General features: G+C 63.8%; 58 protein-coding genes, 2 tRNA genes and 2 pseudogenes. 42 read left to right on the top strand and 20 right to left on the bottom strand.

The window, feature by feature from the left end; genetic code table 11:
* Positions 1–2,864 (top strand): annotated as a pseudogene (locus tag Q0139_RS00590) (hypothetical protein); the annotation flags it as partial.
* Positions 2,865–2,882: 18 nt separating this feature from the next.
* On the opposite strand, the gene Q0139_RS00595 reads toward Q0139_RS00590, so the two are convergent.
* From Q0139_RS00595 to Q0139_RS00605, 3 genes are all read right to left on the bottom strand, one after another.
* A tRNA-Leu gene (locus Q0139_RS00595) sits at positions 2,883–2,967 on the bottom strand.
* Between the two features lie 69 nt (positions 2,968–3,036).
* The gene (locus Q0139_RS00600; protein ID WP_298016195.1) at positions 3,037–3,513 is read right to left on the bottom strand and encodes a DUF805 domain-containing protein; all 477 of its coding nucleotides are present in this window, start codon (positions 3,511–3,513) and stop codon (positions 3,037–3,039) included.
* 29 nt (positions 3,514–3,542) lie between these two features.
* Complete coding sequence (locus Q0139_RS00605) at positions 3,543–5,051, bottom strand: YifB family Mg chelatase-like AAA ATPase (protein WP_298015940.1); 1,509 nt, start codon at positions 5,049–5,051, stop codon at positions 3,543–3,545.
* 115 nt (positions 5,052–5,166) lie between these two features.
* On the opposite strand from Q0139_RS00605, the gene Q0139_RS00610 reads away from it, so the two are divergent.
* The 7 genes and pseudogenes from Q0139_RS00610 (at position 5,167) to Q0139_RS00640 (ending at position 9,321) form a co-directional block, all read left to right on the top strand.
* A complete protein-coding gene (locus Q0139_RS00610; RefSeq protein WP_298015942.1) occupies positions 5,167–5,481 on the top strand; it encodes a hypothetical protein in 315 nt (104 codons plus the stop codon).
* A gap of 91 nt (positions 5,482–5,572) precedes the next feature.
* Positions 5,573–5,707 (top strand): 50S ribosomal protein L34, encoded by a 135-nt coding sequence (gene rpmH / locus Q0139_RS00615; protein ID WP_298016197.1) that lies wholly within the window; start codon positions 5,573–5,575, stop codon positions 5,705–5,707.
* An 11-nt stretch (positions 5,708–5,718) separates the two neighbouring features.
* A pseudogene (gene rnpA, locus Q0139_RS00620) lies at positions 5,719–6,039 on the top strand (ribonuclease P protein component); the annotation flags it as partial.
* Positions 6,036–6,248 (top strand): membrane protein insertion efficiency factor YidD, encoded by a 213-nt coding sequence (gene yidD / locus Q0139_RS00625; RefSeq protein ID WP_298016199.1) that lies wholly within the window; start codon positions 6,036–6,038, stop codon positions 6,246–6,248. The pseudogene rnpA and the gene yidD, both read left to right, overlap by 4 nt.
* 26 nt (positions 6,249–6,274) lie before the next feature.
* Entirely contained in the window at positions 6,275–7,996 is a 1,722-nt protein-coding gene (yidC, locus tag Q0139_RS00630; protein WP_298015944.1) for a membrane protein insertase YidC, read from the top strand.
* Positions 7,993–8,628, top strand: coding sequence for a ribosome biogenesis GTP-binding protein YihA/YsxC (gene yihA, locus Q0139_RS00635; protein WP_298015946.1), 636 nt, complete (start codon positions 7,993–7,995; stop codon positions 8,626–8,628). Before yidC ends, yihA begins: the two co-directional genes overlap by 4 nt.
* Positions 8,629–8,661: 33 nt before the next feature.
* Positions 8,662–9,321, top strand: a complete 660-nt coding sequence (locus Q0139_RS00640) for a glutathione S-transferase family protein (protein ID WP_298015948.1) — start codon at positions 8,662–8,664, stop codon at positions 9,319–9,321.
* Here the strand turns inward: Q0139_RS00640 and Q0139_RS00645 are convergent.
* The gene (locus Q0139_RS00645; protein WP_298015950.1) at positions 9,318–9,779 is read right to left on the bottom strand and encodes a cupin domain-containing protein; all 462 of its coding nucleotides are present in this window, start codon (positions 9,777–9,779) and stop codon (positions 9,318–9,320) included. The two genes, Q0139_RS00640 and Q0139_RS00645, sit on opposite strands and share 4 nt — an antisense overlap.
* 47 nt (positions 9,780–9,826) lie before the next feature.
* On the opposite strand from Q0139_RS00645, the gene dapE reads away from it, so the two are divergent.
* Positions 9,827–10,957 (top strand): succinyl-diaminopimelate desuccinylase, encoded by a 1,131-nt coding sequence (gene dapE / locus Q0139_RS00650; RefSeq protein WP_298015952.1) that lies wholly within the window; start codon positions 9,827–9,829, stop codon positions 10,955–10,957.
* A 2-nt stretch (positions 10,958–10,959) separates the two neighbouring features.
* Positions 10,960–11,826, top strand: a complete 867-nt coding sequence (locus Q0139_RS00655) for a hypothetical protein (RefSeq protein ID WP_298015954.1) — start codon at positions 10,960–10,962, stop codon at positions 11,824–11,826.
* A 6-nt stretch (positions 11,827–11,832) separates the two neighbouring features.
* On the opposite strand, the gene Q0139_RS00660 is transcribed toward Q0139_RS00655, so the two are convergent.
* The 5 genes from Q0139_RS00660 to Q0139_RS00680 all read right to left on the bottom strand — a co-directional run bounded on the left by Q0139_RS00660 (position 11,833) and on the right by Q0139_RS00680 (position 16,685).
* Positions 11,833–12,633 carry a zinc transporter gene (locus tag Q0139_RS00660; RefSeq protein WP_298015956.1) on the bottom strand — a complete coding sequence of 267 codons (801 nt, stop codon included), beginning with the start codon at positions 12,631–12,633 and terminating at the stop codon, positions 11,833–11,835.
* Entirely contained in the window at positions 12,545–13,069 is a 525-nt protein-coding gene (locus Q0139_RS00665) for a Smr/MutS family protein (RefSeq protein WP_298015958.1), read from the bottom strand. The genes Q0139_RS00660 and Q0139_RS00665 overlap by 89 nt, the downstream gene beginning before the upstream one ends.
* Complete coding sequence (locus Q0139_RS00670; protein WP_298015960.1) at positions 13,056–14,297, bottom strand: MltA domain-containing protein; 1,242 nt, start codon at positions 14,295–14,297, stop codon at positions 13,056–13,058. The genes Q0139_RS00665 and Q0139_RS00670 overlap by 14 nt, the downstream gene beginning before the upstream one ends.
* A gap of 215 nt (positions 14,298–14,512) precedes the next feature.
* The gene (locus Q0139_RS00675; RefSeq protein WP_298015962.1) at positions 14,513–15,175 is read right to left on the bottom strand and encodes a Tim44/TimA family putative adaptor protein; all 663 of its coding nucleotides are present in this window, start codon (positions 15,173–15,175) and stop codon (positions 14,513–14,515) included.
* 88 nt (positions 15,176–15,263) lie between these two features.
* Complete coding sequence (locus Q0139_RS00680; RefSeq protein WP_298015964.1) at positions 15,264–16,685, bottom strand: serine hydrolase; 1,422 nt, start codon at positions 16,683–16,685, stop codon at positions 15,264–15,266.
* Positions 16,686–16,815: 130 nt separating this feature from the next.
* On the opposite strand from Q0139_RS00680, the gene secB reads away from it, so the two are divergent.
* From secB to Q0139_RS00700, 4 genes are all read left to right on the top strand, one after another.
* Positions 16,816–17,328, top strand: a complete 513-nt coding sequence (gene secB / locus Q0139_RS00685; RefSeq protein ID WP_298015966.1) for a protein-export chaperone SecB — start codon at positions 16,816–16,818, stop codon at positions 17,326–17,328.
* A gap of 33 nt (positions 17,329–17,361) precedes the next feature.
* Positions 17,362–18,933, top strand: a complete 1,572-nt coding sequence (murJ, locus tag Q0139_RS00690; protein WP_298015968.1) for a murein biosynthesis integral membrane protein MurJ — start codon at positions 17,362–17,364, stop codon at positions 18,931–18,933.
* Positions 18,933–19,931, top strand: coding sequence for a tryptophan--tRNA ligase (gene trpS, locus Q0139_RS00695; protein WP_298015970.1), 999 nt, complete (start codon positions 18,933–18,935; stop codon positions 19,929–19,931). Before murJ ends, trpS begins: the two co-directional genes overlap by 1 nt.
* A 118-nt stretch (positions 19,932–20,049) precedes the next feature.
* Positions 20,050–20,721: a DUF4136 domain-containing protein gene (locus Q0139_RS00700; protein WP_298015972.1), complete on the top strand. Its 672-nt coding sequence runs from the start codon at positions 20,050–20,052 to the stop codon at positions 20,719–20,721.
* Between the two features lie 76 nt (positions 20,722–20,797).
* Here the strand turns inward: Q0139_RS00700 and Q0139_RS00705 are convergent, their stop codons facing one another.
* The 4 genes from Q0139_RS00705 to mutM form a co-directional block, all read right to left on the bottom strand.
* Positions 20,798–21,538 carry a hypothetical protein gene (locus tag Q0139_RS00705; RefSeq protein WP_298015974.1) on the bottom strand — a complete coding sequence of 247 codons (741 nt, stop codon included), beginning with the start codon at positions 21,536–21,538 and terminating at the stop codon, positions 20,798–20,800.
* 104 nt (positions 21,539–21,642) lie between these two features.
* Positions 21,643–23,058: a chromosomal replication initiator protein DnaA gene (gene dnaA / locus Q0139_RS00710; protein WP_298015976.1), complete on the bottom strand. Its 1,416-nt coding sequence runs from the start codon at positions 23,056–23,058 to the stop codon at positions 21,643–21,645.
* A gap of 431 nt (positions 23,059–23,489) precedes the next feature.
* Positions 23,490–23,750, bottom strand: coding sequence for a 30S ribosomal protein S20 (rpsT, locus tag Q0139_RS00715; protein WP_298015978.1), 261 nt, complete (start codon positions 23,748–23,750; stop codon positions 23,490–23,492).
* A 92-nt stretch (positions 23,751–23,842) separates the two neighbouring features.
* Positions 23,843–24,655 carry a bifunctional DNA-formamidopyrimidine glycosylase/DNA-(apurinic or apyrimidinic site) lyase gene (gene mutM / locus Q0139_RS00720; protein ID WP_298015980.1) on the bottom strand — a complete coding sequence of 271 codons (813 nt, stop codon included), beginning with the start codon at positions 24,653–24,655 and terminating at the stop codon, positions 23,843–23,845.
* A 79-nt stretch (positions 24,656–24,734) separates the two neighbouring features.
* On the opposite strand from mutM, the gene Q0139_RS00725 reads away from it, so the two are divergent.
* The 9 genes from Q0139_RS00725 to Q0139_RS00765 are packed head-to-tail and all read left to right on the top strand — an operon-like array spanning position 24,735 to position 31,472.
* Positions 24,735–25,469: a class I SAM-dependent methyltransferase gene (locus Q0139_RS00725; protein ID WP_298015982.1), complete on the top strand. Its 735-nt coding sequence runs from the start codon at positions 24,735–24,737 to the stop codon at positions 25,467–25,469.
* 7 nt (positions 25,470–25,476) lie between these two features.
* Positions 25,477–27,012 carry a 2-polyprenylphenol 6-hydroxylase gene (gene ubiB / locus Q0139_RS00730; RefSeq protein WP_298015984.1) on the top strand — a complete coding sequence of 512 codons (1,536 nt, stop codon included), beginning with the start codon at positions 25,477–25,479 and terminating at the stop codon, positions 27,010–27,012.
* Positions 27,000–27,866 carry a class I SAM-dependent methyltransferase gene (locus tag Q0139_RS00735; protein ID WP_298015986.1) on the top strand — a complete coding sequence of 289 codons (867 nt, stop codon included), beginning with the start codon at positions 27,000–27,002 and terminating at the stop codon, positions 27,864–27,866. Before ubiB ends, Q0139_RS00735 begins: the two co-directional genes overlap by 13 nt.
* A 4-nt stretch (positions 27,867–27,870) precedes the next feature.
* Positions 27,871–29,088 carry a bifunctional phosphopantothenoylcysteine decarboxylase/phosphopantothenate--cysteine ligase CoaBC gene (gene coaBC, locus Q0139_RS00740; RefSeq protein ID WP_298015988.1) on the top strand — a complete coding sequence of 406 codons (1,218 nt, stop codon included), beginning with the start codon at positions 27,871–27,873 and terminating at the stop codon, positions 29,086–29,088.
* On the top strand, positions 29,088–29,516 hold the full coding sequence (locus Q0139_RS00745; RefSeq protein WP_298015990.1) for a DoxX family protein: 429 nt from the start codon (positions 29,088–29,090) through the stop codon (positions 29,514–29,516). Before coaBC ends, Q0139_RS00745 begins: the two co-directional genes overlap by 1 nt.
* Entirely contained in the window at positions 29,509–29,946 is a 438-nt protein-coding gene (gene dut / locus Q0139_RS00750; protein ID WP_298015992.1) for a dUTP diphosphatase, read from the top strand. The genes Q0139_RS00745 and dut overlap by 8 nt, the downstream gene beginning before the upstream one ends.
* On the top strand, positions 29,943–30,695 hold the full coding sequence (locus Q0139_RS00755; RefSeq protein ID WP_298015994.1) for a HesA/MoeB/ThiF family protein: 753 nt from the start codon (positions 29,943–29,945) through the stop codon (positions 30,693–30,695). Before dut ends, Q0139_RS00755 begins: the two co-directional genes overlap by 4 nt.
* Positions 30,683–31,045 (top strand): DsrE family protein, encoded by a 363-nt coding sequence (locus Q0139_RS00760; RefSeq protein ID WP_298016201.1) that lies wholly within the window; start codon positions 30,683–30,685, stop codon positions 31,043–31,045. The genes Q0139_RS00755 and Q0139_RS00760 overlap by 13 nt, the downstream gene beginning before the upstream one ends.
* A 16-nt stretch (positions 31,046–31,061) precedes the next feature.
* Positions 31,062–31,472 (top strand): MAPEG family protein, encoded by a 411-nt coding sequence (locus Q0139_RS00765; RefSeq protein WP_298015996.1) that lies wholly within the window; start codon positions 31,062–31,064, stop codon positions 31,470–31,472.
* Between the two features lie 7 nt (positions 31,473–31,479).
* On the opposite strand, the gene topA is transcribed toward Q0139_RS00765, so the two are convergent.
* From topA to plsY, 3 genes are all read right to left on the bottom strand, one after another.
* Entirely contained in the window at positions 31,480–34,029 is a 2,550-nt protein-coding gene (gene topA, locus Q0139_RS00770) for a type I DNA topoisomerase (protein ID WP_298015998.1), read from the bottom strand.
* A gap of 214 nt (positions 34,030–34,243) precedes the next feature.
* On the bottom strand, positions 34,244–35,332 hold the full coding sequence (dprA, locus tag Q0139_RS00775; protein WP_298016000.1) for a DNA-processing protein DprA: 1,089 nt from the start codon (positions 35,330–35,332) through the stop codon (positions 34,244–34,246).
* The gene (gene plsY / locus Q0139_RS00780; RefSeq protein ID WP_298016203.1) at positions 35,325–35,942 is read right to left on the bottom strand and encodes a glycerol-3-phosphate 1-O-acyltransferase PlsY; all 618 of its coding nucleotides are present in this window, start codon (positions 35,940–35,942) and stop codon (positions 35,325–35,327) included. Before plsY ends, dprA begins: the two co-directional genes overlap by 8 nt.
* A gap of 150 nt (positions 35,943–36,092) precedes the next feature.
* Here plsY and murI point away from each other — a divergent pair, with 150 nt between their 5' ends.
* From murI to Q0139_RS00795, 3 genes are all read left to right on the top strand, one after another.
* Positions 36,093–36,896 carry a glutamate racemase gene (gene murI / locus Q0139_RS00785; RefSeq protein ID WP_298016002.1) on the top strand — a complete coding sequence of 268 codons (804 nt, stop codon included), beginning with the start codon at positions 36,093–36,095 and terminating at the stop codon, positions 36,894–36,896.
* Between the two features lie 75 nt (positions 36,897–36,971).
* Positions 36,972–38,186 carry a 5-aminolevulinate synthase gene (gene hemA, locus Q0139_RS00790; protein WP_298016004.1) on the top strand — a complete coding sequence of 405 codons (1,215 nt, stop codon included), beginning with the start codon at positions 36,972–36,974 and terminating at the stop codon, positions 38,184–38,186.
* Positions 38,187–38,188: 2 nt separating this feature from the next.
* Positions 38,189–38,467: a YdeI/OmpD-associated family protein gene (locus tag Q0139_RS00795; RefSeq protein ID WP_298016006.1), complete on the top strand. Its 279-nt coding sequence runs from the start codon at positions 38,189–38,191 to the stop codon at positions 38,465–38,467.
* Between the two features lie 6 nt (positions 38,468–38,473).
* Here Q0139_RS00795 and Q0139_RS00800 read toward each other — a convergent pair whose 3' ends face one another.
* Entirely contained in the window at positions 38,474–39,307 is an 834-nt protein-coding gene (locus Q0139_RS00800) for a DUF5694 domain-containing protein (protein WP_298016007.1), read from the bottom strand.
* Positions 39,308–39,452: 145 nt separating this feature from the next.
* On the opposite strand from Q0139_RS00800, the gene rpiB reads away from it, so the two are divergent.
* The 10 genes from rpiB (at position 39,453) to Q0139_RS00850 (ending at position 45,303) form a co-directional block, all read left to right on the top strand.
* Positions 39,453–39,905, top strand: coding sequence for a ribose 5-phosphate isomerase B (rpiB, locus tag Q0139_RS00805; RefSeq protein WP_298016009.1), 453 nt, complete (start codon positions 39,453–39,455; stop codon positions 39,903–39,905).
* Positions 39,902–41,215 carry a serine hydroxymethyltransferase gene (locus Q0139_RS00810; protein ID WP_298016011.1) on the top strand — a complete coding sequence of 438 codons (1,314 nt, stop codon included), beginning with the start codon at positions 39,902–39,904 and terminating at the stop codon, positions 41,213–41,215. Before rpiB ends, Q0139_RS00810 begins: the two co-directional genes overlap by 4 nt.
* Before the next feature lie 44 nt (positions 41,216–41,259).
* Entirely contained in the window at positions 41,260–41,721 is a 462-nt protein-coding gene (gene nrdR, locus Q0139_RS00815) for a transcriptional regulator NrdR (RefSeq protein ID WP_298016013.1), read from the top strand.
* Complete coding sequence (locus Q0139_RS00820; RefSeq protein WP_298016015.1) at positions 41,718–42,431, top strand: RNA methyltransferase; 714 nt, start codon at positions 41,718–41,720, stop codon at positions 42,429–42,431. Before nrdR ends, Q0139_RS00820 begins: the two co-directional genes overlap by 4 nt.
* A gap of 119 nt (positions 42,432–42,550) precedes the next feature.
* Positions 42,551–42,826, top strand: coding sequence for a hypothetical protein (locus Q0139_RS00825; protein ID WP_298016017.1), 276 nt, complete (start codon positions 42,551–42,553; stop codon positions 42,824–42,826).
* A 131-nt stretch (positions 42,827–42,957) separates the two neighbouring features.
* On the top strand, positions 42,958–43,266 hold the full coding sequence (locus Q0139_RS00830) for a hypothetical protein (RefSeq protein ID WP_298016019.1): 309 nt from the start codon (positions 42,958–42,960) through the stop codon (positions 43,264–43,266).
* 36 nt (positions 43,267–43,302) lie between these two features.
* A complete protein-coding gene (locus Q0139_RS00835) occupies positions 43,303–43,614 on the top strand; it encodes a hypothetical protein (protein WP_298016021.1) in 312 nt (103 codons plus the stop codon).
* A gap of 50 nt (positions 43,615–43,664) precedes the next feature.
* Complete coding sequence (locus Q0139_RS00840) at positions 43,665–43,979, top strand: hypothetical protein (protein ID WP_298016023.1); 315 nt, start codon at positions 43,665–43,667, stop codon at positions 43,977–43,979.
* A 223-nt stretch (positions 43,980–44,202) separates the two neighbouring features.
* Positions 44,203–44,817: a 30S ribosomal protein S4 gene (gene rpsD / locus Q0139_RS00845; protein ID WP_298016025.1), complete on the top strand. Its 615-nt coding sequence runs from the start codon at positions 44,203–44,205 to the stop codon at positions 44,815–44,817.
* Positions 44,818–44,919: 102 nt separating this feature from the next.
* Positions 44,920–45,303 (top strand): YbaN family protein, encoded by a 384-nt coding sequence (locus Q0139_RS00850; protein WP_298016027.1) that lies wholly within the window; start codon positions 44,920–44,922, stop codon positions 45,301–45,303.
* Positions 45,304–45,327: 24 nt separating this feature from the next.
* Here Q0139_RS00850 and Q0139_RS00855 read toward each other — a convergent pair whose 3' ends face one another.
* Entirely contained in the window at positions 45,328–47,238 is a 1,911-nt protein-coding gene (locus Q0139_RS00855; protein ID WP_298016029.1) for a S9 family peptidase, read from the bottom strand.
* Between the two features lie 411 nt (positions 47,239–47,649).
* Here Q0139_RS00855 and Q0139_RS00860 point away from each other — a divergent pair, with 411 nt between their 5' ends.
* Together Q0139_RS00860 and Q0139_RS00865 are read left to right on the top strand one after the other, a co-directional pair.
* Positions 47,650–49,278: a M28 family metallopeptidase gene (locus tag Q0139_RS00860; RefSeq protein WP_298016205.1), complete on the top strand. Its 1,629-nt coding sequence runs from the start codon at positions 47,650–47,652 to the stop codon at positions 49,276–49,278.
* A gap of 26 nt (positions 49,279–49,304) precedes the next feature.
* The gene (locus Q0139_RS00865) at positions 49,305–50,252 is read left to right on the top strand and encodes a hypothetical protein (protein WP_298016030.1); all 948 of its coding nucleotides are present in this window, start codon (positions 49,305–49,307) and stop codon (positions 50,250–50,252) included.
* Here Q0139_RS00865 and Q0139_RS00870 read toward each other — a convergent pair.
* Positions 50,249–50,890, bottom strand: coding sequence for a uracil-DNA glycosylase (locus Q0139_RS00870; RefSeq protein WP_298016031.1), 642 nt, complete (start codon positions 50,888–50,890; stop codon positions 50,249–50,251). The genes Q0139_RS00865 and Q0139_RS00870 overlap by 4 nt on opposite strands.
* A 23-nt stretch (positions 50,891–50,913) precedes the next feature.
* Here Q0139_RS00870 and folK point away from each other — a divergent pair, with 23 nt between their 5' ends.
* Together folK and Q0139_RS00880 are read left to right on the top strand one after the other, a co-directional pair.
* A complete protein-coding gene (gene folK / locus Q0139_RS00875) occupies positions 50,914–51,420 on the top strand; it encodes a 2-amino-4-hydroxy-6-hydroxymethyldihydropteridine diphosphokinase (protein WP_298016032.1) in 507 nt (168 codons plus the stop codon).
* 16 nt (positions 51,421–51,436) lie between these two features.
* Positions 51,437–51,512, top strand: a tRNA-Lys gene (locus Q0139_RS00880).
* A gap of 274 nt (positions 51,513–51,786) precedes the next feature.
* Here Q0139_RS00880 and Q0139_RS00885 read toward each other — a convergent pair.
* Positions 51,787–52,647 carry a TonB-dependent receptor gene (locus Q0139_RS00885; protein ID WP_298016033.1) on the bottom strand — a complete coding sequence of 287 codons (861 nt, stop codon included), beginning with the start codon at positions 52,645–52,647 and terminating at the stop codon, positions 51,787–51,789.
* A 78-nt stretch (positions 52,648–52,725) separates the two neighbouring features.
* Here Q0139_RS00885 and Q0139_RS00890 point away from each other — a divergent pair, with 78 nt between their 5' ends.
* Complete coding sequence (locus tag Q0139_RS00890) at positions 52,726–52,980, top strand: DUF3299 domain-containing protein (RefSeq protein WP_298016207.1); 255 nt, start codon at positions 52,726–52,728, stop codon at positions 52,978–52,980.
* Positions 52,981–53,105: 125 nt separating this feature from the next.
* Positions 53,106–55,265 carry a TonB-dependent receptor gene (locus Q0139_RS00895; RefSeq protein ID WP_298016034.1) on the top strand — a complete coding sequence of 720 codons (2,160 nt, stop codon included), beginning with the start codon at positions 53,106–53,108 and terminating at the stop codon, positions 55,263–55,265.
* Positions 55,266–55,426: the final 161 nt, after the last annotated feature.

The following is a 55,426-nucleotide window of genomic DNA, read 5'->3' on the forward strand; positions in this document are numbered from 1 at the left end:
TCACGCGCCCGGTCGTCGCCGTGCGGTTGACCGACCGCGACGGCAATCCCGTTCACCACGGCCTGACCGGCGATTTTGCCGTCCCCTCTCCCTATTTCCCGGCCGTCGAGGCAGACGCGCAGCAGGCGCGGCAACTCGCCGGGCTGGAGCGGGCAGTGCCCGTCTGGCGGGTCGAGGGCGATGAAGGTATCGCCTATATCGAACTTGAACCGACGATGTTCAGCGGCTCGCTCTCGGTCGCCTTCCCGTTTCGCGACGGCGAGGTCCAGCGCAACCAGGTGATCGACCTCTGGCTCGATCCCGGCGACCGGCCGTGGACCGTCGTCGGTGTTGCGGCTGGCACGATCGGCTTCAACACGCTCAGTTCCTCGATCGAAGAATTCGGCGACGAGCAGGACGATTTCGATGTCGACGGCCGCATCGCACTGTACGCACGCGGACGCATCTCAGGCCAGTGGCTGATGACCATGGCCTATGACAGCGACAGCGATCGCGACGAGAGCCGTTTCCGGGGCGTGATCGATCCTACGCGCTACTACACCGTCTATGCCGACCGCTCCGAGCGCCGCTTCGACGCTGCGAGCGTTCGCCGTCTCTATCTGCGTCTCGAACGGCCGCAATTTTACGCGATGTTCGGCGACTATGAGACCAACATCAACGAGCCGCAGCTCGCGCGCTACAATCGCAGCCTGAACGGCCTGCGCGCGGAATATCGCAACGACCGCATCTCCGCCATCGCCTTCGCTGCCGATACGCCGCACCGCTTCGGCCGGGTCGAGATTCAGGGCAATGGCCTTACCGGGCCCTACACAATCGGATCGAGCCAAATCCTCGCCAACAGCGAGCGCGTCACGATCGAGGTGCGCGACCGCTTCCGTTCGAACGTGATCGTCTCGACGCAGACGCTGGTCCGGCACATCGACTATGACATCGATTATTTCGCCGGCACGCTGCGCTTCCGCGAGCCGATCCTGAGCCGCGACGCCGATCTCAATCCGCGCTTCATTGTCGTGGAATATGAGGTCGACGGCATCGCCGAGCGGGCGATCCAGGCGGGCGGACGCTTCACCTGGAACACGGCCGACGATCGCCTGCAGATCGGTGCGACCGTCATCCGCGACGACGACACGCAGCGCGAGACAATAGTCGGCGGCGTCGACATCCGCTGGCGTCCCGACGACGCCACCGAAGTCCGCGCCGAATTCGCGGCCAGCGACAGCAGCGTCGATACGCCCGCTGCCGGTAGCGGTAGCGCAGAGGGTTTCGCGACCGCCTGGCTTGTCGAAGCCGAGCATCATTCGAGCGATATCGATATTCTCGCCTATGCGCGCGAGCAGGAGGCCGGTTTCGGCGTCGGCCAGCTCAACGGTGCGGAAAGCGGTACGCGCAAATTCGGCTTTGACGGCCGGGTCCGCCTCGGCGGTCCGCTCTCGCTCGCCGCCAGCGGTTGGCATGAGAACTATCTCACCAGCGATGCGCGGCGGATCGCGGGCCGGGCGCTGCTCGAATATCGCGGCGAGCGCACCGATGGCCGCCTCGGCCTGATCTACGCCAACGACCGGCTCACCGACGGCACGCAGCGCGATTCGACGCTGCTCCAGCTCGGCGCGACGCAGCGGTTGTTCGGCAACCGGCTCGAACTGGACGGCCAGACCGAATTCGCACTCGACAGCGCCGAGAGCGTCGACTTCCCGGCGCGCCATGCGATCACGGCACGCTTCCGCGCGACCGAATGGGCGACATTGATCGGCACCTATGAGATTGCCGATGGCGAGGATTTCGACGTCAGCACCTTCCGCGCAGGTTTCGAACTCGCGCCCTGGGCCGGTGCGCGCATTTCGATGACCGGCAACCAGCAGGACATCGCCGAATATGGCCCGCGCACCTTCGCCGCCTATGGCTTCGCCCAGTCGCTAGTGCTCGACGAACACTGGTCGCTCGATATCTCGCTCGACGGCAATGAGACACTCTCGGGCGGCATCGACTCGCAGACGATCCTCGAACCGCAGCAGCCCGTGGCAAGCGGCGGCTTCATCGGCAGCGGATCGACACTTACCGAGGATTTCATCGCCGCTACCTTGGGCGCGACCTATCGCAACGGGCCGTGGAGCATCGTGGGCCGGGCGGAAGTGCGCGACGGCGAGCGCGAGGACCGGCGCGGCGTGACCCTTTCCGCGCTTCGCCAGATCGGCGAAGGCAGCGCGCTGGGTGGCGCCTTCTCCTGGCTGCGCGCGGATCAGGAGGGCGGCGCGGCGACCGAAGTCACCTCGCTCGAACTGTCCTGGGCGCACCGCCCGGCGAACAGCGACTGGAGCTGGCTCAACAAGCTCGAAGTGCGCGACGACCGCGTCACCAACGCCATCGCTGGACAGCCCGGCCCGATCGGCAGCGCGCCCTTGCTGCTGACCGGCGACGCGCACTCACAGCGCATCGTCAACAGCCTGTCGATCAACTGGTCGCCGACGACCATGCGGAGCAGCCTGCTGGGCGGCGACACCTTCCTCGACCGCAGCGAAGTCTCGCTCTTCCTCGGCACGCGCTACGTTTCCGAACGCTTCGGCGCCGACGATATCGAAGGCTGGAGCAACATCGTCGCCGGCGATATCCGCTTCGACCTGTCTGAGACCTTCGATGTCGGCGTCGCCGGTGCGATCCGCGAGAGCAGCGGCGGGCGCGCCTGGCACTGGTCGGCGGGACCGACCATCGGCATCAGCCCGGCGGAAAACACCTGGATTACCGTGGGTTACAATGTGGTCGGCTTCGAGGATCGCGATTTCGAGGAAGCGCGCTACACTCGCAGCGGCCCCTTCATCACCTTCCGCTTCCGCTTCGACCAGCAGACCTTCCGCGATCTGGGGCTGTAAAAGTCGGTTTGGAAGGGCTGGTACCTCTGGCCGGAGTCGAACCGGCACTCCCGAAGGAACTCGATTTTGAGTCGAGCGCGTCTACCAATTCCGCCACAGAGGCCCGGGATCGGGATCGGCTCATTAGCGTCGCAAGGTGCCATTCGCAATGGATCTACGAAACAGTGCGCATTTACGCATCGATATGCCGAGGATTTGCTCCAAATCGGTTGGGGCCGTCCGTCCCTTCAGAAACCATGAAAATGAGCAGGGCGAGGTATGATACCATCGAAACGACCCATAAGACTGCGATTGATGGCCTAATGCCGGTTGCGCCGGCGGCGATCAGGAATATCGGCAATGCCAGTAGCGACGCCCACCAACCGGAACGATCAACGTCGTGCAAGCGACGCACGGTGACGGCTATGTTCGGAACAATTAGCGAAACACTCACAATCCAATTGATTGCATGCGCGACTGCTAGGTGACCGGACAATTGCCATATGATGGTCGGATCGTAATTCGGGAATCCATATCCCTCACCGCCGATTGCGAGGATGACGCCGCCGATGGCAATGGCAACCAACAGCTGAAACAGACCGAACATGAAGAATTCGGTACGACGTGATCGCCCGGAAAACTCGGCGTATCGCTCAAGTGGAAGGATCATCCAGTTCACAGGTCAAACAGCTCCAGCAATTAATTGCGCGGCGGCTGGCGACGATAGCTGAGCGCTTCGGCGACATGCACCCTGCCCACCCCCTCGCTTCCGGCAAGATCGGCGATCGTTCGGGCGACACGCAGGACGCGGGAATAACCGCGAGCGGTAAGCCGCATCGCCTCGGCAGCCTGGGCGAGCAGGTTGCGGCCCGGCTCGTCGGGTGTCGCCACCGAATCAAGAAGATCGCCGTCGGCCTCGCAATTGGTCCGCACATCGTGATCGGCATAGCGCGCCAACTGGATCTCGCGCGCCGCCGCGACGCGCGCGGCGACCTCGGCCGAACCTTCGGCGGGCGGTGGGAGCGTCAGGTCGCTCGCCGATACCGCCTCGACATCGACATGGAGGTCGATCCGGTCGAGCAGCGGCCTGGAAATCTTCGCCTGATAATCGGCCGCGCATTTCGGCGCGCGCGAGCAGGCAAGAGCGGCATCGCCCAGATGGCCGCAGCGGCACGGGTTCATCGCCGCGACGAGCTGTACGCGCGCGGGGAAGGTGACGTGCGCATTGGCGCGGGCGACGGAGACGGTCCCGGTCTCGAGCGGCTGGCGTAGGCTGTCGAGAACCTGCCGCTGAAATTCGGGCAGTTCATCCAGAAACAACACGCCCAGATGCGCGAGGCTGACCTCCCCCGGCCTCACCTTGAGCCCGCCGCCGACGAGCGCCGCCATCGAAGCCGAATGGTGTGGCGCGCGATAGGGCCGGTTGCGGACCAGCCGGCCGGCATCGAGCGATCCGGCCACGCTCGCGACCATGGACACCTCCAGCGCCTCGCCGGAGGTCAGCTCAGGGAGAATTCCCGGAAGGCACGAGGCCATGAGCGACTTGCCCGAACCCGGCGGCCCGGACATCAGCATATTGTGCCCGCCCGCCGCCGCGATCTCCAGCGCGCGCTTGGCCGTTTCCTGCCCCTTCACCTGTTTGAGGTCCGGCCCGGCGACCGGCGGCTCGATCTCGCCGCGCTCGGGCGGCGCCAAGGTCGTGCTGCCCTTGAAGTGATTGAGCAACGCCAGAAGATCGGGCGCGGCGAGCACATCGACATTGCCGGCCCAGGCCGCTTCGGCGCCCTGCTCGTACGGGCAGATCAGCCCCAGATCGCGCGACGAGGCGTGCAACGCGGCGAGAAGCACGCCCGGCGATCCCGTCACCCGGCCGTCGAGCCCCAATTCGCCGACGACGAGATATTCCGACAGCGTCTCGGCATCGATCACCCCCATCGCGCCAAGCAGCCCCAGCGCAATCGGCAGGTCGTAATGCGACCCTTCCTTGGGAAGGTCGGCCGGCGACAGGTTCACCGTGATCCGCTTGGGCGGCAGCGCGAGGCCGATGGCCGACATCGCTGCCCGCACCCGCTCCCGGCTTTCGGCCACCGCCTTGTCGGGCAGGCCGACGACGACAAAGGCGGGCACGCCGGGCGCGACCTGCACCTGTACCTCGACCGCGCGTGCTTCCAGCCCCAGATAGGCCGCCGTCGCGACATGGGCGACCATATCGCCTCCCTTAGATATTCCCCGTTTGTTCTCTCATGCCCCAGACGACAAGCGGAGTCGAGAGCGGTGTCGTACATCACCGATCAACCTGTTCATTCGTATAGAACAATGCAGAATGAGCGATATGGCCAGAAACGGTATCTTCAAGGCGCGGGACAAGCGCGGCGGCGTGCGCCTCGTGCTGACGCTTACGGGTGCCTTTCTGATCGTCATCTCGCCGCTCGTTGGAGCGATCCCCGGTCCTGGCGGAATTTTCGTCTTCGCTGCAGGCCTGGCGCTGATGCTGAAGAATTCGATCTGGGCGAAAAAGCTCTATGCGCGGCTTAAGCGGCGCTACCCCAAGCGCGGCGAATGGGTCGACTGGAGTCTGAGGCGGCGAAGCGCATTGCGCCGCGCACGCAAGTCGAAAGCGGGGCGCCGCGACGATTGACTTTGCGGCACCTTTCGCCTAATTGCGCGCTCAACCGAAGGCCGCCCGCAAGGCGCGGCCCTTTTTGTTTCAGAATTTGAGGATATGAGCGATGAAGCGCACCTTCCAGCCGAGCAATCTCGTGCGCAAGCGGCGTCACGGTTTCCGCAGCCGGATGGCGACGGCGGCAGGCCGCAAGATCCTGCGCGCGCGCCGGGCCCGCGGCCGCAAGAAGCTGTCCGCCTAGAAACGCTCCGCAAGCGGCGCGATTTCCTCGCGGCCAATCGCGGCAAGCGCGCGGCGATGCCCGGCTTCGTCCTGCTGGTGCATGATCGCAACGATGGCGACGAGACGATTCGCCTCGGCATTACGGTCACCAAGAAAATCGGCAACGCGGTCGTCCGCAACCGGATGAAGCGCCGTTTCCGTGCTTTGGGCCGTGAATTGCTTCCCGTTTTCGGGAAAGCCGGCGCCGACCATATCCTGATCGGCCGTGCAGGCGGTATCGAACGCGATTTCGGCAGCCTGCGGGACGAGCTTGCCAAGGCGCTTCGCAAGATCGGCGGAGCGAAAAGCTGATGCGCTGGCTGCTGATCGGCATCGCCAAATTGTGGCAATGGGGGCCTTCGGCCATCCTGCCGCCAAGCTGCCGCTATACCCCGTCATGTTCGGCCTATGCGATACAGGCCTGGAAGCGCTATGGAGCATTCAAAGGCAGCTGGCTTGCGGTGAAGCGCATCGCGCGCTGCCATCCCTGGGGCGGATCGGGCCACGATCCGCTTCCCTGACCGAGAAGAGCATTTAAGGAGTTCCGGTGGAAAATTCGCGCAACATGATCCTGGCGATCGTGCTTTCGGTGGTCGTGCTGATCGGATGGGGCTTTATCGCGGAGCGGATCGCGCCGACCGCCAATGAACCCTCGACCGAATTCGTCGACGGCGAGCAGGTGCCGGTCGAGCAGCCCGAATCGAACGTCGTCCCCGATACGCCCGTTGAACGCCGCGAACTCGCCGAGGTTTTGAGCGACTCGCAGGGCGATCGGATCGTCATCGAGTCGCCGCGTATCGAAGGATCGATGAACCTGCGCGGCGCCCGGTTCGACGACCTTGTGCTCACCGACTATCGCGTGACGATCGATCCCGACTCCCCTGCCCAGCGCCTGCTTGCACCGGCGGGGGTCGAGGGATCGAACTTTGCCGAATTCGGCTGGGCCGGAGGCGATATCGAAACGCCGGGCCGCGACGCGCTCTGGCAGGCCGATGCCGAACGGATCACCCCGGGAGAGCCGGTCACTTTGCGTTGGCGCAACGGCACGGGCCAGCTCTTCGCCATCGTCATCGAACTCGACGAGAACTACCGCTTCCAGGTTTCGCAGCGGGTTTCCAATTTCGGCGACGCGCCGGTCAGCACGCAATCCTATGCGCTGATCCAGAGGACCGGCGAGTCCCCCGATCCCGACAACTGGCTGATCCACACCGGCCCCACCTATTATTCCGCTGGCGATCTCGACCATATCAATTTCGGCGATGTGCGCGAGGAAGGCACGAACGGGAACCGCTTCGCACTGACCAATGGCTGGCTCGGCTTCAACGACAAATACTGGCTGACCGCGCTGTTCCCGCAAAGCGGATCGGCCGACGCCGCGTTCCAGCCGCTATCGGGCGATCGCTACCAGGCCGTCTATTCGAACACCGCGCAGGTCGTGCAGCCCGGCCGGGCGATCACGACTCGTGCCGATTTCTTCGCCGGCGCGAAGGAAGTCACGTTGCTCGAAGCCTATGACGAGGATGACGGCTTGACGCAGATCGACCTGTCGGTCGACTGGGGCTGGTTCTATTTCTTCGAGCTGCCGCTCTTCTACGTCCTCCACTGGCTGTTCATGACGATCGGCAATTTCGGTGTCGCGATCATCTGCCTCACCATCATCGTGCGCGGCCTGATGTTCCCGATCGCGCAGAAGCAGTTCAAGTCCTTCGCCGCGATGCGCGCCATCCAGCCGAAGATGAAGGAGCTGCAGGAGCGTCACAAGGACGACAAGCAGAAGATGCAGCAGGAGGTGCTCGCCCTTTACCAGAAGGAAAAAGTGAACCCGCTTGCCGGCTGCCTGCCGATGTTCCTGCAGATACCGATCTTCTACGCGCTCTACAAAGTGCTGATGCTTTCGGTCGAGATGCGGCACGAGCCGTTCGCGCTGTGGCTCAAGGACCTGTCGGCGCCCGATCCGCTGACGCCGGTCAACCTGTTCGGCTTCCTCGATTTCACGCCGCCGACCTATCTCGCCATCGGTATCCTGCCGATCCTGCTCGGTGTTACCATGTGGCTGCAGTTCAAGCTGAACCCGGCGCAGATGGACCCGACGCAGCAGAAAATCTTCGGCATCATGCCCTGGGTGTTCATGGTCATCATGGCGCCCTTCGCGGCGGGGCTGCAGCTCTACTGGACGACGTCGAACATCCTGACGATCGCCCAGCAGAAATGGCTCTACAGCCGCGATCCGCGATTGAAGGAACAGGCCAAGGCGGTGGCGGCGGAGTGACCGATCAAACGGAGATCGAGGAACTGTCGCGCCGGACCTTTTCCGGCCCGATTGATTTCCTGAAATCGGCGCCGACGCTGGAATTCATTCCCGACGCCGACCTGCCCGAGGTCGCGTTCGCTGGCCGGTCCAATGTCGGCAAGTCGACGCTGATCAACGCGCTGACCAACCGCAAGAACCTGGCCCGCGCATCGAACACGCCGGGGCGGACGCAGGAGCTCAATTTCTTCACCGTCGGCGATCCGCCCGAGTTCCGGCTCGTCGACATGCCCGGCTATGGCTTCGCAAAGGCGCCGCCCAAGGTGGCGGAGAACTGGAAGCGCTTGATCTTCGATTTCCTCCGCGGCCGGCCGAACCTTAAACGCGTGCTGCTGCTCATCGATTCGCGGCGCGGACTGAAACCCGCCGATATCGAGCTGATGAAAATGCTCGATGAGGCGGCCGTCAGCTACAAGGTCGTGCTGACCAAGGCGGACAAGCTCAAGAAGACGGCGCTCGAGGCAACGGCCGGCCGGATCGGGGGCCAGATCAAGACGCACGCGGCTGCGCACCCCGATATCCTCGCGACGTCATCCGAAAAGGGAATGGGCGTCGAAGAGTTGCGTCGCGCCGTGATCGAGGCGATTGGTTAGCCGGGGCGCGAGATACGGGAAACGGAGAGCGGGTTGAAACTGATCATCGGAAACAAGGCCTATTCGTCCTGGTCGATGCGCGGCTGGCTCGCGTGCAAGCAATCCGGCCTGCCTTTCGAGGAGGTCACGGTGCCGATGTTCGGCGAGGAATGGGAGCAGCGTCGCGAAGGCAATGAATTCGCCGCCTCCTCGGGCAAAGTGCCGATGCTGTGGGACGGCGACACCGTAGTCTGGGACAGCCTCGCCATCGTCGACTGGCTCGCCGACAAGGTGGGCCGCGACCGCTTCTGGCCGAAGGACGAGGGCGCGCGCGGGATGGCGCGATCGATGGCGGCCGAGATGCATTCGAGCTTTCCTAACCTGCGCCGCGAAATGCCGGTCAACGTCCGGAAGATCTTTCCGCCGAAAGAACTGTCCGAAGAGACGATCTCGGAAATCGCGCGCATCCTGGAAATCTGGGCGCAGGCGCGAGCCCGCTATGGCGGCGAAAACCCGTTCCTTTTCGGCGATTTCACCGCCGCCGACATCATGTATGCGCCCGTCTGCACGCGCTTCGTGACATGGTCGGTCAAGCTGCCGCCGTTCGCGCAGGCCTATGTCCAGGCGATTCTCTCGCATAGCTGGATGCAGGACTGGATCGATGCAGCGCAGGACGAACCCTGGATTATCGAGAAATACGAGAAGGCGACCTAGTCTCGCTTGTAATCGAATTCGGTTCCGTCCTTGCGGACGAAGCCCCGGCCATTTTCGAGGTGCATGTCGATATCGGGATAGTGGCAATCGCTTGCCGCGGAACGGCCGACCGCGATGAAGAAGCAGCTTTCCTCGCTCTCGTTGATCAGGACATGGCCATTGCCATCGCCTTTCGGAAAGGCGGCGACATCGCCCGGTTTCATCGGGGTGCGGCCATTGTCGTCGACGAGCACGGCCTCCCCCGACAGCATCACCACGATCTCGTCTTCCTCTTCGTGCCAATGCCGCTGCGAAGACCAGGCGCCGGGTTTCAATTCGACATAGCTGGCGCCGAAATCGTCGAGGCCGGCAGCCGGAGCGAGGCGCCGATACCATCGACCGGCCACCTTGCCGGCATATTCGGGCGGGTAGCCGGTGGCGTTGGTTTGCGGAATAGCGTCGAGATCGAGCTTGGGCATCGCGGTCGTCCTAGGCAGAGTGCAATTGCGACGATAGACCGCGCGATATGACAACCGCAATCGATCCCGTTCACTTTGCCGCCCGGCTGATCGGCTGCCCGAGCGTGACGCCCGAAGAAGGCGGCGCGCAGGCGTTGCTCGGCGAAACGCTGGAGAGGCTTGGCTTCGAGGTTTCCCGAACGATGGACGGCGAGCCGCCGGACGGACCGGTCCCGAATCTGCTCGCGACACGCGGCAGCGGGGGCACACATTTTGCCTTTGCCGGACACACCGACGTCGTACCGCCGGGCAAGGGCTGGTCGTCCGATCCCTTCGTGGCCGAAATACGCGGCGACCTGCTCTACGGGCGCGGCGCGGTGGATATGAAGGGCGCCATCGCGGCGTTCGTCGCCGCCGTCGCGCGCATCCCGGAAGACGCCGGGAAGATCAGCTTGATCATCACCGGCGACGAGGAAGGGCCAGCCATTCACGGCACGCGCGCGTTGATGCAGCATATGGCGGCGCGCGATATCCGTCCCGACATGATCCTTGTCGGCGAACCGACGTCGCAGGACCGGCTCGGCGACACGGTCAAGATCGGCCGGCGCGGTTCGGTCAACATGTTCATCGACGTCATCGGGCGGCAGAGCCACGTCGCCTATCCGCATGAGGGCGACAATCCGCTGACCCGGCTGGTGCGGATCAGCGAGCGGTTGAACGCGCTCCATCTCGACGACGGCAATGACTGGTTCCAGCCCAGCAACCTCGAAATCACGACGATCGACACCGGCAACACCGCGCACAACGTCATTCCCGGCGAAGCGCATATGCGACTCTCGATCCGGTTCAACACCACGCATAGCGGCGCGGAACTCGGCGAACGTGTGGCCACGATCGTCGAGGAGGAGGCGCCCGATTCGCGGTTCGGGGCGAAGATTTCCGGTGAGGCTTTCCTGACAGAACCGGGCCCGCTTTCGGATCTCGTCGGTGCGGCGATCGAAGAGGTGACGGGGCTGACCCCTGCTCTCTCCACGGGCGGCGGGACGTCCGATGCGCGCTTCCTTCATGTCCTTTGCCCGATCCTCGAATTCGGACTGCGCAACGCGACGATGCACAAGCTCGACGAGGCGGCGGAAATCGCCGACATTCAGAAGCTGACCGACATTTACGAAGCGATCCTGCGACGGGCACTCGGCTGACAATGCGCGCCGCCTATCTCGGTTGCCGCGAGACGATCGGCACCGATCGCCGCCGCACAGATGCCTTCGAGCACGATCAGATGATGGAGGCGCTGTCGTCCGCCTTCGCCGCCAAGAGTGATACGATCGAGGCGGTGCGCTGGGACAACTCAGCAGTCGATTGGGCCGACTATGACGCCGTCCTGATCGGGTCGTGCTGGGACTATCAGGACAGGCTGGAGGAATTCCTCGGAACGCTGCACGCGATCGAGGCGCAAACGATGCTTTCCAATTCGGCGGCCCTGGTGACCTGGAATTGCCGCAAGACATATTTGCGCGCCCTGGAATCGCAGGGCGTCCCCATCGTGCCGACACTTTGGATCGACGCACCGGCCAGCGATTGGATCGGTGGGGTGTTCGAGGCGCTCGGAACCGACCGAATCGTCGTCAAACGCCAGATCGGGGCCAATGCCGAAGGGCAGTTTCTGCTCCATCGCGGCGATACACCGCCGAGCGTCGATGCCACTGTCATGGTGCAGCCCTTTATCGAATCGATCGCGATCGAGGGCGAAATCAGCTTCGTCCTGATCGATGGCGCGGTTTCGCATACACTCGTCAAGCGGCCGGCAAGCGGCGATTATCGCGTGCAATCTTCCTATGGCGGTATGGAGACTACACTGGATCCGAGCCCGGCCGATCTGGCCTCGGCGAAAGCGGTGGCGGCCAAAATTCCCGGCGAGTGGCTTTACGCGCGCGTGGACATGGTCCGCGGTCGTTACGGTCAGCTCATGCTGATGGAGTTGGAGTTGATCGAACCGTTTCTCTATCCGCTTCAAGGTGACAGGCTCGGCGATCTCATCCACGCCGCGCTGACGCGCCGGCTCGGCTGAATCTCGTTATCCGCCGATGGATGCCAATGCATAGGCAAGCACGAGGCCCAGGACCGTCGCCAGTCCCGAAAGATGATGATCCTCCTGAAAAGCCTTCGGGAACACCTCGGTCGCTAGCGAAGCAACCACGGCGCCTGCCGCAAAGCAGCGTGTGATCGCCAGCAATTCGTCCGACGCGCCTTCAAGCGCTACATTGCCGATAATCGCGGCAGCAGAGAGCAATGCCGCCGCACCGGCCCACAACGCCATCACCTTGCCCTTGGAACGATTGTTTTCGCCCATTTCCTTTGCACCGCCCGCCGCTTCGGGGAGGTTGGAAAGGAAGATCGACCCAGCCAACGCCGCAACCTCCGGCGCACCGGCCCCGATCAAGGCCACGCCCAGCGCAAGATTTTCCGGCACCCCGTCGAGCGTGATCGCTGCCAGCAACCCGCCGCCACCGTCGGAGCCCCATTTTTCGTCGACCAGATAATCGAGCCCGGTGAAAACGAGCGCGCCGGCGAAAACCGACGCCATCGCAAGGCTGAGCGAGGACGTCTGCACCGACGGTTCGATGAGTTCGACGATCAGCGAATAGATCAGTGCGCCGCCTGCCAGCGCGATCAGGAAGCCCTCCCAGACCTTGGGCAACCGGCCGTAAAGTCCCCAAGCCGCACCCAGCAGCAATGCGCCCGATACGACGCAAACGACGACCAGCGTCATCAGCATCGCAGCGCCCTCACCGCCTTCGCCGCAAGACGATATAGAGCGCACCGCGCCCACCATGGCGAGGATGGGCATCGCGCACGGCGGCGATATGATCGGCATGGCGCGAGCTTTCGAGCCAGGCGCCGACGGCGCCGCGAATCTTGCCGCGCGTGGCGGGCATGTCCTTTGGCGGCTTGCCGGTGATGAGCAATATGACGCGCGCATCGCCCGCAATCGCGCGGTCTAGTCCGCGATCGAGAACATCCCAGGCCGCATCGAGACTGTGACCGTGGAGATCGATCGTTCGGTCGGGTTCGACCGCCCCGCGCTTGATCCGTCGGTCCCAACCGCCGTCCAACGTGTCGCCGAGTCCGCGCACGGCCTTTCGATCCGGCTGTGGCGCGACATAATCGATGTCGCGCAGTCTTTGCCGGCTACGCGGATCGTCACCGCGTGCCTTGCCGCCACGATCGAGCGGCGCGATCGTCTCGGCCACCTTGTTCCACAGTGCGGCTTCCTCGCCGCTCAGGCCCTTTTTGCGATCAGTTTCCTTCACGAGCTAACCGCTCGGCTGCGGGTAGCGGGATCAGGATCAGCGCCCTGCCCCGGCTCGCCATGCCGCCCGCAATATCGTGCGCCGCTTCGCCCGCGCCCCAAAAGGTGTCGAAACGATTGGCGCCGGTGATCGCCCCCCCCCTGTCCTGCGCCACCCAGAGCCCGTCGGCGATATCGTGATCGAGATCGAGGAAGACCGGCGCACCGCGCGGAACGTAATTGAGATCCGCCGCGACGGTCGCGCGCGGCGTGACATAGGTGGCGAGCGCCCCGAAGGGCGCCGGGGCATCGGATGGGGTAAAGAAGATGTAGCGCGGATTCTCGTTCATGATCGCCCGCCCCTCGACCGGATTGGCGCGCAGCCAGTCCTGAATGCCCTGCGATGTCGTCTGTCCCTCGCCGAGCAGCCCGCGGTCGCGCATCAGCCGGCCGATGCTGACATAGTCGAAGCCGTTATTGTCGGCATAGGAGAGCCGCGCCAGCGACCCGTCTGGCAGGCGCAGCAGGCCGCTGCCCTGCACATGATAGAAGAAGAGCGACACCGGATCGCGCGCCCAGGCGAGTTCCAGCCCCCGCCCCGCCAACACGCCGCGATCGATCTCGGCGCGCGTATAATAGGGAAGCTCCTCGCCATCGACGACGCGATAGTGCGATAGCAAAGACGACGCGTTGCGCGGCAATTCGCGGGTCATCATGTCGCCGGGCACGCCGTAGATCGGCCAATCGTAACCGGGGCGACGGTCGAACGACGCTTCGATCTCGGGCTCGTAATAGCCGGTCGCGAAGGCGTTGCCGTCTCCAATCTCGATGGTGCGGAAATGGCTGCGGAAGAAGGCGATCGGATCGCCGTCACGATTGCCACCCGCCGCCGCGCAGGCAGGCACCCAGTCGGCGGGGATGGTCAAACCGGTCCGGTCCTCGCGATTGATCGCCTGGGTGCAGGAGATGAGGAAGGCGTGGAAGGCGCGGCGCGCGCTCATCATGTCGACCGGCAACGTGGCTACTGGCGGGCCGAAGCGAAAGCCGAGGCCACGCGCATTTTCGCCCGCCGCAACGCGGTTCGCCAGATGCGGCAGCGGGTTGCGCTCGAAGCGGTAGCTTGGCGATGACAGCGGCGGCAGAGATGCGTCGGGAACGCCCGCCGTGACGGGGGGACGCCGCAGCGGTGGGGCGGGTTGCGGCGACAGGACCGGATCGCGAGCGGACGGGGCGGCGGCGGGCTCACGCATCCATTCGGGCGCGGAAGAAGGTGGCTGGGATGTATTGGCGGGCGCCGGATCGGCACTTTGCGAAGGTGGTGGCGACGCAGGGAAAGGAACAGGCTGCGGGCGGGCGGTTTGCTGCGGCCGCTGGGCCGGGGCACGTTCGGCGGCGGGAGGAATGATCCCGCCACAGGCCGCCACATTGAGGGAAATCAGGAGTGCTGCGGCACCCCGCAGCAATGTCACGCCGCCTCTTCGGTTTCGACCAGCAGCCAGTTCGGATCGGCGTCGCGAATGTTGCGCGCAAAGGTCCAGGTGTCGTGCGTTTCGACGGCATCGGTCAGCGAGCCGGCGACGACATTGCCGTCGCTGTCGCGCGTCACGCCCGACACATCGGCATCGAAGCGCACGGTGACGCGCGCCATATGCCCGTCAAGCTCGGCCGCTTCGATCACGGTGTGCTCGATCCGCGCCAGCTCATATTGCATCTCATGGCCGTCGGCCTTGCGCTGTTCGATCGCGCCGATGAACGCCTCGCGCACATCGTCGCCCACCAGATAGCGCAGCTCTTCCTCCTCGCCCCTCCAAAACGCTTCGAGGATCATGCGATAGGCCGATTGTGCGCCCAGAATGAAGCCGTTGGGATCGAAATCGCGATCGGCGGCGGCAATCCGGCGGATCCCGCTATCGGCCATGGGCGATACGATGCTCTCGCCGGCCTCGTCATCGCTCGCCGGGCTATCGGGGACGGGATCGGGAACCGGCTTCAGCTCCGGCCGGCGATCGACCGGGCGCGGCGCCATTTCCTGCTCATGCCCCGTCCGCTCGCCGAGAACGGAAAACAGGCGCAGGCCGACGAAAAGCGCGACCATGGCGAGCAGAATGATTTCGACGTAACCGCCCACGGGGGCCTCCAGATGCAGAACTTTCAGACCGGATACATAAGCATGTTCAGGTCAAGGTTCAAATGGCTTTAATGCGGCGGTGCGGCGATCAGTTGCGAAACGCGGCCAGCACGTCGCGGGAAAAGGCGGCGATGTCGAAACCTTGGCCATCGCCGACAGCATCGAAACCCCGCCGGACGATGACGACATTCCGCTCCGGCACGATCACGACATATTGGCCGCGATTGCCCATCATCGCATAGGTGCCGTCCGGCAAACCCTGCTCCGATCCGAACAGCCAGAATTGTGCGCCATAGCCGACGCCGTCCGGTCGTTGGGGCTGCGAGGGCGCGGGCGTCGCGACATAATCGGTCCAGCCTTCCGGCAGCAGCCGCTCGCCGTTCCACATGCCGTCGTTGAGATAAAGCAGGCCCAGGCGGCCAAGATCGCGCGCCGTCGTCCAGACTTGCGAGGACATGATGAAATTGCCCTGCCAGTCCGTCTCCGCCGTCGTCCGCGTCATCCCGATCCGCCAGAACAATTCGCGATAGGGAAAGGCAAGCGCGGTCTCGTCGAAGCCGATCCGGCGCCGCAAATCATACATGGCGATCAGCGTATCGTTATTGGCATAGCGCCAGCGCGTTCCGGGCATCGCATCGAGCGGCAGCGAGGGGATGGAGTCGGTTACGGCCATGCCGCCGAAATAGATATCATCGGTACGGTTCCCCGCCGTCGGACCCCACAGGCCGCTGCTCATATGCATGAGGTCATGCCCGGTGATGGCGGCGCGCGGATCGCCGTCGGTCATGAACTGCGGCACCATAACCGTGTTGTCGAGCGAGGTGATCCCTTCCTCTACCGCGCGTCCGATGACGCTCGCCGCAATGCTCTTGGCGACCGACCAGGTGCGCTGCGGCGTGTGCATGTCGTATCCGTCGCGATATTGCTCGATCACGATCTCGATATTGCTGATGACGAGCACCGCCGTCGTTTCCGTGCCATCGCCATAGGTTTCACGATCGAAGGCGCGATCGACGACATCGATCATCGCGCTCTGGGCCGGACGAGGCAGTTTGCGCACGGCCGCTGCATCGCCGAACGGCCATTCGAGCGCGTCGGTTTCCGCCATATCCGGCGCGTCTTCCGGAAAGGGAAAGGCCGGAATGGCGGACACGTCTTCCGGATCGGCCCCGATCGGCAATTGCGTGCAGCCAAGGTGTGGCCGCCACTGCGCCATCCGCGGCGGCATCGTTTCCGACCAGGACACAGAAACGCGATGATTCTCGCGATCGATCGCCACAGGCAGATCGTCGATCAGGGGACGGTAGCCCGGATAGATGCGCGACAGGTCGTCGGCGGCAATCTGTTCGGGCGTCTGGCCGGCGTTGAAGATGCCGCTGCACAGAAAGGCGGCCTTGTATCCCGCCGCAAGCGCCAGTTCGTGCGGGCCGGCGCGATCGCCTTGCGCCGCCAGCGGCGACGCTGCGAACAGCACGGCAAAGTACAGGAAAAATCGCGAAATCCGCGTCATTCCTGCACGATGGCCTCAACAGGCCGGGGGTGCAAGTCCATTGCCCTGTGGCAACGCGCCTGCTAGCGCGCACGCCGAGTTCGTCCCATTCGGGACATTCCGGTATCACCGATTTCAAGAGGTTTCGATCATGGCCGATGAACAGGCCCCCAATCCCGCCGACATGCAGGCGGGCAATCAGCCCCAGGCGAGCATTTTGGCGCAATATGTGAAGGACCTGTCGTTCGAGAATCCGAACGCGCCGGCCGTCTACGAACAGCGCGAACAGCCGCAAATCGACGTCCAGTTCAACATAGCCAACAACCCTGCGGGAGACGATCTGCACGAAGTCGTGCTCAAGATCGATGTGGCGGCCAAGGTCCAGGATCGCGCTGCTTTTCAGGTCGAACTGGCCTATGCCGGATTGTTCCGTCTGCGCAACATTCCCGAGCAGCAGCTCCAGCCCTTCCTGCTCGTCGACGCGCCGACGATCCTGTTCCCCTTCGCTCGCCGCATCCTTGCCGATGCCGTGCGCGACGGAAACTTCCCCGCCCTGATGCTCGAACCGATCGACTTTGCCTCACTCTACATGCAGCAGCAGGCGCAGATGCAGCAGGGCAATGGCGACGGCAATGTCGACCTGCCGCCGACCGGCAACGCGTAAAGCCGTGCACGGTCGGATACTGAACCGGCTCTCATGAACCTCTACCGGGCGACCGGCACGATCGGCGGGCTGACGCTCGTCAGCCGGATCGCCGGTTTCGCGCGCGAGATGATTTTCGCGCGCGTGCTCGGGGCCAATGCCGTCACGGACGCCTTTTTCCAAGCGTTCATTCTGCCAAACGTCTTTCGCCGCCTGTTCGCCGAGGGCGCTTTTTCGGCCGCCTTCGTGCCGATGTTCTCGCGCCGCCTGAATGGCGAAGGCGGGCTCGAATCAGCGCGCAGCTTCAGCACCGACGTGCTCTCGGTCTTTCTGCCGATCCTGATCGTCGTCGCGGTGCTGTTCGAGCTGGCGATGCCCGGCGTCATCTGGCTACTGTCGGACAAGGACGTAGCGCCCGATCAGTTCGACCTCGCGACCGATCTCGCACGCATCACCTTCCCCTATATCGTACTCATCAGCTTGACGACGCTGTTCACGGGAATGCTCAATTCGGTGTCGCGCTTCGCACCCGGGGCGAGCTTCCCGATCATACTCAACATCATGCTGATCGGCGCGCTGCTCTTCGGCGAGCGCTGGATCGATGCGGGCGCGACCATCGAAGAGGTCGCCTATCTGCTCAGCTGGACGGTCGCCGCCGCGGGTCTCGTGCAACTGGGGTGGGTGATTTACTGGGTCCGCGTCGAAGGCTTCTCGCTGAAAATCCGCAAGCCAGTTCTGACACCCGAGGTGAAGCGGCTCGGCATCATCGCCCTGCCCGCAGCGATCGGCGGCGGCGCTTATCAGATCAACACGCTGCTCCAGCTGTATTTCCTGAACCAGCTCGAAGGCAGCATGATCTCCTACATGAATTATGCCGACCGGCTGAACCAGTTGCCGCTCGGCATCATCGGTATCGCGCTCGGCACGGCAATCCTCCCTGCCCTCTCCAAGCATATCGGCGGCGGCGAGAAGGAAAGTGCGGACCGGGTGCAATCGAACGCGATCGAGCTGGCGATGCTGCTGACCATCCCGGCGGCGGTCGCGCTCGCGATCTGCGGATCGGCTTTCGTCACGATGATCTTCCAGGGCGGCCGGTTCGAGGCGGAGGACGCCGCCATCGTGGGCAATGTCGTCGTGGCGCTGGTTTGCGGCCTTCCCGCTTATGTCCTCGTGAAAGTGCTCGTGCCAGGCTTCTACGCCCGATCGGACACGAAGACACCGCTCTACGCCGCGCTCGGCTCGCTCGCCTTCTTCATCATCTTCAACATCGCCTTCCTGCAGCGGTTCGGGGTCGTCGGCGTGGCGGCGGCGAGCGCCATCGGTGCCTGGCTCAACGTCGCCATCCTCTACGCCATCCTCGTAGCTCGCGACTATTATTCCATGCCGGCGGTGTTGGTCGGCAGGCTCGCGCGTCAGCTGCTGGCGGCAGCGGCGATGGGCGCCGCCCTCTGGTTCCTCGCCGACCTGCTGACGGAATATTACGATGCCGGCATTTTCGCGCGGCTTTTCGCCCTGTTGGGGCTTTCGGTCGCCGGTGCCATCGTCTATTTCGGGGTCGGCTATGCGGTCGGCGCCATCGATCGCGACAAGCTGGCCCTCCTCTTCAAGCGAAAGGCACAGAGCTGATGCGAGTCGTCTCCGGCATTCAGCCGACAGGGAATCTTCATCTCGGCAATTATCTCGGGGCCATCGTGAACTGGGTGAAGATGCAGGACGAAGGCGAATGCCTGTTCTTCCTCGCCGACCTGCACGCCATCTCCATGCCGATCGATCCGGCCGAGCTTTCGGCCGGCACGCGCGAGATGACGGCGGCACTGATCGCCAGCGGTATCGATCCGGACAAGGCACTCCTGTTCAACCAGGCGCGCGTCCCCGCCCATGCCGAGCTGCAATGGCTGCTGAACGGCACCGCACGGATGGGTTGGCTCAACCGGATGACGCAGTTCAAGGACAAATCCGGCAAGAACCGCGAAGGCGCCTCGATCGCACTCTTCGCCTACCCGGTGCTCCAGGCGGCCGATGTGCTGCTCTACAATGCAACGCATGTACCGGTCGGCGAAGACCAGAAACAGCATCTCGAACTCGCGCGCGACATCGCGGAAAAATTCAACACCGATACCGGCACCGAGACCTTCGTCCTCCCCGAACCCTATATCGGCGAGACGGCGGCGCGGATCATGAGCCTGCGCGACGGTAGCGCGAAGATGAGCAAATCCGACCCGTCCGACATGAGCCGGATCAACCTGTCCGACGATGCCGACGCGATCGCCAAGAAGATCCGCAAGGCCCGCACCGATCCCGAGCCGCTGCCAGAGACGATGGACGGACTGGCCGAGCGGCCCGAAGCGCGGAACCTCGTGGCGATCTACGCTGCGCTGGCGGAAACGTCGCAACAGGCGGTGCTCGACGAATTCGCCGGCAAGGGTTTCGGCGATTTCAAGCCGGCGCTGGCCGACCTGACCGTATCGGTCCTCGCACCGGTCAATGAACGGTTTGTCGCGCTCAAGAACGACACGAGCGCGCTCGATGCGATCCTGACGCGCGGCGCGGAAAAGGCGGCGGCAGTAGGCGCCCCGATCCTCGCCGATGCCTATCGTGCGCTGGGGCTGCTCAGCGGACGCTAGCCGCCGCGGCGAACGAGACAACTGTTCCCGCTTCGTTCAAATCCCGTTCAGCCCGCCATGGTAAAATGGCCAACATACTGCTATTATTACCAAAATTTCCGCACGGGAGTCGCGTAAAATGTCCTTTGTCCGCAAGATATTACCCATAGCCGCACCATTGGCGCTGCTGACGGCGGCGGCCTGTACAACCCCCTTCCGCGCCGACGTCGCACGCTTCCAGCAGATGCCCGCGCCGCAGGGCCAGAGCTTCTACATCCAGGCCGCGGACGAAACGAAGGCCGGCGGCCTCGAATTCGCGACCTATGCCGATCTCGTCGCACAGGAGCTCGCCGCCTATGGCTATACGCCCGCCGCGAGCGCGCAGGATGCGACGCTCGTCGTGTCGATGGATTACGATGTCGACGAGGGCCGCGACCGCGTCGTGACCCGGCCGGGATTCGGCTATAGCCGCTTCGGTTTCGGCCGCAGCTTCCATAGCCCGTTTTACGGCCCCTATTATCGCCGCGCCTGGCACTCGCCCTATTATTACGGCTGGTACGACCCGTTCTTCGACAGCGGTTTCGGCTATACCGATGTAAGCAGCTACACGCTCTATACGAGCGAGCTTGACCTCGACATCCGCCGCGCCGCGGATGGCGAACCGGTGTTCGACGGCCGCGCCCGTGCCCGCTCGCGCAGCGACAATTTGACCGAGCTGGTCCCGAACCTCGTCGAAGCGATGTTTACCGGCTTTCCCGGCAATTCGGGCGAAGAGGTCAGGATCACCGTGATGCCCGACGAAGAGAGCTGATTGTCAGGCCTGAATGAAAGAGGGCGCCGCTCGCACGTCGAGCCGGCGCCCTTTTTTAGATTCGATCAGCGGCTGCTCAGACAGCTTCCGGAACGGTCTCGTCGGCCCAGTCCTCAAGGCCCTCTTCCTTGAGGAAGGTGAGCGCCTCATCGGGGTTCGTGAACCGGTCGATCACCGAATCGCTGTTGCGCTTCTTGGTGATGCGTTCGAGCGGAGTCGTTTCGAGCCCCAGAAAATCAAGAATGCGGTCCATTCCGGCATCCGTGCGCGCCTCGGTATAGGTGATTCGCAAGCACCGCTCGCCCGCGGCGGCGATTTGCGGTTCCCAGGAATCGAGCATCCTTTGCCGCCGCTTGATATGCAATCGAAACTCCTCGGCGTCGAAGGGCATCTGTTTCGGCGGCTCTTCTCCCGCGGGTGTCTCGTTCTTGGCCCGGGCGATGATGTTCGAGGAAAAAGTCGCGAGCATATTGGGACGGGTCAGAACGATCTTCGCGATCGAATCGTCGGCAAGGACCGTTTCGACAATGCTGCGATCGTTGCTCAGGTGGTGCTTGAACCCGATGCACGGCGCAACGTCGAGATTGAAGAGACGGTCCATCAACTCACGGTGATGGTTGAGCCGAAAATCCAGATCGTTCCATTGCTCGCCCAGCCCCTCCGTCAACGGCGCATGGCCGCGGCCGGCGCCATCCCACCCCTTGCGGCTGAAAATGGCGCCGATGAAATAGGCCTGAGGATGCTTAAAGAGTGCGCGGGTGATCATCGTCGATCCGGTGCGCGGCGCCGACAGCAGGCACGCCTTTTTCTCAATCATATTCGGTGGTCGCTCCAAGCCCTATCGATGCACCGGCCTAGCTCGTCAAAGGCTCTGTATTCAAGCCAGCTTTACGAGATCGAGCGACAAAACGCGCCCAAATGTCAGCCTTCGAGCTTCCGCAGGAGCGACCGCACATCGGAATCGAGTTCGCTGTCGGCAGCGCGCAGCTCCTTGATCCGTTTGATCGCGTGAATGACCGTCGTATGGTCGCGTCCGCCGAAACGCCGGCCGATTTCGGGTAGCGAGCGAGGGGTCAGCCGCTTGGCGAGATACATGGCGACCTGGCGCGGCCGGGCGACTTCGCGCGCGCGACGCGCCGAAGTCATCTCCGCATGGCGGATGCCGTAATGCTCGCAGACCGAGCGCTGGATCTCGTCGATGGTGATACGCCGCTGCGAATGGCGGAGCAGATCGGCCAGCGTTTCCTGCGCGAACGCCGTGTCGATGGGTCGGCGCGACAGCAGCGAATAGGCGACGACGCGGGTCAGCGCGCCTTCGAGTTCGCGGATGCTCGACGAAAAACGATGCGCGAGAAAATCGGCGACATCGGCCGGCATTTCCGCCTGCGGCATCTGCGCCAGCTTGTGCGCGACGATGCGGCGGCGATGTTCGAGATCGGGCTGACGAAGGTCGGTGACGAGCCCGCCCGCGAGCCGCGAGGAAATCCGCTTGTCGACGGCGCCAAGCTCATGCGGCGGCCGGTCCGCGCTGATGACGAGGCGATGGCCCGAGGACACGATCTCGTTCATCGTGTGGAAGAATTCTTCCTGCGTCGCCTCCTTGCCGGCGATGAACTGAACGTCGTCGACGAGCAGCAGATCGGCGGAGCGCAGCCGCTGCTTGAAACCGATCGTGTCCTTTTCGCGCATTGCCGAGACGAATTCGTACATGAACTTTTCCGCCGACATGTAGACGACGTTCGAGCGCGGCTTCCGGCGCAGATATTCATGGCCTGTCGCGTGCAGCAGGTGCGTCTTGCCGAGGCCGGTGCCGGCATGGATGTAGAGCAGGCTCGCCATCGGCGTGTCGGCCGATGCCATCATCCGGGCGGCGTTGAAGGCAACCTCGTTCGACGCGCCGACGACGTAATTGTGGAAGACGTAATTGTTTTCGAGCGGCATGCCGATGCCCTCGCCCGACGTGCCCGTCAGCTGCTCGGTCGGTGGCAGCGCGTCTTCTTCGCCGACGATGAAGAGTGCCGGCCGGGCCGCACCGTCGGCAGCCGCGATCGCGATCTCGCGCACATTCGGTGCCATCGCGCGCCATGCGTAGCGCAACCGGTCCGAATAATGTTCGCGGACCCAGTCGGCCATGAAATGCGAGGGCAATTCGAGCGCGACCGTTGCAGCCGATTCGTCGAAGCCCGTCAGCTTCATGGGCTTGAGCCAATGGTCAAAGGTGCGTGCTCCGAGATCCCGGCGGAGGCCGTTTCTGATCGCCTCCCAGGTTGAACCGAAATCCTCCACCGCGCTCACTTGCCGCCCACCCGAATTTTGTACGCCAACCTCTTGCTGCACCGAATTAGCCTCCCCGACAAGTGCTGCACAAAATCATCCTCTCATGCGTCGCGGTCCCCGCCCCGGACACAAACTCCCCGCGCCAAGAATCCACATTCTTGCGTAGAGATCCCTCGTCAAAAGTGACCGGCTACGATAGAATCACCCCCGCGCCGGTAATTGTTAACTACTGACTTACACGGGACAGAGTCCAGCCGATTCGCTGTCATAAATTCTAAATAAATCCCTTGACACGCGAACCCTAGGAACCGCCGTTGCAGCGGCAGTTTATTCAATAATTTCAATTATTTGATGGCTCCACAACGCTGACTGCCGGTCCATGACCGGACGCGACTCGCGGGAAATCCAAGCGTCACACCGATGTCATAGAAAAAGCGCCCGCGCGAGTGTCCGGCGAGCGCTTTGAAAGGCTTTTCCGCAGCGGCGAAACGCTAAAGAGCAGCAATCCGCTTGGAAAGGCGGGAGATTTTCCGCGAGGCCATATTCTTGTGGAACAGACCCTTGTTCACGCCGCGCATGATCTCAGGCTGGGCAGCGCTGAGCGCTTCGTTCGCAGCTTTCTTGTCGCCGGCCTCGATCGCCGTCTCGACCTTCTTGATCGACGTGCGAACCTGGCTCATCCGGTTCCGGTTGAATGCCGCGCGGCGATTGTTGCGGCGAATGCGTTTCCTGGCCTGTGGCGTATTGGCCATATCGTCCTCGATTGTCTCAAATGAAAGCGGCGCAGGACTTCCCGCGCCGGAAAGCGGGTCAACTAGTGCGATCGCGCCGAAAGGTCAACTCCTCAGCGCTGGCACGACGCACAGAAAAAGGTCGAACGCCCGCTGTCGACGCGGCGCCGGATCGTGCCGCCGCACGCGCATGATTCTCCCTCTCGCCCATAGGCCCGCCATTGCTTGGCGAAATAGCCGAGCTGGCCATCGGGCCGGGCATAGTCGCGCAGGCTCGATCCTCCGGCCTCGATTGCCGAGCCGAGGACGTCCTTGACCGCACGCACGAGCCGTTCGAGCCGTTCCGTCCCGATCCGGCCCGCCTTCGTGCCGGGCGCGATGTGAGCCATGTGCAGCGCCTCGCAGACATAGATGTTACCAAGTCCCGCCACGATATGCTGGTCGAGCAGAGCCGCCTTGATCGACGACTCTCGCCCTTTCAGCGCCTCGCGCAAATGTGCGGCAGTGAACCTGTTGCCGAGCGGCTCCGGCCCCATGACCGCAAACGGCGCATAGCGATCCAGCGACTCGGTGCGAACGATATCGAGGGAGCCGAACCGCCTTGGATCGCAAAGGGCCGCTCGGCGGCCGGCCCCGGTGGTCAACACCAGATGGTCGTGCTTGCCGATCTCGGCCGGATCGATTCGCCAGCGCCCGGACATGCCGAGATGGAAGATCATCGTGTCGCCGCGATCGGTGTCGATCAACCCGTATTTCGCGCGGCGGCCCAGCCGGACGACACGCGCCCCCAGCAGTCGCTCGCCCAGATCGAGAGGGATCGGCCAGCGCAGGTCCGGCCGTCGAATTTCGACCGCGCTCAGCACCTGTCCGGCGAGCACGGGTTCGAGCCCGCGAACGGTGGTTTCGACTTCGGGAAGCTCCGGCATGGTGAAGCGGAGCTAAGACTCGTTTGCGGGCGCGGCAAGGCTTGGCTAGAGCGTCCGCAATTCCCACTTGGCGAGCAGCATGACCGACGAGACCGTTTCCTTTGGCTATGAAGACGTGGCCCCCGGCGAAAAGACGCGCCGTGTGGGCGGCGTGTTCTCGAACGTCGCAGCCAAATACGATCTGATGAACGACGCCATGTCGGGCGGGATGCACCGGCTGTGGAAAGACCGGTTCGTGCGCCGCGTGAAACCGCGTGCGGGCGAGGCGATCCTCGATATGGCGGGCGGCACCGGCGATATCGCCTTCCGGATGGAAAAATCGGGCGCGGCGATCACCGTTGCCGATATCAACGCCGAAATGCTCGCGGTCGGCATGGAGCGGGCGAAGAAGCGCAAGATCGAGGGGCTGGTCTGGGCGCAGGAAAACGCCGAGACGCTGAGTTTCGCCGACAAAAGCTTCGATGCCTATACGATCGCCTTCGGTATCCGGAACGTGACCGACATTCCCGCAGCGCTCAGCGAAGCGCACCGCGTGCTGAAGCGCGGCGGGCGATTCTTCTGTCTCGAATTCTCGACGACGCTCTGGCCCGGCTTCGCCGAAATCTATGACACTTATTCGCACAAAGTCGTCCCCAAGCTTGGCAAGGCGCTGGCACGTGACGAGGAGAGCTATCGCTATCTGATCGAATCGATCCGCCGCTTTCCCGATATGGCGCGCTTCAAGGGGAGGATCGAGGAGGCGGGATTCACGCAGGTAAAGGCAGAGCCGATGCTCGGCGGCCTCGTCGCCATCCATAGCGGCTGGACGATCTGACCGGACCGTGACCCGTCCCGCCACGCATATTTTCCGGCTGCTGAAATGGGGCCGCACGCTCGCGCGTCATGGTGCGCTGCGCGGCATCGAACGCGACCCCGTAACGCCGCCTCCCGTTCGGCGGCTCGTCAGGCTGGCGCGGTTCGGCACCTTCCAGCCGAAGGAACCGGCCTATGCCGACGCGCTCGAGGCGATCGGCCCGGCGGCGATCAAGCTCGGCCAGACATTGGCGACACGGCCCGATCTCGTCGGCGAAAATGCCGCGCGCGATTTGATGCGGCTGCAGGACACGCTGCCGCCCGTGCCGTTCGACAAGATCGAGCAGGAAATCCGCAAGGCGTTTCAAAGGCCGATCGAAGAGCTGTTTTCGTCGATCGATCCCGATCCCGTCGGCGCCGCCTCGATCGCCCAAGTGCACAAGGCGGTAACGGCCGATGGCCGAACGGTCGCGGTGAAGGTGCTGCGCCCCGGCGTCGAGCGCGAATTCGCGCGCGCCATCGAAACCTATGAATGGGCTGCCGCGCAGGTCGAATCGATGGGCGGCGAACTCGCCCGCCTGCGTCCGCGCCTGACGATCGAGACCTTCAAGCGCTGGACGGCGCGCGAACTCGACCTTCGCCGCGAGGCCGCATCCGCCTCCGAACTCGCCGAAGGAATGGAGGCCGAGCCCGAATTCGTCATTCCCGAGATCGACTGGCAGCGGACCGCTGGCCGTGTGCTGACGCTCGAATGGATCGACGGGATCAAGATCGCCGATCATGATGCCCTCGATGCCGCCGGTCACGACCGCAAGCATCTCGCCGCGACGCTGGTCCACGCCTTTTTGCGTCAGGCGATTTCGGAAGGCTTTTTCCACGCCGATCTGCACCAGGGAAACCTCTTCGTCCGGCCGGACGGGAAGATCGCCGCGATCGATTTCGGCATCATGGGACGGATCGACCGGCGCGCGCGGCTGTGGCTCGCGGAAATTCTCTACGGCCTGATCACCGGCAACTACAAACGCGTCGCCGAGATCCATTTCGAGGCCGGCTATGTTCCGTCGCATCACAACCTCGCCGAATTCACGACGGCGCTACGGGCGGTGGGTGAACCGATCCGGGGCCTTCCGGTCAAGGATATCTCGATCGGCCACATGCTAGACGGGTTGTTCGCGATCACCCGTGATTTCGAGATGCCGACCCAGCCGCATCTGTTGCTCCTGCAAAAGACGATGGTGATGATCGAGGGCGTCGCGACGAGCCTCGATCCCGATATCAACATGTGGGAGACGGCGAAGCCCTTCGTCGGCGAATGGCTGCGCAGCGAACTGGGCCCCGAAGCCGCTATCGCCGACAGGCTGCGGGAAGATTTTGCGACACTCGCGCGATTGCCTGAACTGATCCGGCGCGTGGAAGCGGAATTGCCGCAACGCGGCGCGGCGCCGCCAGCCCCGCCCTTGCGCGACATTCAGGTCATCCGTGTGGGTGTGAGATGGAAATATATGCTCACCGCAATCGTTGCAGCGGGAGTGGGTATAGCAGGAACATTGTTGTGGCCGTTTTAAAGAGATTCCGGCGCGGTACAAAGAACAGCAAGCCGCTTCGGCCCGATGCCGATGGCGTCACCTATCGTCCGCTCGAACCGCTCGACGATCGTGTCACCGGCTGGCGGACCGTGATCGAGGACGACCGCCAGCGCACGATGTACGACCGCGTCGCCGCGTCGGTGGACCGCGAGGCTTATGCGGCGTTGCAGGAACGATATCGCGACGAGGTGGAGGCGAACGACCAGTTTCACTTTACCAAATATCTCGATCTGGCCCCCTGGTTTATGATCCACTCGCGGCTGGCCCGGCTGCTCGATATCGATACCCGGCCCGCTTGTTCGATCCTCGATATCGGGGCGGGCGGCGGCCAGTTCCTCGCGATCGCCCAATGCTATGGCCATGATGTGACGGCCTTCGATCAGTCTCATCCGGCCGTATACGGCGACCTGATGAAGCTGTTCGGCATCGACCGTGTCGAAGGCGGCGTGCGCTATGGCGAACCGCTGCCGGACGGGATCGGCCGCTACGATCTCGTCGTCATCAACGGCCAGATCTTCGACACGCGGCTCGACCGCACGCGCTGGGATCTGACCGAATGGGCCTCTTTCCTCGAATATCTTTGCGCCGAGCACATCAACGCGCCGGGCAATCTCTTCATCGGCCTCAACAAATCCGTCGGGCCGACCGAGACCGAAGACTATCTTTGGCGGCTGATCGAATGGGGTGCAGCGCATGGCGCGAGCGTCGAACGCAACCGGGCGACGATGGACCTGAAATTCGATACGCCGCCGACCTTCGATGACGTGCCGCACGTGCCTTGGCTGAGCCTCGCCGACGACTCGACAAAGGCGGCGCAAAAGGCCAGCACCTAGGGTCATGCAAGACAAACGCGTCCTCCTCGTCATTGGCGGCGGCATCGCGGCCTATAAGAGCTGCGAACTGATCCGCCTGATCCGCAAAGCGGGCGGTGCGGTGACCTGCGTGCTGACCGAAGGCGGTTCACAGTTCGTGACGCCCATGACGCTCGCTGCTCTGTCGGAAGAAAAGGTCTACACCTCGCTTTGGGATCTCAAGGACGAGGCCGAGATGGGCCATATTCAGCTCTCGCGCGAGGCCGACCTTGTCGTCGTCTGCCCGGCGACGGCGGATCTGATGGCGAAGATGGCCGCGGGGATTGCCGACGACCTGGCCACTACGCTGCTGCTGGCCACCGATACGCAGGTGTTGGCGGTCCCGGCAATGAATGTTCGGATGTGGGATCATGCGGCGACGCAACGCAATGTCGAACGGCTTCGCGACGACGGCGTGATCGTCATGCATCCCGACAGCGGCGCCATGGCCTGCGGCGAATATGGCGAGGGCCGGCTGCCCGAACCCGACGCGGTTTTCTTGGAAATCGAATCGCTCCTGTCCTCGCCCTTTCTCAAGATTCCGGGCGCCGAGGCCGCGCTCCCGCTCGACGGCAAGCATATCCTCGTCACGGCAGGGCCGACGCAGGAGCCGATCGACCCCGTCCGCTACATCGCCAATCGGTCTTCGGGGAAGCAGGGCTATGCCATTGCGGGTGCCCTCGCGCGCCTGGGTGCACGCGTGACGCTGGTCTCCGGGCCCGTCTCGCTGGAAGCGCCACGCGGTGTCGATCGCGTCGACATCCAGACGGCACGGGAGATGGAAACGGCGGTCGAAAACGCCCTCCCCGCCGACGCCGCGATCCTCGTCGCGGCGGTGGCCGACTGGCGCGCAGAGGCGGCACCGCGCAAGATCAAGAAAGGCGCGAGCGGCACCCCCGAACTCACGCTGATCGAGAACCCTGACATCCTTGCCGGCCTCGCCAAGAGCGACCGGCGTCCCGACCTGCTCATCGGTTTCGCCGCCGAGACCGACAAGGTCGTCGGCCATGCCAAGGCGAAGCTCGATCGCAAGGGATGCGACTGGATCGTCGCCAACGACGTTTCGGGCGACGTGATGGGAGGCGACGACAATGCCGTCCACCTAGTCACTGCCGACGGCGTCGAAAGCTGGGAACAGGCCAGCAAGACCGATGTCGCCCGCAAACTTGCCCAGAGGATCGCGGATCAACTGGGCGGTTCGTGATGAAAGCGCTGCTGTTCCTGCCACAACTCGCCCGCTTCTCCGACATCGGCCTTGCCGCGTTGCGGATGCTGGCCGGCGGGTTTCTTGTCTATGGCGTCTGGGACAATGTGACGAGCGCGGCGCATATGCAGGAGTTCGTGGCGTTCATGGCAGCGTTCGGCTTCCCCTCACCGGAGATTCTTGCGCCGCTCTCTGTCTATGCGCAACTCGTTACCGGAGCCCTGTTGTTCGTCGGCCTTCTGACGCGATGGGCAGCGCTCGTTATCGCCTTCAATTTCGTCGTCGGGGTGATCAGCGTGCACTGGGACCAGACATTTCGGGAATGGTGGCCGGCTATCGTGCTTGTGGGAATCGGACTGCTCTTCGCAACGGTCGGGCCCGGCAAATGGTCGCTCGATGCGATGATTGGGGGAGAGCAACATGATTGAGATCCAGCTGAAGCGCCTGCCGCATGGCGACGGCCTGCCGATGCCCGCCTATGCCAGCCGTGGCGCGGCGGGCATGGATGTGGTGACGGCGGAAGATTTCACGCTCCGGCCGGGCGAGCGCATGGCCGTTCCCAGCGGTTTCGCCATCGCAATCCCCGAAGGCTATGAGGTGCAGGTCCGTCCGCGTTCGGGCCTTGCGCTCAAGCACGGCATCACCTGCCTCAACACGCCCGGCACGATCGACAGCGATTATCGCGGCGAAGTGAAGATCATTCTCGCCAATCTCGGCAGCGAGCCCTTTTCGGCGCTGCGCGGCGAACGGATCGCGCAACTGGTCCCGGCACCGGTGCAGCGCGCGGCTCTTACGGAGTTAGAGGAACTGGACGAAACCGAGCGGGGCAGCGGCGGCTTCGGTTCGACGGGAACGTGAGCCTCACCGACGGCCAACTCGATCGTTATGCCCGCCATATCGTCCTCAAGGAAATCGGCGGTGAGGGGCAACGCAAGCTGTTGGGAGCGACGGTTGCGATCGTCGGGGCGGGCGGCATCGGATCGCCGCTGATCCAGTATCTGGCTGCGGCCGGGGTCGGCACGCTCCGCATCGCCGATGACGATGTCGTCGACTTGTCGAATCTGCAGCGGCAGACACTCTATTCGACGGACGCGATCGGGATGCCCAAGACGGCCGAGGCCGCACAGGCCGTTGCCCATCTCAATCCCGATGTCGCCGTCGATCGCTTTGCCCGGCGCATCGACTCGGACAATGCGGAGCGGCTGATCGAAGGCGCCGATGTCGTCGTCGACGGCAGCGACAATTTCGAGACCCGCCTCCTCGTCGCTGACACGGCTCACCGATTGCGCGTCCCGCTCGTATCCGCCGCCATTGGCCAGTTCGAAGGACAACTCGGCGTCTTCCGCGGCTGGGAATCGGACAAGCCCTGCTATCGCTGTTTCGTAGGCGCCGACCCGGACCGGCCCGATGTGAGTTGCGCCGATCAAGGCGTGCTCGGTGCGCTGGCAGGGGTGATGGGCAGCCTCGCTGCGCTCGAAACGATCCGTGCGATCGTTCCCTTTGGCGAAGACAGCGCGGGCAAGCTGCTTCTGGTCGACGCGCTCTCGATGCGCTTCCGGTCGCTGTCGCTGCCCAACGATCCGGGGTGCCCGACATGCGCGGGCTGACGATCCTCCTGACGAGCGACGATGCCGAGCGCCTGTTTTCGGCCCTCTCCATTGCGGCGGCCAATGCGGCGGCGGGCGGCGCGGCCCGCATCTTCTGCGAAGGTCTAGCCGTGCGGACGCTGATCGAAGGAACCACCGCGACCCAGGACCAGCCGCGCAAGGCCGCGGGCCTGCCAACGCTTTCCCAGCTACGCGAGGAAGCCGCCGCCCTCGGCGTTGTGCTGATCGCTTGTCAGGGGGGCATGGCGCTGGCAGGATTGACCATCGGCCGGCTCGGACCCGATGTGGAGGCGGGCGGCCTGACGAGCGTGATGACGAGCCTCGGCGACGACCGGCTGATTGCGCTCTAAAACAAAGGGGAATGCCATGACGCTGCCCGTGACCGCCGCCCTCGCCATCGCGATGGCGACGCTGCTGCTCTTCCTTGCGATCGACACGGTGCGCCAGCGCTTCCGCACGCAGATCGGCTTCGGCACCGGCGACGACGAACGGCTGATGCGGGCCAGCCGCGCGCACGGTAACCTCGCCGAACATGCGCCGATCGTGATCATTCTCGTGGCGCTGCTGGAGCTGAGCCAGGCCCATCATCTCGCGCTGATGGCGGTGTCGGGCGTCTTCATCGTCGGACGGCTGCTCCACGCGCTGGGGCTCTACATGCAGCCGCCCGCCAATGGCGGTCCACCCTGGCCGCGCAGCGTCGGCGTGATCCTGAGCTGGCTCGTGATCCTGGCGCTGGTCGGCTGGACGCTGTGGCTGCTCGCGACGGTGAACCTGTAGCGCGACGCTATTCGGCCTTCTTGGCCGGTGCCTTCTTCTTCGCAGCGGGCTTCTTCGCCACCTTCTTTTTCGCTGGTGCCTTGCGCTTCTTCTTCGCAGGGCCCTTGGCGGCGCGTTCGTCGATCAGCTGCGCCGCTTCTTCCAGCGTCAGTTCGTCCTTGTCGACGGTCTTGGGGATCGTCGCATTGGTCGTGCCGTCGGTGACGTAAGGGCCGTAGCGCCCGTCCATCAGCTTGATCTCTTCCTCGGTGCGCGGGTGCTTGCCGAGAATTTTGAGCGGTTCGCGCTTGCCCCTGCCCCGGCCGCCCTTCTGCGCGGCCTCGGCGAGTTTGGCGACGGCTGCGTTCATGCCGGTTTCGAAGACGTCTGCGGTATTCTCGAGCCGCGCATATTTGCCGTCATGCCTGAGATATGGCCCGTAACGCCCTATCGCCGCTTCGATATTCTTGCCGGTCTCCGGATGCTGACCGACGATCCGTGGAAGCGACAAGAGCTTGACCGCCATTTCGAGATCGACATCGGCGCGCGCGACATCCTTGGGGATCGAGGCGCGCTTGGGCTTTTCGTCCTCGCCCTGCCCCATTTCGACATAGGGGCCGAAGCGCCCGGTCTTGAATTCGATTTCCGCGCCGGTATCGGGATGGACGCCCAGCACCTCGTCGGCGCCCTCGTCCTCCTGGTTCGCGCCGCGCTGGCCGAACTGGCGGGTGTATTTGCATTCCGGATAGTTGGAGCAGGCGATGAACGCACCATAGCGGCCGCCGCGCAGCGCCAGCCGCCCGTCGCCGCAACGCGGGCAGAGGCGCGGGTCGGTGCCGTCTTCCTTTTCCGGGAAGAGCAGCGGTTCGAGGAAGGTGTCGAGTTCCGCCGTCACCTCGGACGGCTGCCGCTCCATTACCTCTTCGGTCTTGGGTTTGAAGTCCTGCCAGAAGGCGGCGAGGATCGCCTGCCAATCGGCGCGGCCGCCGGAAATATCGTCGAGCTCTTCCTCCAGCCCGGCCGTGAAATCATAGCCGACATAGCGTTCGAAAAAGCGTTCGAGGAACGCCGTTACCAGACGTCCGCTCTCTTCGGGGAAGAAGCGGTTCTTGTCGATCCGCACATATTCGCGATCCTTCAGCGTCTGCAAGATCGAGGCGTAGGTCGAGGGCCGGCCGATGCCGAGTTCTTCCATCTTCTTGACGAGGCTGGCTTCGGAATAGCGGGGCGGTGGCTGGGTGAAATGCTGCTCGGCCTCGACGCTCTTCTTGGCCGGGGCATCGCCCTCCGACATCGCCGGGAGGAGCTTGGAATCGTCGTCATCCTTGTCGTCCCGCCCTTCAGTGTAGAGCGCCATGAAGCCGGGGAACTTAACCACCTGCCCGGTCGCCCGCAGCGCCGTCTGGCCGGTGCCCTCTTCCATCTCGACGGTGGTGCGCTCCAGCCGCGCCGAGGCCATCTGACTCGCCAGCGCGCGCTTGAAGATGAGGTCGTACAACCGCGCATGATCGCCGCCGCCGACCTTGTCGCGCGTGAAATTGGTCGGCCGGATCGCCTCATGCGCTTCCTGCGCATTCTTCGCCTTGGTCGAATAATGGCGCGGTTTGTCCGGCACATAGCTGGCGTCGTAGCGATCGGCGACCGCCTTGCGCGCTTCGGAGATCGCCGATCCGTCCATCTGCACGCCGTCGGTCCGCATATAGGTGATCGCGCCGTCTTCGTAGAGCTGCTGCGCGATCCGCATCGTGTGGCTGGCGGCAAAGCCGAGCTTGCGCGCGGCCTCCTGCTGCATCGTCGAGGTCGTGAAGGGCGGCGGCGGATTGCGGGTGAGCGGTTTCGTTTCGACCGAGACGATCCGGAACGCGCCATTTTCGACATCGGCCTTGGCGGCGCTGGCATCGCCTTCATTGCCGATCGTCAGCCGATCGATCTTGTCGCCGCGCCAGCGCACGAGACGCGCGACGAAGCCTGTCCCGTCCTGCTCCATATTGGCGAAGATCGACCAATATTCCTGCGGCCGGAACGCTTCGATCTCGCGCTCGCGCTCGACGACGAGGCGCAGCGCGACCGACTGCACACGCCCCGCCGACCGCGCGCCCGGCAGCTTGCGCCACAGCACCGGCGACAGCGTGAAACCCACGAGATAGTCGAGCGCCCGGCGTGCGCGATAGGCGTCGACCAGATTGTCGTCGATGCCGCGCGGATGGGCGATCGCCTCGAGCACCGCGGCCTTGGTGATGGCGTTGAACGCGACCCGCTCCACCTTGGCCGGGAGCGCCTTGCGATTTTTGAGGACTTCCTGGACATGCCAGCTGATCGCCTCGCCTTCGCGATCGGGGTCGGTGGCGAGGATCAGTTCGTCTGACTGTTTGGCGGCATCGGCGATGGCCTTGAGCTGCTTGGTCTTGTCGCCATAGGCCTGCCACGTCATCGCGAAGCCATCATCGGGATCGACCGATCCGTCCTTGGGCGGCAGGTCCCGCACATGGCCGTAGGAGGCGAGGACTTTGTAGTCCTTGCCCAGATACTTCTCGATGGTTTTCGCCTTGGCGGGCGATTCGACGACGACCAGTTTCATGCGGTTATGGTTACCCCTGTGAGGATGGGCCTCTTACGCGCACGAGGTTGGATTGCAAATCCGGGGCGTCAAGTGGGGTCACGAGCGAACGCCCGCTTGGTACCTTGCTCGTCATTGCGAGGAGCCGAAGGCGACGCGGCAATCCAGAGCCGCAAGCGTATCGCCTTATCGCTCTGGATTGCTTCGCTTGGTTCGCAATGACGAGGTGCGTCGCTCACTGGGTCAAACTCACCTTCCCACCCGCATGCCGCTCCAGCCGTCCCGCAATTTCCAGCTCCAGCAGCACCGTCTGCACCACGGGCGCGGGGACGCCGGACTGGCGGATGATTTCGTCGACGACGACGGGCACCGGGCCGAGCAGTTCGACGACGGCGGCGCGGGCGGCATCGTCGGCGTCTTCTGCGACCGGCACCGGCGCGGGGACGCGATCCTGCCGCACGCCACCCCGCCCGAAGGGATCGAGCGCGGCGATCACGTCCTCGGCATTCTGGATCAGCGTCGCGCCATCGCGGATGAGGAGGTTGCAGCCCTGCGCGCGGGGATCGAGCGGGGAGCCGGGAACGGCCATCACGTCGCGGCCGAACTCGGTCGCCTGCCGCGCGGTGATCAGCGAGCCCGATTTGGGCGCGGCTTCAACGACGATCGTGCCGCGCGTCAACCCGGCGATGATCCGGTTGCGATAGGGGAAATGCCGTGCCTTGGGTTCGCTGCCCGGCGGCTGTTCGGCGACAACGATACCGCGCCGGCCGATATCGATTTGTAGTTCCTCGTTTTCAGGCGGGTAGAAGATGTCGATACCGCCCGCGACGACGCCGATGGTGCCGCTGTCGAGCGAGCCGACATGCGCGGCAGTGTCGATCCCGCGCGCCAGCCCCGAAACGACGACATGTCCTTCGCCGCCGAGCGCATGGGCGAGATCGCGGGCGAACTTGCGCGCGGCGGCCGAGGCGTTGCGCGCGCCAACCATCGCGACCATGGGGCGCTCGAACAGTGAAAGCTCGCCGCGCACGATCAGCGCGGGCGGCGCGGTTGGGATTTCGGCGAGGTCCGCCGGATAGGGCGGCTCGCCGATAAAGATGTGCCGCGCGCCGAGCCGGGCGACGGCCTCGCGCTCGGCCTCTATCGCGCTGGGGTCGGCGAGCTTGGGCGCTCTTCCCCCGCCACGCCGGGCGAGGTCCGGGATCGCGTCGATCGCCCGCGCCGCGTCGCCGAAGCGCGCCATCAGCCGCGCATAGGTGACAGGGCCGATATTGTGCGAACGGGCGAGCCGGAGGCGCGCGGAGGCGTCGGCCGGTTCAGCCACCTTTGGCGCCGCCGACCTTGGGTTCCTCGCCCCGGATCAGCCGGGCGATGTTGGAGCGGTGCTTCCAGAACACGATCAGCGCCAGTGCCAGAAACAGGATGAAGGTGAAGGTCTCGCCCCGCACCAGCGCGACGACCGGCATGGCCGACGCCGCGCACAGCCCCGCCACCGAAGACCAGCGCAAAATCGCAAGGATGCCGAGCCAGGTCACGGCATAGATCCCGCCGAACACCCAGCCGAAACCGAAGGCGATGCCGCCCAGCGTCGCAACGCCCTTGCCGCCGTCGAGTTTCAGCCAGATCGGATAACAATGGCCGATAAAGGCAGCAGCCGCGGCGATCCGCATCTGGCTCTCGGGATCGCCGCCGAGCAGCGGCGCGAGTGTCACCGCCGCGAACCCCTTGAGCAGGTCGAGCACGAGCGTCGCCGCGGCAAGGCCCTTGCGCCCGGTACGCAGCACGTTCGTCGCGCCGATATTGCCCGACCCGATCTGCCGAAGGTCGCCCGCCCCGAACGCGCGCGTCAAGAGAATCCCGAATGGCGTCGACCCGAGCAGATAGCCGAGCAGCAGCACGAGCGCGGGGGCAAGCCAGGCAGGGTCGGTGAAAATGGCGGACGTCCTTTCAGTTTCGACCTCTAGCGCAGGGGTCTCCGGGTGAAAATAGGTGAGGCAAGATCGATTTCGCGCCGTTTCTTCGCTTCATTCGTGAAGTTTGCGAAGACATTGCGGAAGGAGCCACTTCCCCATAAGTCCGCGCCCATGGACCCGAACCGTCCCATCCTCTTCCTCGATCCCGGCGTCGGCGGACTGTCGATCCTCGAGCCGGTTCGCGCACTGCTTCCGAATGCACCGCTCGTCTATGCCATGGACCGCGCCGGCTATCCCTATGGCGAAAAGAGCGAGGCGGAGCTGACGGCGCGAGTCCCTGCGCTGCTCGGGCGGCTGGCCGAGCATGTAAACGCCCGGCTGATCGTCATTGCCTGCAACACGGCGTCGGTGATCGCGCTCGATCCGGTGCGCGCGGCGCTCGACCTGCCGATCGTCGGGACGGTCCCGGCGATCAAGCCCGCCGCGGAGCAATCGAAGACGCGCGTCATCGGCGTGCTCGGGACGCGCGCTACCGTGCGCCAGCCCTATGTCGACAATCTGAGCCGCGAATTCGCAGGCGACTGCACAGTCATCCGCCATGGCAGCCATCGCCTCGTCGATCTCGCCGAGCGCCATCTGCGCGGCGAGCCGACGGATCGGTCTGACTACGAGGCGGTGCTGGCCGGCCTGTTCGATCAACCCGATGGCCATCGGATCGACACCATCGTCCTCGCCTGCACCCATTTTCCGCTCGTCGAAAAGCAACTCGCCGAAGCCGCGGGACGCCCCGTCACCTTCCTTCACGGCGGCGAGGGAATCGCCCGCCGCGTCGCGCATCTGACCGGCGGGCAGCCCTGGCCGGACGCCGCACCGCCGGGCCGCGCGGTCATCATCCCGGACGGCAGCGACCTCGCCCCCCTCGAACCCGGCCTTGCCCGCTACGGAATTACTCAGATCGAGATTTTGCGTCGCTAGTTGCGAGTCGTTTTCGCTGGAAATGGCCGATTTCAGCCATTACATGGGCCGCAAGCCGCCATCGGGGGATGAATTTTGGACTATCAACGCGTCTTTTCGAAAGCGATCGAGCGCCTTCACGAAGAGGGCCGCTACCGCGTGTTCATCGACATATTGCGCAACAAGGGCGCCTTCCCCAATGCCCGCTGTTTCGCCGGTCACAACGGTCCCAAGCCGATCACCGTGTGGTGCTCGAACGATTATCTCTCGATGGGTCAACATCCCAAGGTCGTCGAGGCGATGGAAGAGGCGCTGCACGATGTCGGTGCCGGATCGGGCGGCACGCGCAATATCGGCGGCAACACCCATTATCATATCGAGCTCGAAAACGAGCTGGCCGACCTGCACGGCAAGGAGAGCGCGCTGCTCTTCACGAGCGGCTATATCTCGAACGAGGCGACGCTTTCGACGCTCGCTAAAATCTTGCCCGGCTGCGCCATCTATTCGGACGAGCTGAACCATGCCTCGATGATCGCCGGCATCCGCAATGCGGGTTGCGAGAAGCACGTATGGCGGCACAACGATCTCGATCATCTCGAAGAGCTGCTCGCTGCGGCGGATCCGGAGCAGCCCAAGGTCATCGCTTTCGAAAGCGTCTATTCGATGGACGGCGATATCGCGCCGATTGCCGCGATCTGCGACCTTGCCGACAAGTATAACGCGCTCACCTATTGCGATGAGGTCCACGCCGTCGGCATGTACGGCCCGCGCGGCGGCGGCATCACCGATCGCGATGAGGTCGCCGACCGGGTGACGATCATCGAAGGGACGCTGGCCAAGGCGATCGGCGTGATGGGCGGCTATATCACGGCCGACAAGATGATCGTCGACGTCATCCGCAGCTATGCGCCGGGTTTCATCTTCACCACCAGCCTGTCGCCGGTCCTCGTGGCCGGCGCGTTGGCCAGCGTGAAGCATCTCAAAGCCTCGTGCGAAGAGCGCGACGCGCAGCAGCAATCGGCCTCGCTCCTGAAAGCCATGTTCTCCGAAGCGGGTCTGCCGGTGATGGATTCGACCACGCACATCGTGCCGCTGATGGTCGGCGATCCGGTCAAGGCCAAGCGGATCAGCGATATCCTGCTCGCCGAATACGGCGTCTATGTGCAGCCGATCAACTACCCCACCGTCCCGCGCGGTACCGAGCGGCTTCGCTTCACGCCGGGGCCGACGCACACGCCCGAAATGATGCGCGAGCTGACCGGTGCGCTGCTGGAAATCTGGGACCGGCTGGAGCTGCGAAAGGCGGCCTGAGCGTGACGCAACCGGCCTCGCCCGACTTCCGTCACAAGACGCCGTCCGATCTTCGCGCGGTGCTCGACGCCAACGCGCAGCTTGAGACCAAATGGAAAGACCTGACCTCATTGGGACGCAATGAGTGGATCTGCTGGATCACTTCCGCGAAGAAGCAGGAAACGCGCGACAAACGCCTGGGGCGGCTTCAGGAAGAGGTTCTCGACGGAAAACGCCGCCCCTGCTGCTGGCCCGGCTGTCCGCACCGCCGCGAATCGGCGCAGAAATATTTCGATCGCTGAGCGACGCTAGTCCGCCGCGCGCTCCAGATAAGGCATCACCGGAACAAGATCATAGCCCGGCGCTTCGCGTGCCAACTGTCGCAGCCAATAGCCATGGCCCGATCCCACGATGACGAGCACGCGGTCTCCCGGCTCGGCGATCAGGCCGAGCTTTGCGAACATCTTTGCGTTGCGCATATACCAATAGGCGTTGATTTCGGCGCCGGGCTGGTCGTCGGCATCGCCGAATTGCAGCATGCCATAATATGTACGCCGGTGCATTTCATCGTTCTGCGGGCTGTTGTGCACGATCAGCGAGCGGGCGATCGACTGCGTCGCTTGCCGTTCCTGCTCCCGCTCCGCCATCGCCCGCACCTCGTCGAAGATGGCATCGAGCCGCTCCCCGGCGCCATGGTCGTCCGCCCATTGCCGGACCCGGCCGAAGGGGAAATAGTCGGGCTCCCCCTCCCCGCCCTGCTCGTCGAATCCATAGACGTTTTCGTGGCCGAGACGATGTGCGAGCCGGTAGCCGATCTGGACGGTCTCGTTGCGATTCTCCGCCAGCATGGCGGGGGTGAAGCTGCGATAGTTTTCGTCGATGAAATCGGGCCCGGCGCTTTCGCGTTCGACGAGGATACGCGTGGGGCGCCATTCGGCCAGGGCGGCGGAAAGCGCTTCGAGTTCGGCCTGGCGCTGCGGGGTCGTCACGTCGTCGACCTCGATATTGACCACGTCCCGGCCCGGGTTCGCGAAATGGTATACGCCAAGAATCATTACCTCGACCGGCTCGGCAGGCTTTTGGGCAGCCACGCCGGACAGGGGCGACAAGATGAGGGCGGCAATGAGGGATAATCTCTTCATGACGGGCTCCGCATGTGTATTGCCCCGTTAATACACCCGGTCGTTCGCACTGCAAGGGCCGACATAATCACCACCCGTTGTGCATTGCGGTGGCGCTCGAAGGCGAAAGCCACTAGATAGCGCCCGAACCGCCGGAGGAGCTGCCATGCGTATCGCCATTGCATCCGACCACGCCGCCATCGAACTCAAGGCGACGCTCGTCGACTGGCTGGCCGAACAGGGCCACGATGTCGACGATCTCGGCCCGCATTCCGCCGAATCGGTCGATTATCCGGACTATGGCTACAAGCTCGCCGATTATGTCGGCGAGGGTCACGCCGAATATGGCGTGGCGCTATGCGGATCGGGCATCGGCATCTCCATGGCCGTCAATCGCCATCTGGGTTGCCGCTGCGCGCTCGTTTCGGACAATTTTTCGGCCCGGCTTGCGCGCGAGCATAACGATGCCAATGTCATCGCCATGGGCGCGCGACTGATCGGCGTCGAGACGGCGAAGGACTGCCTCTCGGCCTTTCTCTCCACACCTTTCGGCGGCGAGCGTCACGCCCGCCGCGTCGGCAAACTTTCCAACCCCGTTTCCTCCAAGGAGCTTGCATGAGCACCGACCCCAAAGCCCTTTCAGATGTCCAGCCGGACGGCTTTTTCAGCGACCATGTCGCTACGAGCGACAGCGCCGTCGCCGATGCGATGGCGGCCGAGCTGAAACGCCAGCAGACGCAGATCGAACTCATCGCTTCGGAAAACATCGTGTCGCAGGCCGTGCTCGAAGCGCAGGGATCGGTCTTCACCAACAAATATGCCGAAGGCTATCCCGGCCGCCGCTATTATCAGGGCTGCGCGCCGTCGGACGGCGTCGAGACACTGGCGATCGAGCGGGCGAAGGAACTGTTCGGCTGCGGCTTTGCCAATGTCCAGCCGCATTCGGGCGCGCAGGCGAACGGCGCGGTGATGCTGGCGCTCGTCAAGCCCGGCGACACGATCCTGGGCATGAGCCTCGATGCAGGCGGGCACCTGACGCACGGCGCCAAGCCGGCGCAATCGGGCAAGTGGTTCAATGCGATCCAGTATGGCGTTAACGAGGACGATCACCTGATCAACTTCGACGAAGTCGAGGCGCTGGCGAAGGAGCACCAGCCCAAGCTGATCATTGCCGGGGGGTCCGCCTATCCGCGGCACATCGATTTCGCGTGCTTCCGTGAGATCGCCGACATGGTCGGCGCGTATCTCATGGTCGATATGGCGCATTTCGCTGGACTGGTCGCGGCGGGCGAGCACCCCTCCCCCTTCGGCCACGCACATGTCGTGACGACGACGACGCACAAGACGTTGCGCGGCCCGCGCGGCGGCATGGTGCTGACCGATGACGAGACCATCGCCAAGAAGATCAATTCCGCCGTCTTCCCGGGTCTCCAGGGCGGTCCGCTGATGCACGTCATCGCGGCCAAGGCCGTGGCGTTCGGCGAGGCGCTACGCCCCGAGTTCAAGGGCTATGCAAAGGCGGTGATCGAAAACGCCAAGGTGCTCGCCAGCCGCTTGCAGGAGCGCGGTTGCGACGTGGTCGCGGGCGGCACCGACACGCATCTGGCGCTGATCGACCTGCGCCCGCTTGGCGTGACCGGACGAGATGCCGACGAAGCACTCGAACGCGCTGGCATCACCTGCAACAAGAACGGCGTTCCCTTCGATCCGCTGCCGCCGGCCAAGACCAGCGGCATCCGCGTCGGATCCCCCGCCGGCACAACGCGCGGCTTCGGCCCGGCCGAATTCCGCGAGATCGGCGATCTCGTCGCCGACGTGCTCGACGGGCTTCGCGACAAGGGCGAGGAAGGCGATCCCGCAGTCGAGGCCGATGTGCGGACGCGCGTCGAGGCGCTGTGCGCGCGCTTCCCCATCTATCCGGGGCGTTAGTGCGTTGAGGCGCATCGGCACCGGCCCGAATCTAGGAAACAGTAATGCGCTGTCCCTTCTGCGCCCATGATTCGAGCCAGGTAAAGGACAGCCGCCCGACAGAGGACGGCGCGACGATCCGGCGGCGGCGGCAATGCGAGGGCTGCGGCGCGCGCTTCACGACCTTCGAGCGGATACAGTTACGCGAACTGACCGTGCTCAAGAGCCGCGAACGGCGCGAGCCGTTCGACCGCGACAAGCTGCACCTGTCGGTCTCGCTCGCCTGCCGCAAGCGCGGGGTCGAGCTCGAGCAAATCGACCAGCTGGTCTCGGGAATTCAACGGCAATTGGAGACGAGCGGCGAAAGCGAGGTCCAGTCGAAACGGATAGGCGAGATGGTGATGGAAGGGCTGCAGCAGCTCGACAGCGTCGCCTATATCCGCTTTGCGAGTGTCTATAAGGATTTCACCGAGGCCAAGGATTTCCAGGACTTTGCGGGCACGGTGAAGGACCTTTTCGACGAATGACCGCCCCTCCCCCCGCCATCGTGCTCGTCAGACCGCAACTGGGCGAAAATATCGGCAAGGCGGCGCGCGCCATGCTCAATTTCGGGCTGACCGACATGCGCTTGGTCGCCCCGCGCGACGGCTGGCCCAACCCTGCGGCACTGCCGGCGGCATCGGGCGCCGATGGCGTGATCGAAGGCGCGCAAATCTTCGACACGCTGTCCGAAGCCGTTGCGGACTGCGCGCAGGTCTTCGCAACGACGGTCCGCAAACGCGGCGTGCCGAAACCCGTACTCTCTCCGGCGGAAGCGGCACGAACCATCCATGGCAGCGGTGCGCAGACGGCCATCCTCTTCGGCCCCGAACGCTCCGGCCTCGATGCCGAGGATGTAGCGCTCGCCCGGGCCATCGTGACCGTGCCCGTCAATCCGGAATTCAGTTCGCTCAACCTTGCGCAGGCGGTGATCCTGCTTGCCTATGAATGGTCGCGTGGGGCGGACCTTGCCGTCCCGACAGAAACGGACATGCTGCCTCCTGCTCCTCAGGCCGAACTGGATGGCTTGGTGACGCATCTTGAATCCGCACTTGAATCGACGGGATATTACTATCCGCCCGATCGAACTCCGACGACGAAGCGGACGTTGCGTTCGATCCTGACCAAGCCGGGATGGACCACACCGGAGATCCAGGCGATGCGCGGTGTCGTTTCGGCGTTGCAGAAACGCCGGTAGCTCACGGGGCGCGAGCTGTTATTCATCGAAAATACAGCCAAGATGCGACATAAACGTTGCGAACGGCTTGCATCTTACGATATTGCAGGTGCGAACACGTGTAACCCCGGGAGAAATCAATGCGTATCTTCAAATTTGCCATGCTCGCCGCAGCCGCGACCATGATCGCCGCCGCGCCTGCCAGTGCCCAGTCCAATTCCTCCAATGACAGCGCCGATGCGGGTGAAACCAATGCTGCCAACCGTATTGTCTGCCGCCGTTTTCCGCCGCCCACCGGTACTCGAATCGGCCCGCGTCGTGTCTGCAAGACGCAGCATGAGTGGGACATCATCGACCAGGAAACGCGCGACGTAATGGAAAATGTCGGCAACCGCAGCCGGGTCGGCAACGAATAATCCACCTGCAAATTCGCGGTAGAGATTGATCCCGGACCGGCAACAGTCGGTTCGGGATTTTCTCTTTTTGGCATAATGTGATACCATCGCGACCCATGGCCGGAAGGACCTGTCCCACAATGGGGTCGACGATGACCAGATATTTTCTCGTGCTCGCCGCTTTTGCGACTTTGGCAGCCGCAGCGCCCGGATCGGCATTTCAGAGCGCAGACGAGGACTCCGACGGCGTCGAAACCAATAGCGCTACCGAGATTGTCTGCCGCCAGCCACCTCCACCGGCCGGTTCGCGGATACGCCCTCGGCGCATCTGCAAGACGCAGGCCGAGTGGGATCGCATCGCCGATGATTCGCGCGAGGCTTTGCGCGACGCACACAATGCCAATAGTTTCGCCAATGGTGGCGCCCCGCAATGCACGGGCGGCGGCATGGGGAATTGCTGATCACAGGATTAACGCAACGTATCGGGAGGAAGTGAGATGAATATTCGAATTACCACATTGGGGATCATGGCGACAATCGCCATCGCCGCACCCGCCTATGCCTTTCAATCCGATGTCGGGTCCGGCGCAGAAGAAGCGGACGTGACTTCTGCTACACGGGTCATCTGCCGGGAGGCCGCGCCGCCGACAGGTTCGCGAATCCGCCCGCGCCGCATCTGCAAGACCGAAGCCGAATGGGGTCGTCTCGACGACGAGGTCGACCGGACGATGTGGAACGAGCGACTGGGCAATCGCATGTATAATGAGGGTGCCGGCACCGGCTGCGGAGCGCTGAACCGCGGCTGCTGACATGCGCGACAGTCGCCGCACGGCCCGCATTTTTGAAGGAGAGAGAGGCAATGTCTTTTGTCGGAACCGCCCTGTTAGTGTCGGCCGCATTGGCTGCGGCGAACACCGAACCAGCCGATGTCTTGTCGGATGAGCCTGTCGAAGAACAGGCCACCGAGACGGCCCAAGCGGATGATACCGCTGAAGGAAACTGGGAGCCGACAGCGGCGACCCGGATCGTCTGTCGCAGCCTGCCAGCCCGTGTGGGCAGCAGAATCGGTACGCGACGCGTCTGCGCAACGCAGATGCAGTGGGACCGCTGGCGTCAGGAAAACCGCGATGTGCTCGAAAACGCAGGTGTCCGGAGCCGGGTCGGCGCTCGTTAAGCTCGCCCTCGCCGCATTTTGAGAAACTCACAACTCGGTCTGTCTGAGCCTTTTGCAGTATGTCGCGCTGAAAGAGCCCGGCATGGCTTGACTTTCCGTCGCGCAGCCGCCATCTGCCCGCCTTCGCAATTGGCCCCGCACCCCGGTGAAGCGGTGGCCGCGCCCGGCTTTCGAGCCAGGTGGTGCGTTCCGGGAACAGAAACAAGCAAATTGGAGACGACGCATGTCGAAGCGCCAGAGCGCCAAGTATAAACTCGATCGCCGCATGGGCGAGAATATCTGGGGTCGCCCGAAAAGCCCCGTCAACCGCCGCGAATACGGCCCCGGTCAGCACGGACAGCGCCGCAAGGGCAAGCTTTCCGACTTCGGCGTGCAGCTGCGCGCGAAGCAGAAGCTGAAGGGCTATTACGGCGACATCACCGAAAAGCAGTTCCGCGCCTGCTACACCGAAGCCAGCAAGATGAAGGGCGATACGTCGCAGAACCTCATCGGCCTGCTCGAACAGCGGCTCGACATGATCGTCTATCGCGCCAAGTTCGCGCCAACGATCTTCGCCGCACGCCAGCTCGTCAATCACGGCCATGTCCGCGTCGACGGCGTAAAGTGCAACATTCCCTCGCGCCGCATCAAGCCGGGCGAAGAGATCACGCTGCGCGCCAAGGCGCAGGAAATGGCGCTGGTCCTCGAAGCCCAAAGCCTGACCGAACGCGAAATCCCCGACTATGTGTCGCCCGACGGAACGAGCAAGGTCGTCTTCACCCGCGTTCCCACGCTGGACGAGGTCCCCTACCCCGTTCGCATGGAACCGAACCTCGTCGTCGAATTCTATTCGCGCTAGACTTCGCGAATACCGAACCGAAAAGGGCGGCCGCTGTGCCGCCCTTTTTTGTTGGCGATACTTCCCAGAGCGCCGACCGAAACGATCTGCTATCGGCCTGCGATGGACAAGCGTCTCGGCATCCGCATTTTCTGGCTTTGCTTGGGCCTGCTCTGCGTTGGCCTGGCGCTGCTGGGTGCCGTGCTGCCGCTACTACCGACTACACCCTTCGCCCTGCTCGCAGCGTATGCCTTCGCGCAGTCCTCACCCCGGCTATCACGCTGGATCGAGAATCATCGCCTGTTCGGCCCGCTGATCCATAACTGGCGACGGCATGGCGCGATCAGCCGGCGCGCGAAAATCGCCGCGATGATCGTCATTGCCGCGACGCCGCTGATCAGCATCGCGCTGGGATGGCCGATCTGGATTGTCGGCGTTCAGCTCGTCGTTCTCGGCATCGTCAGCATTTTCATCCTGACGCGGCCGGATGTGCCGAGAGAGCACTAAAGACGACACAAGCCCTGCGGCCTGTCACTCATCCGTGACCGCCCCGGGCCCGACAGAATCTTCAGGAACGGCTGCGCCGGGGAAGACCGGTCGCTCGGCCTCTTCGGAGTCGCTCCCGGCATTGCTACCTGCCCTTTCTTCCGCCTGATAGCGGACTCTGTCGGTGCTGCCGTCCATCGGAAGGCCCATGGCGGTGCGCAGGAAATAATCGCTGCGCTCGAGCATCTCTGCCCGCGCGTCGGATTCACGAAGCGAATGGTCGAGGCCGTCGAACTCGATCAGCCTGGTCTCGCGTCCGGCGCTTTCGAGCCGGCTCTGCATGCGCCGCGCCTGATCGATATCGACGTTGATGTCGCGATCGCCGTGGAACATCAGGACGGGAACCTCGATCCTCTCGGCATTCTGGGCAGGCGAACCCTGACGGATATGCGGCCCCTCGCCGATGAATTCCCGCGTATTGGCCCCACTATACCAAAGCCGCGCTTGCGTTTTGAGCAATTGCAGGTCGGTGACCGGCGCGACGGCCACAATGGCACGGAAAAGGCCGGGATCGAGCACGCCGGACTGCAGCGCAGCATATCCGCCATAGGACCATCCAAAAATTGCCAGGTGAGCGGGGTCGGCTATGCCCTCGGATACCAGCCAGCGACCGCCCGCAGTGATATCACCGACCGCCAATTCCCAGCTCCGAAACCCGTTTTCGACGAACCATTCATCGCCATAGCCCTCCGAACCGCGATAGTTCGGCTGCAGGACCGCATAGCCGCGATTGGCGAAATATTGCGACAACCAGTCGAAACCCCATTCGTCGCGCGCGCTCGGCCCGCCATGCGGCATGACGATCGCCGGAATTCCCCGAGGATTGTCTTGGCCTGGCGGCAGCGTCAGATAGCCCGGCACCATCGTTCCGTCCGCCGCCGGATAGCGAACCGGCCGCACCTCGGCGAGCGCTGCGCCTTCCAGCTCCGGCCGCACGACCATGATCTCGTTCAGGGCGTTGTCCGCGCGCCGGAACACATAGTAGCGGCCGGGATCGGTGTCCGAACTGGCGAGGATCAGAAGTATCTGCTCGTCGGCGGTCGAATCGACGATCGTAAGGCTAGGCAGGTTCGGGAGCGCCTGCGACAAAGCCTGTGACAGCGCAGCATAGTCGGGATCGAAATATTCGATCTGGCGATAGTCGTCAGCGAAACTGACGCCGATCACGCGATCATACGGCCCGATCCGGACCAGCCCGTCGACGTCAACCTCGTCATTGGCATAGACGAGCTCGCGTTCGAGGCCGGCGTCGAGCGTCACACGATAGAGCGCCATCCGGCCGTTATGCCGCGAATAGCCATAAGCCGCGTTGAGATCGCGATCGACCGCAACGGGGAGAAAGCCGCCGCGCGTCGAGGTGTTGTAGCTGTCGAGGTCGAGCCATTCGTTCTCGCCGCTGCGGCGATAGTAAAAGCGCACCGTATCATCGGCATAGCCGGTAGCCCCGCGCCGCCCTTGGCTCGCCATGATGCGGACATTGCCATGGCCGTCCGTCATATAGTTTCCGACACTGTCCCGCGGATTTTCGACCCGGTCGTCTTCACCGGTGCGAATGTTGACACGAACGACGCCGAGCCCCTCCTCCGTCCTGTTCATACGTGTGGCGGCGCGACCTTCCGGAATGAAGACGCGCGCCATCAGCACCTCGTCTGCGGCATCGGGCAGCCAGTCGATGATCCGGCCATCGGAAGTCGAAAATCCGAGCTGATACGCGCTCTGCCGCTGACCAAGAGCGAGCGGATCGCTGCCATCCCGATTGACGGCAACGCGGCGGCTGAAAGGGATGATATAGCCGGTCGTCTCCACAAGCGCGGATATCGTGCACACGAGGCGTGTATTGCTGTCGAACTCGCACCAGTTGATTTCCCAGGGATCGCCATCGGCGCCGGTTGCCAATCGGGTATCACCCGTCGACAAATCGGTTACATAAAGCCGCGTCTCCTGTCCGACGCCGGGTGCAACATAGGCTATGCTGCCGCCATCGGGCGAAAGCGCGATATCCGAGACGCTCTGTCTGGCGCCAAACGCGGCGGCTGGATCGGATAACGAATTGCTTTGAGCCACTACAGTTGAAGACAAACAGCTCACAACCAAGGCGAAAAGCGAACCAACTTTCATGTAAGCAACCCTCCCGATAAGTAATTTTGCGATTACTTGAACCACGCTCACAATGGAAGGGTGTGCTTGCGAAAAGCCCTTCAACTACCCATAGTTGATTGAGTTCGACCGAACGCTTCAAGGGGATCGCAAGTGAATTTTCGTCCATTCGTGCTGCCGGCACTCGCCCTGACCGTATCATGCGCGCCCATGGCCGACGCGCCGCAAAGCGCCGCACAAACACCCGCCGCCGATTCGCCGGCCCCTGCCATCGATGTCGAGAGGTTGCGCGAGATGACGCAGACCCTGTCTTCCGACGAATTCGAAGGGCGCGCGCCCGCGACGCGCGGCGAGGAATTGACGGTAGCCTATCTCGCCGAACAGCTGGAGGCCTCGGGCGTGCAGCCCGGCAATGGCGACAGCTGGTTTCAGAACGTCCCGCTCGTCGAGATCACGGCCGATCCGGAAACGGCGGCGCTCTCCTACACGCATCGCGGTGCCGAAACGCCGCTCGCCTACGGCTCCGACATGGTGATCTGGACCAAGCGCGTGGTGCCCGAAGTCGATGTCGAGAATGCCGAACTCGTCTTCGTCGGCTACGGCGTCAACGCACCCGAGCGCGGCTGGAACGACTATGAGGGCGTCGATATGGACGGCAGGATCGCCGTCATTCTCGTCAACGATCCCGATTTCCATGCCGGCGGCGAAGACGGCCTCTTCGACGGCCAGGCGATGACATATTACGGCCGCTGGACCTACAAGTACGAGGAAGCCGCGCGGCAAGGCGCGGCCGGCGCGATCATCATCCACGACACCGCCCCTGCCGCCTATGGCTGGAGCGTCGTCGAGAGCAGCTGGACGGGCCCGCAGCTCGATATGGACGCCGCCGACAATCATATGGGCCGTGTTCCCGTCGAAGGCTGGGTGACGAACGAAGCCGCGCGCGCGATGTTCGCTGCCGGCGGGCTCGATTATGAGGTGCTGACGGCGGCGGCCCGCGAGCCCGGTTTCCGCGCCGTGCCGATGAACCTGACGGCGAGCGCGCATCTCGAAAACAGCATCCGGCGGCAGGAATCGCGAAACGTCGTCGGAGTCCTGCCCGGATCAACGCGGCCGGACGAATATGTCCTTTATACCGCGCACTGGGATCATCTGGGCCGCTGCACGGCGGCGCCGGACGGCGATGACATCTGCAACGGCGCGCTCGACAATGCGACCGGCACCGCAGGCCTCGTGGCGCTGGCAGAGGCGCATGCCGAAGCCGGCCCCGCGGAACGCTCGATCGTCTTTCTCGCCGTGACGGCCGAGGAATCGGGACTGCTCGGATCGGCCTACTATGCCGAAAATCCGATCTACCCGCTCGCCCAGACGGCCGGCGGCATCAATATGGACGGGCTCAACATAGTCGGCCCTGCGCGCAATGTCGTCGTTGTCGGCTACGGCAAATCCGAGCTTGAAGAAATTCTTGCCCAGGCAGCCCAGGCCCAAGGCCGTAGCGTCGAACCCGAATCGGCACCCGAACGCGGCTCCTTCTTCCGTTCCGACCATTTCTCGCTCGCTCGCCCCGGCGTGCCGATGCTTTATGCGGAGAGCGGCGAGAACCTCGTCAATGGGGGTGCGGCAGCGGGCCGGGCCGCGTCGGAGGACTATATCGAGAACCGCTATCACGGACCGCAGGACGAGTATGACCCGAACTGGAACTGGGACGGCGCTCTGCAGGATCTGGAACTATATTATGCCATCGGCCGTACTTTGGCAGAGAGCGCCGAATGGCCGAACTGGTACGAGGATGCCGAATTCCGCGCCGCACGAGACGCTTCACGCGCTACGGCCGAATAAAAAACCAGACACAGAGAGGGACGATCATGAAAAAGACATTCCGCACATTTCTCCTTGCCGCCGCCGGCCTCGCCTTGCCCGCACAGGCCCAGGAAACGACCGAGCAGCAGCCGCGCGCCAACCCGGTCCGCAGCGTGCTCGACGGTATCCTCGACCGCGTGCTCGGCCCGGAGGCAACGCCGCAGGCCGAAGCCGCAGCGCAAGACGATACCACGCCGGGCACGATCGGGCTCGATACGATTCTCGCCGCCGATTTCCGCGCCGAGGACCAGCCGCGCGACCAATATCGGCATCCGGCCGAGACGCTCGCTTTCTTCCGTGTGCAACCCAATATGACGGTGGCCGAATATGCGCCGGGAGGCGGTTGGTACAGCCGCGTGCTCGCGCCCTATATCGCACCGCAGGGCCGCTATCTCGCCGTCAATTTCGATACCGACGGCGCGGACATGGACGCAGAGCAGCGCCAGCGCGCCGACGCATGGCCGGTCCGCTTCGCCACCAGCGTGCAGCAAAGCACCGGCGTACCCGCATCGGCGGTGACCGCGTTCGAGAGCGACGACATCCCCGCCGGGCTCGAAGGCAGTGCCGATCGCATCCTGATCTTCCGCAACATCCATTCGATGCTGAATTCAGGCAACGCGCTGAGCGAGTTGAGGAACCTGCGCGCTCTGCTCGCCGATAACGGCTTGGTGGGCGTGGTTCAGCATCGCGCGCCCGAATCGGCCAGCTGGGCGGATTCGAACGGATCGCGTGGCTATGTGAAGCAGACCGATGTCGTGGCACTGTTCGATCTTGCCGGCTTCGAGCTGGTGCAGACCTCGGACATCAACGCCAATCCGAACGACAGCGCCGACTATCCGGGCGGCGTCTGGACCTTGCCGCCGGTATTCCGCGAAGGCGATACGGACCGCGCGCGCTACGAAGCGATCGGCGAAAGCGACCGGATGACATTGCTCTTCCGTAAGGCGCGCTAGGCGACGATCTCCTTCGCGCGTTCGAAGACCGCGGCGAACATTTCATCGGTCAAACGACCGGTATTCTGGTTGTAGCGCGAGCAATGATAGCTATCGAGCAACACCGGCCCGCCCGGGATCCGGTGCTCGGCGAGATGGCCGAACTTGTATCGCCCGGCGGCCTCGCCATAGGCGCGAAGCGTCGATGCGTGAGCGATCGTGCCCAGCGCGACGATCACGCGAAGTTTGGTTAGCCCATCGAGCGCAGCTTTCAGAAACGGCCGGCAATTGTTGATTTCCGCGCCGACCGGTTTGTTCTGCGGCGGCACGCAGCGCACGGAATTGATGATGATCGCCCCCTTCAGTCGCAATCCGTCATCGGCGCTCTCTGTATATTCGCCCTCCGCCAGTCCGGCGGCACCGAGCGTATCGTAGAGCAGTCCGCCCGCATGATCGCCCGTGAACGGCCGTCCCGTCCGATTGGCGCCGGTCAGCCCCGGCGCCAGCCCGGCAATGGCGAGCCAGGCATCCGGATCGCCGAAATTGGGAACGGGCGCGTTGAACCAGTCGGGGTGCGCGGCCTGCTGTTCCTCTCGATAGGCAACGAGGCGCGGGCAGAGAGGGCAGTCGATCGGCGGTTCGGGGCTGGTTTCGATCATGGCGGTGCGATAGGCGCGGGACCATGGGCGAGACAAGCTATGCGATCGGCCTCGGGTCCAACCGCTATCGCGGCCGATCACCGCGCGCGACCGTCGAAGCGGCAATCGAAGCGTTGACCGGCACGGCGGACGTCGCGCTTGTCGCCCGCTCGCCGATCGTCGACACCGCGCCGCTCGGCCCCGGCAGCCGCCGCTATGCCAATGCCGCAATCCTGATCGAGACAGCATTTTCGCCAAGCGAGTTGCTGCAAGCCACCCAGGCTCTGGAACGCAGCTTCGGCCGCCGCCGCACGCGCCGCTGGGGCGACCGCATCCTCGATCTCGATATCCTGCTCTGGTCCGGTGGCTGCTGGGGCGATGCCGGTCTCGTCATCCCGCATCCCGAATTCCGGCAGCGGAGCTTCGCCCTCGGCCCGCTCGTCGCCATCGCACCGGCATGGATCGACCCCGTGACCGGCCTTTCGATCCGCCAGCTCGAAACGCGCCAAAACCGCGCAATCCCGGTTGACCGCGCCTCCCCGCACCCCTAACTCCGCACCCGTGGTCGGGCCCTTAGCTCAGTTGGTAGAGCAACTGACTTTTAATCAGTAGGTCGCTGGTTCGAACCCAGCAGGGCTCACCACCTTTTCAACAACTTGGTTCGTCTGGCGCGCGAATCCCTGCAACTTGACAACCACATGGCAACCTCCGTGACGCATGTTGCGCCTAGGCGTGAAAGTCGGGCTAGATCCAATGTCTGCGAGGCGCCCCAGTCTCTGCCATTGCCCTGTTGGCGACGCCATGCTGATATCGGACATTGACGCGTTCACCAATCTCGTCAGGCGCATGTCCGGCCGGTTACTGGGCGTTTGTGCAAATTCATATAATTTTAAACACCCAAGCATCGCTCGCTCCCATTAAAAATCGACACTGAGAGACAACCTAGCGACTCTGCCGTCGATGATGTCGTAGCTGCCACTCGCACCCCGCAAATCGAACCCGTATTCATCGGTCAGGTTCGAGATGGCCAACCGCACGGCCGCTGGCCTGCCGCCGAGATCGAAGCGGTATCGCCCACCGATGTTGATCTGCGTGCGCGCGGGCAGGAACACGATATTGTCGCGGGTGGCGGCGCGCCTGCTCAGATGCGTGATGCCCATATCGAGGGACAGCCCGTCAAGCCATGGCAATTGCCAGTCGGCATTGATCTGAACGTTTCTGGCGGGCTGGCCCACCGGCAATTGACCGACAAGTCCAGCATCGACATCCGCTCCGCGCACACGCGGGCGCAACAGCACCAGGCCGGCGACAACGCTCAGCAGCGGGCTGATCTGGCCGGATAGCGAGAATTCGATTCCCCGGTGCCTCTGCTCGCCCAGCAACCGGAACACATTGTCGGTATCGAGCTGGAAATAGGGCTTCCGGACATCGAAAAGGCCGAGTACCGCGCGCAGGTCGGGCGTGATGGCCCATCGCAAGCCGGCATCGCGCTGACTGGTGAGAATGGCAGGCAGTGGTTCGTCCCGGTTTGCCGCGCTGGACGGAGCCACGCCCGACTCCTCCAGCCCGCGCGTATAGCCTCCGTATATCGCGATCTCGTCGCTGAGGTAGATCGCGCCCGCCACACTGTATAGCCAGGGGTCCGATTGCGTTTCCGCTTCCGGAATGCCTGGGCGTTCGACCGCCTTGCGATAATCGGTGCGCTGCAACCCGACACTGAGCTCGCCGACGCCTCGGGGCGGCGTATCCTGGGCAACACTGGAAGCGACGCGGGTCATCGACCGGCGCGACAGCGACAACATCATCTATTCGCGTCCCGGCTCACCGAACGCGTCCGCGCGCTGAACGGTCGCACGATCCGCGTCGCCGGCTGGATGATGCCGCTCGAGAATTCCTCGCGCCAAAGCCATTTCGTGCTGCTCGCCTATCCGCCTGGCTGTCCGTTTCACCTCCATGCGCTGCCCAACCAGTTCATCGAGGTCCGGACATCGCAGCCGATAGCGGTCGAAGAACGCAGAGCCATCACGCTGACCGGCACGCTGCGGCTGACCGGCCAGGACGAAAGCGGCATTTTCTACCGCCTCGTCAACGCGCGCCAGATCGACAGCTAGAATCTTCACATAGGGCTTCGGCCCTGTTGTCATTCCGCAACGGATGAAAGGAATTTCCTCCGAGCGATGAAGGCGTGTTGTTATACTATCTCGTGACGTTATATCGCGCCGCAAAGGAGATTCTCATGCGTATTGCGACTCTGGCGCTCGCCAGCACTGCCCTGTGGACCGCCCCCCTGGCGGCGCAATCAACGGCGGGCTCGTCCCCCCAGTCCGCCGACGCCCTGCATCGTGACAGCGAGGCGCAGATTGTCGTGACGGCGCCCTTTGGCAGGCGTCTCGACATTCTTGCCGGCACCTCGGTGCTTCAGGGACCCGAGCTCACGAACAATTTGCGGCCGCAGATCGGCGATGTTCTGGCCGACTTGCCCGGCGTTTCCGCAACCTCGTTCAGCCCCGGTGCCTCGCGTCCCGTGCTGCGTGGGCTGCAAGGCGAACGGGTTCGCGTTCTCACCGACGGCATTGGCGCAATCGACGCGTCCAACACCTCGGTCGACCATGCCGTCACCATCGATCCGATCACGGCCCAGCGTATCGAGGTTCTGCGCGGACCGGCTGCACTCCTCTATGGTAGCCAGGCGATCGGCGGCGCGGTGAATGTCATCGACCGCCGCATTCCGCGCGAAGTGCCCGACGAAGCGATCCATATCGACGCGGTCGGCATTTATGGCAGCGCCGCCGAAGAACGCAGCATCGCCGGCGGCATCGATGTGCCGCTGACCAACCGTCTCGTCCTCCATGTCGACGGCAGCTATCGGGAGACCGACGATCTCGAGGTCGGAGGCTTCGTTCTGACGTCCGAGCTTCGCGCCGAACAGCTCGAAATCGCCGCGGAGGAAACCGAAGAGGGACATCTGGAAGAAGCGGAGGAAGCGCTCGAACTTGCGAACCTGAGCGGCGGCCTCCCAAACAGCGCCACCGAAACCTACACGGCCGGTGCCGGGCTCGCCTTTATCGACGAACGAGGAAGCCTCGGCGTGTCCGTCGGCTATTTCGACAGCAATTACGGCGTTCCTTCCCGCCCGGGCGCCGAGCATCATCATGGCGAAGAAGAAGGCGAGGATCATGATGATGAGGATCATGAGGACGAGGAAGGCCACGAACATGGCGAAGAACCCGTCACCATCGGCCTGCAGAGCTTCCGCGCGGACATTCGCGGCGAAATCCTGACAGGCGGCGGTTTTCTCGAAAGCATCCGCGTCCGCCTCGGCTTTTCCGATTACGAGCATACCGAGTTCGAAGGCGACGAAGTGGGAACGGTTTTCCTTGTCGAAGGCTTCGAAGGCCGGGTCGAACTCGTTCAGGCAGAACGGAACGGGTGGAACGGCGTCATCGGCGGTCAGCTTTTCGTTCGCGACTTCAACGCGATCGGGGCTGAAGCCTTCGTCCCGCGCAACGATACGCAGCAGATGGGCCTCTTCACCTTGCAAGAGTTCGATCTGGGCGGCTTTTCGGTGGAAGCAGCCGCGCGCTACGAACATACGAATGTCGACGCGCCGCCGCTTGGCATCTCGCGCGATTTCGACGCCTTTTCGGCCGCCATCGGCGCCAATGCCGACATTACCGACGGCGTGACGATCGGCGCGAACCTGTCGCGGTCCGAACGCGCGCCTTCGGCGGAGGAACTGTATTCGAACGGCCCGCATATCGCGACCCAGGCGTTCGAAGTCGGCAATCCGAACTTCGACACCGAAAAGAGCATCGGCGCGGAGATTTACCTGCGCGGTTCGACCGGTCCGTTCACCTTTGGCCTCACAGGCTACGCCAACTGGTTCAACGACTATATCTACGAGACCGATACCGGGCTTGAGGAAGACGAACTTCCGGTCTTCCAGTATTTCCAGCAGAACGCGACATTTTACGGCTTCGAAGCAGAGGCTTCGGTCGTCTTAGCCGAAAGTGCCGGATGGCGCTTCATCGCGGACGGCGTGGCCGACTATGTCCATGCCGATCTGGACGATACCGATCAGCCGGTGCCGCGGATCCCGCCCTTCCGGGTACTCGGCGGTCTCGAAGCGCAGTCGGATCAGTTCACCGCTCGCGCCGAGGTCGAATGGGTCGCCGAGCAGGATCGGGTGACGTCTTTCGAAACGCCGACCGATGATTTCACGCTGGTCAACGCCTCGCTCACCTGGCGCCCATGGGGCCGGGCGAATGGCACCGCGATTATCGCCTCGGTCAACAACATCTTCAATGTCGATGCGCGCCGCCATGCGTCCTTCACCAAGGATTTCGTGCCCCTTCCAGGCCGCGACTTCCGCCTGAGCGCACGCTTCAGCTTCTAACGGGGGGCGACGACGCGGGACGGCGTCCCTCCTTGTCCCGCGTCGGCAATTTGCACATCGGCCGTCTGCTGGCGCGACCGCCAATGCTTTTCAGGTCTTAACACTCTTGTGCGGCTAAAAAGGTGCCCCGGCCATCCAATAGCTCGTCAGCGAAATTGTCG

Source organism: uncultured Parasphingopyxis sp. (assembly GCF_937129435.1).
Lineage (GTDB): Bacteria > Pseudomonadota > Alphaproteobacteria > Sphingomonadales > Sphingomonadaceae > Parasphingopyxis.

Excerpts from the sequence above, each read along its gene's own strand:
- nrdR (WP_298016013.1), top strand. The coding sequence starts at position 41,260 with ATGCGCTGTCCCTTCTGCGCCCATGATTCGAGCCAGGTAAAGGACAGC.
- Q0139_RS00865 (WP_298016030.1), top strand. The coding sequence starts at position 49,305 with ATGAAAAAGACATTCCGCACATTTCTCCTTGCCGCCGCCGGCCTCGCC.
- Q0139_RS00800 (WP_298016007.1), bottom strand. The coding sequence starts at position 39,307 with ATGAAGAGATTATCCCTCATTGCCGCCCTCATCTTGTCGCCCCTGTCC.
- mutM (WP_298015980.1), bottom strand. The coding sequence starts at position 24,655 with ATGCCGGAGCTTCCCGAAGTCGAAACCACCGTTCGCGGGCTCGAACCC.
- Q0139_RS00895 (WP_298016034.1), top strand. The coding sequence starts at position 53,106 with ATGCGTATTGCGACTCTGGCGCTCGCCAGCACTGCCCTGTGGACCGCC.
- rpsT (WP_298015978.1), bottom strand. The coding sequence starts at position 23,750 with ATGGCCAATACGCCACAGGCCAGGAAACGCATTCGCCGCAACAATCGC.
- dut (WP_298015992.1), top strand. The coding sequence starts at position 29,509 with ATGATTGAGATCCAGCTGAAGCGCCTGCCGCATGGCGACGGCCTGCCG.
- topA (WP_298015998.1), bottom strand. The coding sequence starts at position 34,029 with ATGAAACTGGTCGTCGTCGAATCGCCCGCCAAGGCGAAAACCATCGAG.
- Q0139_RS00830 (WP_298016019.1), top strand. The coding sequence starts at position 42,958 with ATGACCAGATATTTTCTCGTGCTCGCCGCTTTTGCGACTTTGGCAGCC.
- Q0139_RS00760 (WP_298016201.1), top strand. The coding sequence starts at position 30,683 with ATGCGCGGGCTGACGATCCTCCTGACGAGCGACGATGCCGAGCGCCTG.
- Q0139_RS00885 (WP_298016033.1), bottom strand. The coding sequence starts at position 52,647 with ATGACCCGCGTCGCTTCCAGTGTTGCCCAGGATACGCCGCCCCGAGGC.
- coaBC (WP_298015988.1), top strand. The coding sequence starts at position 27,871 with ATGCAAGACAAACGCGTCCTCCTCGTCATTGGCGGCGGCATCGCGGCC.
- folK (WP_298016032.1), top strand. The coding sequence starts at position 50,914 with ATGGGCGAGACAAGCTATGCGATCGGCCTCGGGTCCAACCGCTATCGC.
- Q0139_RS00745 (WP_298015990.1), top strand. The coding sequence starts at position 29,088 with ATGAAAGCGCTGCTGTTCCTGCCACAACTCGCCCGCTTCTCCGACATC.
- Q0139_RS00655 (WP_298015954.1), top strand. The coding sequence starts at position 10,960 with ATGCGCGCCGCCTATCTCGGTTGCCGCGAGACGATCGGCACCGATCGC.
- Q0139_RS00870 (WP_298016031.1), bottom strand. The coding sequence starts at position 50,890 with ATGATCGAAACCAGCCCCGAACCGCCGATCGACTGCCCTCTCTGCCCG.
- Q0139_RS00680 (WP_298015964.1), bottom strand. The coding sequence starts at position 16,685 with ATGACGCGGATTTCGCGATTTTTCCTGTACTTTGCCGTGCTGTTCGCA.
- secB (WP_298015966.1), top strand. The coding sequence starts at position 16,816 with ATGGCCGATGAACAGGCCCCCAATCCCGCCGACATGCAGGCGGGCAAT.
- murJ (WP_298015968.1), top strand. The coding sequence starts at position 17,362 with ATGAACCTCTACCGGGCGACCGGCACGATCGGCGGGCTGACGCTCGTC.
- Q0139_RS00725 (WP_298015982.1), top strand. The coding sequence starts at position 24,735 with ATGACCGACGAGACCGTTTCCTTTGGCTATGAAGACGTGGCCCCCGGC.
- murI (WP_298016002.1), top strand. The coding sequence starts at position 36,093 with ATGGACCCGAACCGTCCCATCCTCTTCCTCGATCCCGGCGTCGGCGGA.
- Q0139_RS00840 (WP_298016023.1), top strand. The coding sequence starts at position 43,665 with ATGTCTTTTGTCGGAACCGCCCTGTTAGTGTCGGCCGCATTGGCTGCG.
- Q0139_RS00645 (WP_298015950.1), bottom strand. The coding sequence starts at position 9,779 with ATGCCCAAGCTCGATCTCGACGCTATTCCGCAAACCAACGCCACCGGC.
- Q0139_RS00850 (WP_298016027.1), top strand. The coding sequence starts at position 44,920 with ATGGACAAGCGTCTCGGCATCCGCATTTTCTGGCTTTGCTTGGGCCTG.
- Q0139_RS00605 (WP_298015940.1), bottom strand. The coding sequence starts at position 5,051 with ATGGTCGCCCATGTCGCGACGGCGGCCTATCTGGGGCTGGAAGCACGC.
- Q0139_RS00835 (WP_298016021.1), top strand. The coding sequence starts at position 43,303 with ATGAATATTCGAATTACCACATTGGGGATCATGGCGACAATCGCCATC.
- Q0139_RS00810 (WP_298016011.1), top strand. The coding sequence starts at position 39,902 with ATGAGCACCGACCCCAAAGCCCTTTCAGATGTCCAGCCGGACGGCTTT.
- Q0139_RS00700 (WP_298015972.1), top strand. The coding sequence starts at position 20,050 with ATGTCCTTTGTCCGCAAGATATTACCCATAGCCGCACCATTGGCGCTG.
- Q0139_RS00670 (WP_298015960.1), bottom strand. The coding sequence starts at position 14,297 with ATGCGTGAGCCCGCCGCCGCCCCGTCCGCTCGCGATCCGGTCCTGTCG.
- Q0139_RS00820 (WP_298016015.1), top strand. The coding sequence starts at position 41,718 with ATGACCGCCCCTCCCCCCGCCATCGTGCTCGTCAGACCGCAACTGGGC.
- Q0139_RS00610 (WP_298015942.1), top strand. The coding sequence starts at position 5,167 with ATGAGCGATATGGCCAGAAACGGTATCTTCAAGGCGCGGGACAAGCGC.
- dapE (WP_298015952.1), top strand. The coding sequence starts at position 9,827 with ATGACAACCGCAATCGATCCCGTTCACTTTGCCGCCCGGCTGATCGGC.
- Q0139_RS00660 (WP_298015956.1), bottom strand. The coding sequence starts at position 12,633 with ATGCCGATCATATCGCCGCCGTGCGCGATGCCCATCCTCGCCATGGTG.
- Q0139_RS00600 (WP_298016195.1), bottom strand. The coding sequence starts at position 3,513 with ATGATCCTTCCACTTGAGCGATACGCCGAGTTTTCCGGGCGATCACGT.
- Q0139_RS00860 (WP_298016205.1), top strand. The coding sequence starts at position 47,650 with ATGGCCGACGCGCCGCAAAGCGCCGCACAAACACCCGCCGCCGATTCG.
- Q0139_RS00705 (WP_298015974.1), bottom strand. The coding sequence starts at position 21,538 with ATGATTGAGAAAAAGGCGTGCCTGCTGTCGGCGCCGCGCACCGGATCG.
- trpS (WP_298015970.1), top strand. The coding sequence starts at position 18,933 with ATGCGAGTCGTCTCCGGCATTCAGCCGACAGGGAATCTTCATCTCGGC.
- rpiB (WP_298016009.1), top strand. The coding sequence starts at position 39,453 with ATGCGTATCGCCATTGCATCCGACCACGCCGCCATCGAACTCAAGGCG.
- Q0139_RS00825 (WP_298016017.1), top strand. The coding sequence starts at position 42,551 with ATGCGTATCTTCAAATTTGCCATGCTCGCCGCAGCCGCGACCATGATC.
- Q0139_RS00765 (WP_298015996.1), top strand. The coding sequence starts at position 31,062 with ATGACGCTGCCCGTGACCGCCGCCCTCGCCATCGCGATGGCGACGCTG.
- rpsD (WP_298016025.1), top strand. The coding sequence starts at position 44,203 with ATGTCGAAGCGCCAGAGCGCCAAGTATAAACTCGATCGCCGCATGGGC.
- rpmH (WP_298016197.1), top strand. The coding sequence starts at position 5,573 with ATGAAGCGCACCTTCCAGCCGAGCAATCTCGTGCGCAAGCGGCGTCAC.